The organism is Pseudomonas sp. RIT409 (assembly GCF_003052515.2).
Lineage (GTDB): Bacteria > Pseudomonadota > Gammaproteobacteria > Pseudomonadales > Pseudomonadaceae > Aquipseudomonas.
In genome coordinates this window covers 1-56,777 of the sequence record NZ_QARE02000023.1, presented here as the reverse complement: position 1 = coordinate 56,777, position 56,777 = coordinate 1, and the positions used below count along the sequence as shown (strand labels likewise).

Genomic DNA, 56,777 nt, shown 5'->3' with positions numbered 1-56,777 from the left:
GGCGAGGGGCAGAGCAATCAGCAGATCATCGACTTCATGGTCGACCGCTATGGGGAGTTCGTTCGTTACAAGCCTGAGCTCAACGCCCATACCTGGTTGCTCTGGTTCGGCCCCGCGGGCCTGTTGCTGGGCGGGATGGTGCTGATCGGCGTGATCGTCGCTCGGCGTCGCCGCCAGCGCGCTGAAGGTCCCCATGAGCTTTCCGACGAGGAGCGTCAGCGCCTCGCCCATCTGTTGGATAACAAACCCGAATGATCGATTTCTGGCTAGCGGTCAGCCTGCTGTTGCTGGTGGCCTTGAGTTTTCTGTTGATCCCCCTGCTGCGTGGTCGCCGCGCCCAGCCTGAAGAAGACCGTACGGCCCTCAACGTCGCGTTGTACCAGGAGCGTCTGGCCGAGTTGCAACAGCAACAGGCCGAAGGCGTGCTGTCGGTCGCGCAGATGGACAGTGGGCGCGCGGAGGCAGCGCGTGAGCTGCTGGCGGATACCGAAGGCGCGGCTCCTGAGCGGACAGCGCGCCTGGGCAAACCGTTGCCGGTGCTCGCGGCATTGTCAGTGCCGCTCATTGGGCTCGCGTTGTACTGGCACTTTGGGGCTGCCGACAAAGTGGAATTGACCCGCGAGTTCGCTCAGCCACCGGCTTCACTGGCGCAGATGACCGATCGGCTCGAGCGGGCGGTCAAGGCTCAACCGGACTCAGCGGAGAGCCTTTACTTCCTCGCCCGGACCTACATGGCGCAGGATCGCCCCGCTGACGCCGCGGCCATGTTCGAGCGCGCCGTCGGTCTGGCAGGGCGGCAACCGGAGTTGCTGGGGCAATGGGCCCAGGCGCTGTATTTTGCAGGCAACAAGGCCTGGACGCCGCGAATTCAGACCTTGGCCGATGAGGCCTTGACGCTTGATCCCAAAGAAGTGACCAGCCTGGGCCTCAAGGGCATCAATGCCTTTGAAAGCCAGCATTTTCGGGACGCGGTGGACTACTGGACACGGCTGCTGGCCGCGTTGCCGCCCGATGACCCCTCCCGCGCCGCGCTTGAGGGGGGCATCGCACGGGCCCGCGAGAGCGCTGTGCAGCGGGGTGAAACGCCGCCAGCGTCGGCGCCTGCCACTGCCGCTGCAGCGCGTTTGAGTGTAAGGGTCAGCCTGGCGGAGGCCTTGAAAGACAAGGTCCAGCCCGGCGACACGGTATTCGTCTTCGCTCGCGCGGTGTCCGGTCCCCCTGCGCCGTTGGCGGTCAAGCGGGTCACCGTGGCGGACCTGCCGGTGGAGGTGCAACTGACCGACGCCGACGCGATGATGCCGCAGCTGAAACTGTCCAACTTTCCGGAAGTCCAACTCGTGGCCCGGGTCTCCAGGGCGGGCCAGCCCACCTCGGGAGAGTGGGTCGGGCGCAGCCAGCCGCTGCCCAGCAACGTGACGGCCCGACAGGCCCTGACCATCGACAGCCCCGATCAATAGCGCCCGTAGCGCTTGGTCGCGAGGCCCAGACATCGTCCAGAACAGTAGAGAAGCACTATGTATCGCGTCGCACGATTTGCCTTGTTGAGTGTGGTTGTGGCGCTGAGCGCCGCGTGTGCGGTCCAGCGCCCGGGGCCGCAAAGTTCGGAGCCTATTCGCACGCTTCCCGTTCCGTCGCCCACCCCCCAACCCGGAACGCCTCGCACGCCTGCGCAGACGCCACCGTCGGTGCCGATCCCGTCCGGACCGAAAACCTCCTCCCATTTCGCCCCGCCACCCGGCGGCAACAGCCATTGGGACGCTAAATTGGGCGTACATGTGCTGGATAACGTGCCCAATACTTTCTATCGCCAGCGCACCTATTACCGTTGGAACAACGGCTGGAGCTGGTCGACCTCGCCAAGCGGACCTTGGCAGGAAACCGATGCCAGCGGCGTGCCGCCGGGGCTGAGTCGGCAGTTTGGCAATTGACGGCGATCTTCGTCCTGGGAATGCCTCTTGGAGGCAGCCTCCTGAACGATGGGCAATAAAAACGGCGACCTGAAGAGGTCGCCGTTTTTCATTCGGTCAGTGGCTCATTTGGCCGGATAGATCTCGTCGAATACGCCGCCGTCGATGAAATGGGTTTTCTGCACGGTGCGCCAGTCGCCGAACGTCTTCTCGACGTTCAGGAAATCGACTTTCGGGAAACGGTCGGTGTACTTGGCCAGCACCGCCGGATCACGTGGACGCAGGTAGTTGGCGGCAGCGATTTCCTGGCCTTCAGGCGACCACAGGTACTTCAGGTAGTCCTCGGCCAAGGCCCGCGTGCCTTTTTTGTCGACCACTTTATCCACCACGCTCACTGGCGGCTCGGCCTCTGCGGAAACGGTCGGGTAGACGACTTCGAACTGATCGCGACCGAACTCCCGGGCAATCATCTCGGCTTCGTTCTCGAAAGTCACCAATACATCGCCGATGTGGTTGGTCATGAACGTCGTGGTGGCGCCCCGGCCTCCTGTGTCGAGCACCGGCACATGGCTGAACAGCTCGCCGACGAACTTCTTGGCCGCCGCTTCATCGCCCCCGTTTTTCAGCGTATAGCCCCACGCCGAGAGGTAGGTGTAGCGGCCGTTGCCTGATGTTTTCGGGTTGGGCACCACCACCTCCACGCCGTCCTTGATCAGATCCGGCCAATCCTTCAGCGCCTTTGGGTTGCCTTTGCGCACGATGAACACAGTGGCCGAGGTGAACGGCGCGCTGTTGTTCGGCAGACGGGTGACCCAGTTCTTCGGCACGAGCTCGCCGTTATCCGCTAGGGCATTGATGTCGGTCGCCATGTTCATGGTGATCACATCGGCGGGCAGGCCATCGATGACCGAGCGCGCCTGTTTGCTGGAGCCGCCAAATGACATCTTCAGTGTCACGTCTTCTTTGTGCTCGGCCTGCCAGTGCTTCTGGAATGCGGCGTTATAGTCCTTGTAGAAATCGCGCATGACGTCGTACGAAACGTTCATCAGTTCGGGCGCGGCCTGCGCAGCGCTGCCGAACGCCATGCCCGCAGCCAGAAGTGAAGCGGCGAAGAGTTTGTTCACTGCAGATTCCTTTGTCGTGTGAGAGATTTATTCTTATGAAAAAAAACGATGGCTAATGGCCGTGACTATAACGAAATCCTCATCAGCGACCCTAGACCAAAATCGCTGATGCTTATGCCTTTTGCTTAGGAGATGCTGGCGTCACACCGTCTCCCCTTGGAAACAGCGCGTGACCGCACCGGGAACAGAACGCGGCGCTCTGCTCGTGGGTGTTCTTGGCGCAGACGGGGCAATCGTGTTGCAACTGTTCGCCGCGCATGGCGTTGGCCAGCTCGGCGGTGAAAATGCCGGTCGGCACCGCAATGATCGAGTAGCCAATGATCATCACCAGCGATGAGAGCATTTGGCCAATGGGCGTTTTCGGGACGATGTCACCGAAACCTACCGTGGTCAGGGTCACGATTGCCCAATAGATGCCTTTGGGTATGCTGGTGAAGCCATGCTCCGGGCCTTCGATGACGTACATGAGGGTGCCGAACACTGTCACCAGCGTCGAGACGGTGACCAAAAACACGATGATCTTCTGCTTGCTGCCTCGCAGCGCTTCGAGCAGGTAATGGGCCTGCTTGAGGTAGGGGCTGAGTTTCAGCACACGAAAGATCCGCAACATGCGCACCACGCGCACGATCAGCAGGTATTGGGCATCGCTGTAGTAAATCGCGAGAATGCCGGGGACGATGGCCAGCAGGTCGATCAATCCGTAAAAGCTGAAGGCATACTTCAACGGCCGTGGCGAGCAGTACAGGCGCAGCACGTACTCGACCAGAAACACAAAGGTGAACCCCCATTCGATGTTCGCCAGCAGCCTGGCGTAGTCGCGGTGCACGGCTTCTATGCTGTCGAGCATCACCACCAGCAGGCTGCTGAGGATGACCAGCAGCAGAATCTTGTCGAAGCGGCGACCGGCCGGGGTGTCGGTCTGAAAGACGATGATGCGCAATTGCTCGCGCCACGGAGGGTTGCGGTCCATAGGGGCAGTTCCGAAAACGGGGTGGGCAGAGCCTGTTACAAATGCCTCAGCCGTGCAACCGAAGATCGTTGATCGATCGTTGCAGCACGCGACTGCCGGCTTGCACCAGCCAGCACGCCAAAACGAACGGCGCGGTCAGCGTCGCCAGTCCCAATCCGGAAAAGCCCGGCTGCAGCAGGATCGCCAGGACGATGGCAATTGCAGGCAGCCAAGGCTTGTCCCGGACATGACTGAACGCCAGTGCGGCCAATGCGGGGTTGTAAGCTGACAGCCCCAGCAAGGCGACGTCGCGCTCCTGCTGCATGAGGGCAGAGGCGATGCCGCTGGCGCAACCCACGATTGCCCACAACGCGGCGGTTCGGTTGGCCGCGCACAGCCCGACCCCGATCAGGATGCCCGCCACAGGATGATCGAGCAGAAACACCTGACCCAGTCCCACGGGCAGCGCTTCAAGCAGGTCCCGATCAGCCGGCGCCAGCCCGGGGGCGGTTGGGGCACAGGTCAGCAACACCCAACTGAACAGAACGAAAGGCGCAGTGTAGGCCTTCAGGCACGATGCTCGTGGTGCTAGCTCGAACCAAGCGTGAATCAGCATGGCGCTCAGCCCTGAAGCGGCAATGATCAACAGCGGCAACAGGGGCGACCCTTCGAACCGATGGCCAATCAGCAGTCCCAATAAAACGCCGTTGTAACTGTACAAGCCGGATTGCCGTGCGGCCTTTGAATACCCGCGACGCTGCGCCGTCAGCAAACCGGTGACTGCTCCCAGCAAAGCACTGCCAAGCGAAGCGGGGGCGCTGATGAAGATAGCCAACAGGCACATGAGCCCACAGAAGGGGCTGCGCTGCAGCAGAACCTGGCTGAAACCGTTCAACAGGGCTTCTGCCCAGTCAGGACAATGGGACGCGATGGCAGGGGAAGAGCGCATATATGTATTCAATAGTTGTTTTTATTGTATACATATTCGCTAATGCTCGAGCGCCGATCAAGCTCCGTCGTCGAGGCTACTGAAAGGGAACACCATCAGACCGCTGAAAAGCGTTGGTCGAGGTAAGCGATGATGGCCTTTGACTCGTACATCCAGACCGTCTGACCGCCATCTTCGATGCGCAGGCACGGTACTTTGATCTTGCCACCGTTGTTGAGTAGAGCCTGGCGATCCAATGGGTTGTTCTTCGCATCGCGCAACGCGACCGGTACGTTCAGCCGACGCAGCGTGCGGCGGGTCTTCACGCAGAATGGGCAGGCGTGGAACTGATACAGCGTCAGCCCCTTGGCAGCGGCATCGACTGCCGCCTGGGCCTGGGGGGAGCGCTTTTTCTTGCGGGGGCGGGTCAAAAAATCGACCAGAATGACCGCCTGGCCCAGGCTTACCCGCAATGCCTTCATCAACATGTTCGAAACCTCGCGACCGCAACGACCGTTACGGCGCTTCAGAATGACCGGATCACTTGATCAGGCTGAGAAACTCGGTGCGTGTCGCGGCATTTTCGCGGAACTCACCCAGCATCACCGAAGTGATCATCGATGAATTCTGCTTCTCCACGCCGCGCATCATCATGCACATGTGCTTGGCTTCGATGACCACCGCGACGCCCAAGGCACCCGTGACCTGTTGCACGGCTTCGGCAATCTGACGGCTGAGATTTTCCTGGATCTGCAGGCGACGAGCGAACATGTCGACGATGCGCGCCACCTTGGACAGCCCCAGTACCTTGCCACTCGGGATGTACGCCACATGGGCCTTGCCAATGAAGGGCAGCAGATGGTGTTCACACAGCGAATACAGCTCGATATCCTTGACCAGCACCATTTCGCTGTTGTCGGAGCTGAACAGCGCGCCGTTGGTGACTTCTTCGAGGGTTTGCTGATAGCCGCGGCAAAGGTACTGCATGGCTTTCGCCGCACGCTTGGGCGTGTCGAGCAGGCCTTCGCGGGAGATGTCTTCGCCCAGTTGGCCGAGGATCGCGGAGTAATTCTGTTCCAGTGTCACAGGGTTGTGTTCCGTGTGGGTTCAAAAAAAGCGCGGGCTGGAGGGCCTGCAAAGGCGCACATAGTAGCCTAGCAGGGCGGTCTGGGGTAAGGCGGGCGATCGACAAACCTGCGGCACCTCGCCGCCGTCTCCCGTGTCAGGTGACCTTTACCTAACCTTTACCGAGTGCGTATGTCGAAATGTGTCCGTGCGCTGTCTGATTGAATGGGTAACAAATGCCCGGATGAAGAGAGTGAGTCTATGTTGAGCCGAATTGCGAAAATCGCACTGGTGATCGCCCTGACGTCGTCGGTTTCGGGATGTTTCTTCGGACCCGGATGGGGGCATCGTGGTGGCGGATGGCACGACCATCGCTACTTTGACGGCGGCCCGGGACCGGGCTACTACCATCGCTGAGTCTGGATGAACCGAAAAGGCCGCGACTGGAGGGATCCCTCGTCGCGGCCTTTCACATTCAGTCTCATCAGTAGCGCCACGGTTAACCGTCCCCAGTATAGCGGGCACGTGACGCGGCCTTATTCATCCCGTCCTTCCATCATGGTGCGCTTGAGCATCACGTATACCGCGCCTGCACCGCCGTGCCGAGCGATGCAGGAGGTGAAACCCAACACCTGTTGATGCTGACGCAACCAAGTGTTGACGTGGCTCTTGATCATCGGGCGTTTGCCATCCAGACGCACTGCCTTGCCATGGGTGACCCGAACACAGCGAATTTCCAGCTTCGTCGCTTCGGCGAGGAACGCCCACAGGGTCTCCCGTGCCAGTTCCACGCTCATGCCGTGCAGGTCGAGGCTGCCTTCGAAGCCGATCTGACCCAGCTTGAGCTTGCGCATCTGGCCTTCCTGGACCCCATCGCGGGCCCAGTACAGGGTGTCTTCAGGGCCGACGTCGATCACGAACTGATCGGACAGGCCGTCCACGGTAATCGTGGCATCCGAGCGCACCGTTGCGGCCTGCCGCAGTCGGGCCAGATGCTTACGGTCGGTTTTGGGTTTGCCTACATCGGCCTGTTCAGTCTTGATCGGCTTGACGCCACGGATCTCGTTTCTGAACAGGGAAAAGTCGTCGTCTTGCATGTCGGTCTCCGCGAAGGCCGCCAGTGTAACCAAGTCATGCCGCTTGCGGCGCGACGTGAAGCGATTTGACGGCCAAGCGGGACGTAGGGAAGGAGGTCAATCGTGTTTCTTCATCAGGTGCGCCGACATACTCAGCTCGCCCGCACGACGGCGGCGCAGGCGACTGCGGCGCCATAGCCAGACGCCGAAGTACAGCAACAACAGGCCAAAGACGAGCGTGACCACTGCGCCAGCGGGGCTGGCGTTCAGGTCACCCAGTGCGGGCGGGTGGCCGATCAGGCTCGCAACGGCCGCCATCGCCAGCAGTATGCCAAGCGTGGCCAGTAACGCCGAGATCGCCGCACCAATGCGCGCACGCCAGCTACGCTGGCCTTTGGGGCGCAAGCGACGGGCATCGAAACCATCGGATATCTTCATTCCGATTTCCTCCAGGGGTATCGGCGCTCTGACCGGCGTAGGCCGGTGTGGTTCCCATCAGGCGGGCGCTTCGTGGCGAACTGGGGCGTTTTATGGATAAGCGGTTATGTGAAAGGGGTCACATTCGCGCGGGACTTTATTTGTACGCTTTTTCTTCAGGAACTGTCGGAAAATCATGTCCGAGGCGCAAACAATGCGCTAGGTCCTACATGGCCAGTTCCTGAGAGGGCGATGCTTCAGATCAGGTTTTTGGTCAGCGCCAGTTTGGCGAAGTTGTCATTCATGATGGCCATCTCCGCCTGTTGCACCCGTTCGGCCTTGATCACGCCGGTAGGGGTCGGCAGGTCGCGGGTGGCACAGGCATCTTCGACCAGAGTGCAGCGGAAACCGTAGTCCTTGGTCGCCCTGACGGTGGTGCTGACGCTGGAATGGCTCATGAACCCGCAGACCACCAGGTCCAGACGTCCCAAATCTTCGAGCAGCTTGTGCAGGGTCTTGCGGTCGTCAGTGGCCAGTGTGCCGTTCAGGGCATTGGGCAACCGTTTTTCGATGACGTATTCGTCGCCCTGCGGGAGCAGTTCAGGGACGAATTTGCCGCGTTCGCCCTGCGGGTCGAACATGCCGCCCACTGTGCCGAGGTGGCGGACGTGGACGATCGGCGACTTGGCGGCACGTGCGGCGGCCACCAGCTTGACGATGTTGTCGATCGCCGCCTGGACACCGGTCAGCGCCAACGGGCCGCTCAAGTATTCCTTTTGTGCATCGATGATGATCAGCGTGGCATTACTCAAAGTGGCCGCTGCGTACTCACGGCCACTGAGTTGAAACATGGTCTTGGGACCGGTGTTTGAAACAGACATCTGGGGCTCCTTCGAGTGGGGCTTTTGCCACATTGTCCACTGGCAGAGCGATTCTGTGAATCTCAATGCGCACAGGCATCGCTTTTGCGCCGGGCGTAAAGCCGTCGAGCAGGTCGCGGTTTACCATCATATTGCCTGCAAAACGCCGAAAACGCCGAGGAAAGTTTTCCAGGCTGCCACTGGGTCTGGCGCGGGCATCGTTTGTTGAGGTGAGGGCTGTTAGAATCGCCCGTCGTTTTTTCAAGGAGTCTGCTGTGATCACTTCCCGCCTGCGCACCCTGCGCGATCATATCCGTTGGGCCGTCAGTCGCTTTCACGGGGAAGACCTGTTCTACGGTCACGGTACGGACAACGCCTGGGACGAAGCCCGTCAACTGGTGCTGGGTGCCCTGCACCTGCCTTGGGAGATTTCCGACAGTTACCTGGATTGCAATCTGGAAGACGACGAACTGGTCAATCTCCAGCGCTTGATCAAGCGCCGCGTCGAAGAACGTATTCCCACGGCCTACCTGTTAGGCGAAGCGTGGTTCTGCGGCATGTCCTTTATCGTTGACCCGCGCGTGCTGATTCCCCGGTCCCCGATTGGCGAGTTGATCGAGAGCCGCTTCGAACCCTGGTTGGCCCATGACCCTGCTCGCATCCTTGACCTCTGCACCGGCTCCGGCTGTATCGGCATCGCCTGCGCCGACGTGTTCCCGGACGCAGAGGTGGCGCTGGCCGACCTGTCGTTCGACGCGCTGGAGGTCGCGAACCGCAACATCGAGCGCCACGGCCTCGAAGAGCGCGTTTACACCGTCCAGGGCGATGGCTTCGACGGGTTGCCGGGGCAGCGTTTCGATCTGATCGTGTCCAACCCGCCCTACGTGGACGCTGAAGACTTCGCCGACATGCCCGACGAATACCAGCACGAGCCTGAATTGGCGCTGGCCTGTGGCGCCGACGGATTGAACCTGGTCCGGCGCATGCTGGCCCAGGCTGCCGATCACCTGACCGAGAAGGGGCTTCTGATCGTCGAAGTGGGGAACAGTCAGGTCCATGTCGAAGCGCTGTACCCGGAAGTGGATTTCGCCTGGCTGGAGTTCCAGCGGGGTGGGCATGGTGTGTTCATGCTCACGGCGGAACAGTGCCGGGTTCATCAGGCGTTGTTTGCAGCGCGCGTCTGACTTTTCCTGATGACCGGGTAGGGGTACTTGCGCGAGTGATCGCGCAAGTGTCACTGCACCAGCCGGTGCGCAAAAAAACGCAGACCGGCCGATCTGTGGGTGGCGGTCTTATCGGTGCGTCGCAATCCAGATCAGTAACCCGGCCTGAAACACCGCAAAGGTCACCAGGCAGGCGATGGTGAAACGCAGCCCGCTGTCATCGCGGCGGTACTTGTTGACCTTTTCCTCGGCTTTCTTGATCTCCACTTCCTGTTCGAGAATTCGCTGTTCAGCCTGCTGCAACATGTGCGCGGCCTCGAGGATCTCGACGATCTGCACCTTGTCGGCGTTCCAGGTGTTGTTGAGGTTGCCGACCTTGGCGTCCTTGATGCTGCCCTTGAGGTGTTGAGGGTCAGCATAAGCCACTTCGAAGCCTTGTTTTTTAAGGAAGTGATCCCGGCGTTGGCGCGTGTCCTCGTTCAGCGCGTCCTTGTTCGCCAGCGCCGTGCCTTCGATGCGGTATTCGGACCAGCGCTTCTGCGCCCAATGGACTCCCTGGGCCAGCATGAAGCGCCCCAATCCTCGGTTCCAGGGTTCGATCTGCAAACCGGATTCAGGGCCCACCCGCACCGTCTTCAGCGTGTGGTCAACCCAGATGTCCAATCGATTCTGTTCCTTGCGGGTCTTCTGCCCGGGCAGGTGATAGCTCATGCGCAGCAGGCTGAACTCCCGGTTATGGCGTTCGGCACGGCCGAATTCCACGAAGCGCAGCGGGCGACCACCCGTTGCGCGGTCGGTCGGCAGGGGCGCCAGGCGCAGCATCGAAAAGTGCTCGGCCTGGACCTCTTCCCACAACACCGGGGAGGCGACTTCTCCGTCTTGTCCTTCAGTCGGGGCGGCCATTTCGGCCTGCGTTGTAGCTTCTGTCATGACGGCGATCCTGATGTCCACATGGCCTGGCAAACACACTGCCAGCCTTTCGATATCGGCCGTTTACAGCAAAACTGAAGAGAAAGCCCATCGCGGCTCGCTGATGTGTTCAGGTGGCAGGCAGCGAACCGATGAATTTCAGGATCCGGTCAGTCAGTTCGCTGGCCAGCGGCAGTTGCGGATCCTTATAGGAAGCCAACTGGCGCTTCATGTCCATCGGCACGATACGCAACACATGGTTCATGCCGTCGATGATCGCCAGTTGCGAATCGGGCTTGGCCTTGTGCAGCAACTCGGCGTCACCCACCCCGACCTGCATGTCGTTGCGGCCCTGCACGATGAGTGTCGGGATGCGCAACCGACCGAACGCCTCGGCAGGTTTTTGCCGAAACAGTGAAATCAGGTAGGGCTGCACACTCGGGCGAAACACCACCTGCAAGGGCTCGGGGACGTCGTCGTCGGTCTTGCCCGCCTTGATGGCCTCGATCAATGCCTCGCTGCGCGCCAGCAGGGGTGGGGGCAGTCGGTACTGCAATTGTTCGCGCACCACCTGATCCACCGGACGGCCCGTGCCGGCGACGGAAATCAATGCCGTGGCGCCTGCGCGCTCTGCCGCCAGTGTGGCGACCAGCGCGCCCTCGCTGTGGCCCATCAGAATCAACTGGCCCAGGCGTGGATCGGCTTTCAGTTTCGCAGCCCAGGCGACTGCGTCGTCGACGTATTTGTCGATGCTCAGGTCGCGTTCATCGGGTGTGGCGGGGCGGCTGGCAGCTACGCCCCGTTTGTCGTAGCGAACGCTGGCGATGTTGTGACGGGCCAGAATCAGCGCCAGTCGCTTGAGGCTGTCGTTGCGCCCCCCATCGGAATTGTTGCCGTCCCGGTCGGTAGGGCCGGAACCGGCGATGATCAACACCACCGGCACCGGTTGGGTGGACTTGGGCAACAGCAACGTGCCGAAAAGCTCGCCGCTGCCGGTCTCCAGCGAGATCGGGCGTTGCAGCACCACCGGCGTCCCGGCGTGAGCAATGGAAGAGAGTAAAGTGAGGGTCAAAGCGATTACTCGCAGCGGCAGCAAGCCGCGAATCAGGGACATACCACGTAGCATCGCAAGGCCATCGTCAAGAAAGTGTCAATTGGACGCGACTATTTGCATAAGGTTCGAGGGTGAACTGCGCGTTCAGCCTGCGTATACTGGCGCCCTCGTGATTTTGGTCGTTTTTTCGGAGCCTCCCGCATGTCCGGCAATACCTTCGGCAAGCTGTTCTCGGTCACCACCGCTGGCGAAAGCCATGGTCCGGCGCTGGTCGCCATCGTCGATGGCTGCCCGCCAGGTGTCGAGCTGTCGGTGGAAGACCTGCAGCGGGATCTGGACCGTCGCAAACCGGGTACCAGCCGCCACACCACTCAGCGCCAGGAGGCCGACGAGGTCGAAATCCTGTCCGGTGTTTTCGAAGGCAGGACCACCGGGACGTCCATCGGGCTGCTGATCCGCAACACCGACCAGAAATCCAAGGATTATTCGCAGATCAAGGACCTGTTCCGGCCTGCCCACGCCGATTACACCTACCACCATAAGTACGGCGTGCGTGATTACCGCGGCGGTGGCCGCAGTTCGGCGCGGGAAACCGCCATGCGCGTGGCCGCTGGCGCCATCGCCAAGAAATACCTGCTGACGCAAGGCATCACCGTGCGTGGCTACATGAGTCAACTAGGGCCGATCGAAATCCCTTTCAAAACCTGGGATTCGGTCGAGCAGAACGCCTTTTTCAGTCCGGATCCGGACAAGGTCCCGGAACTGGAAGCCTACATGGACCAACTGCGCCGGGATCAGGACTCGGTCGGCGCGAAGATCACCGTGGTGGCCGAAGGCGTCATGCCTGGCCTGGGCGAGCCGATCTTCGACCGTCTGGATGCTGAACTGGCCCACGCCTTAATGAGCATCAACGCGGTCAAGGGCATCGAGATCGGCGCAGGTTTCGACAGCATCGCCCAGCGGGGCACCGAGCACCGAGACGAATTGACCCCTGAAGGGTTCCTTTCGAACAACGCCGGCGGCATCCTCGGTGGCATCTCTTCGGGCCAGCCAATCATCGCGCACCTGGCTTTGAAGCCGACATCCAGTATCACCGTGCCCGGCCGTTCGATCGACGTGAACGGCCAGGCGCTGGACATGGTTACCAAGGGCCGCCATGACCCCTGCGTCGGCATCCGTGCCACACCGATTGCCGAAGCGATGATGGCCATTGTGTTGCTTGATCACCTGATGCGCCACCGGGGGCAAAACCAGGACGTGCGCGTCACGACACCGGTTCTGGGCCAACTGTAATGCCGGTCTGCGGCGCGGCCGCCACGGGCGCTTGACGGTGGCCGCGCTTCCTTATTGGCGACTGTCGAGTTTCTATCTTTTCTACTTCGCCTTGCTCGGTTCGACGGTGCCGTTCCTGGCGCTGTATTTTCACCACTTGGGCTTTTCCAGCGCGCGGATTGGCGAGCTCGTGGCCATTCCCATGTTGATGCGCTGTATCGCGCCGAATGTCTGGGGCTGGCTGGGGGATTACACGGGCCAGCGTCTGGCGATCATGCGCCTCGGGGCGGTCTGCACCCTCGGCTGTTTGTCACTGATTCTGGTCGACACCTCCTACGCCTGGCTGGCAATGGTCATGGCATCGTACGCGTTCTTTTGGCATGCAGTGCTGCCGCAATTCGAAGTCATCACGCTCGCCCATCTGCAGGGGCAGACGGCCCGTTACAGCCAGATCCGTCTGTGGGGGTCGATCGGCTTCATGCTGACGGTGGTGGGGCTGGGGCGCCTGTTAGATTGGCTCAGTCTGGATGTCTATCCGCAAACCTTGCTGCTGATCATGACCGTGGTCGTGATCAGCAGCAGTTGGGTGCCCAACACACCGCCTGCGACGAGCAGTCAGCCTGTGGCGGAGGCGGGATTGCTGGCGCGATTGCTCAGCCCAGGCGTGCTGACGTTTTACGCCTGTGTGGCGTTGATGCAGCTCAGTCACGGCCCGTACTACACCTTTCTGACCTTGCACCTGGAACATTTGGGCTACAGCCGCGGCGTTATTGGCCTTGTGTGGGCCGTGGGAGTGCTCGCTGAGGTGCTGATGTTTCTGGCGATGAGCCGCGTCCTGAAACACTTCAGTATCCGTCAGGTGTTGATTGCCAGTTTTTCCCTGGCCGCTTTGCGCTGGTTGCTGCTGGGAAGCTTTGCGGACCAACTGCCGATGCTGATCGTCGCGCAATCCTTGCACGCGGCCACCTTCGGCAGCTTTCACGCGTCGGCGATCCAGTTTGTGCAGCGCAGCTTCGGTGCGCGCCAGCAAGGGCAGGGGCAAGCCCTATACGCGGCATTGTCCGGCACGGGTGGCGCGCTGGGGGCCTTGTTTTCCGGCTATGCCTGGAATGCGCTTGGCGCTCGCGGCACATTCGCCATGGCCAGCCTGATCGCCCTGATTGCGGCGCTGCTGGCGTTTACCCGCATGCGAAAAGAGCCCTGAATGTGCCGCCTGTGCTGTGACAGAATCCGTTCGTCTGACTCATCCTGCGTCTGGCCGAGCCTGGCTCGGCGAACGTCGACTGCATCAAGGAACCCCTGCAAATGAGCATCCTTTTCGTCAATCACGTTGCATCCCCTGGGTTGCCCGACAAAGTCCTGACCCATCCGGAGGATATTGCCTCGACGCTCCGCGAGCAGGGCATCCTCTTCGATCGTCTGGCGTTGAACGCCACGATCAACACGGGTGCGAGCCCGGAGGACGTGCTGGATGCCTGCCGCGCCCAGATCGATCAACTGATGACCCAGCAGGGTCATGCCGGAGTTGAGGTCATCCTTGTCGACGAGGCCACGCAACGCGGGAGCTGGCGCGCCGAACATCAGCACAGTGCGGACGATTTGCGCGTGGTGGTAGCCGGGCGCGGGCTGTTGTCGTTGCGCGTCGGCGACTTCGTCTATTCCGTGCTCTGCGAGAAAAACGACCTGATCGCGGTTCCCGCCGGCACCCGTCGGTGGCTGGACCTGGGGGACCATCCACGGTTCGTCGCCATTCGGCTATTCAAGGATGAGAGCGGACGGCAAATGGTTGTGACCGGCGATTCTATTGCCGAGGCATTTCCTGGGCTCGACGATTGAGGGACAGGTTGGCGCCCCTTTCCACCGCTCGTTGAGCTGCTTTTACCTCAGACGGCTCCTGCTTCGGCAGGGGCCGTTTTGTTTCATAAAAGGCAAAAATGTAAGCACGTTTTGGTAATTTTGTGGGAAGTGGCCTGTTTCCTAGTCAGGCATGCCTGTTTGTTTTTCCCCTTGTGTTTAACCCGCTCAGACTGTGTAACCCTTCGCCTGTCGGACCCTGGCGGTTTCTGAACAGAGGCTTGAACGTGACCATTTGCGCAGTGGGTCAACGGAAACCGTAATTTTTACAACTCTAAAAGGGCAATCAGGGACGGCACAGGACGTTTTAAACGGAGGGGAAGATGAAAAACGTACAGACAGGGACGCTGAGCCCGTTGATCGAACACATGGTGAGCAGCATCACCGATCAGGATGGCAGTTCCGCGATCGAAAATGCGTTGGAGTGGTTGAGGCAGGAATGCCGCTGTGAGCGCGCCATGCTTTACCAGTACCGTGAGGGCACATTACTCAGTTGCATCACGTCCAACGTGGACAGCTACTGGAGAGAGCTGTACGCGCAAGGGCGGTTGATGATCGAAGACCCGGTGGTCCGCTGTTATCGCCAGACGCTGGGTTTTCTGAACTGGGAGGACGCTTTTCAACATTACCCACCTTCGTCAGCTTACATCGCGGCCGTGCAGGATTGCGCGCTGTTGCCCGCAGTTTCTTATGGATACAGCAGTGAAAACCGGGCCAACCGGGGTGTCGTGACCGTCTGTTCGCTCAACGGCATGCAGCGTCCATTGAGTCACAATGATCGCTACCTGCTGACCAGCCTGGTCCCCATGCTGCATGTCGCCGGAAAGGGCCGGGAATTTCAGACCCGCGCACTTACTCCCAAGGAGCTCGAGATTCTCAAATGGGCTCGGGAGGGAAAGACGGCTTGGGAAATCGCTTTGATCAAGGAAGTGTCGGAAGCAACGGTGAAGCACCATTTCAAAAGTATCTACGCCAAGCTGGGGGTGACCAATCGCGCTCAGGCTGTCGGTGAGGCGCTCTGTCGAGGAATTATCCGATAACGGATGGCCTTCCCGTGAGGGTGCCAGGCAGGCGACGAGGGAAAGAAAAACCGCGATGGCCATCAGGCGATCGCGGTTCTCAGAATCAGATGCGCGGGATCATGCGGGCGAGCGGCGAGGCGTGTCAGGCGTACATCCCGCGGAGCCAGTACGCTGATTCAGCGAGTGTGGTAGGTCGGCAAATCGAACCGGTGCTGACTTTGCAACATTGAAATGGCGGGCAATTCGCTTGCCTGAGCCGCCAGATCGCGGCGAATGGCGCTGATGACCCATTCCAGCTGCACCGGCGTATGAAGCTGAGCGTAAGAAACCGAGCGACGCACGGATTTGCCTTCGCCGTTGCGCAGTGTCAGCAGTACGCCACCGTCAGGGCGCGGCTGGGTGGTGACTTCGTAGTCGGAAAATACGGAAGCGAATTTTTCTTGGATGAAAGTCATGTCTAGCGGCTCCATTGCTCAGTGATTACAAGCTTGGAAGTACTAGTGCAGTGACTGTGCCAGTCTGAGGTGAGAAATAAATATCTTTAAAATCAGGCAGTTATAAAATTTCTGCTTTTTTGATTTCGTGCATTTTGCATGAATGCCTCTTCGGGGTACTGCATTTTGCCGGAGCGGAGATCAGCCGAAGGGAAGGAGGAGGGGGCCGACATTGAAGCTGTTGAAGGATGAGACAGCGATCCTTGGGATTTATTTCACGGTGTGTCCGCAATTTTCCAGAACGTGGATCTTTGGCTTTTCTATCGGGTTGATGGGGAAACTTTGCTGGCTGAATGGGGACGAATTATGCGAATTTGCCAACACTTCACACTCGCGCTGACTTTGGCTCTGTGTGAAAAGTCTTGAGACGAAGGTCAGGCAAGGCGAAAACCGCCGAGGAAGCGGAGTTTAAGGGTTGTAAACGAGCATTCCGAGGCGTTTTTTAACGCAGCATCACCGAGTATCAAGGCTTTTCAGGCAGAGCCTGGAGTCGCGCAGCCCACCATGGATGCCAATCAGGCGTGCTTTAGGAGTAACGAAAATGTCTGACACCTCGAAAACGCCGGATACCGCTACACGCATGTCCGACGAAGAAGCCCTCGAATTTGCCGAGCAGGTGTTCGACCGCGCGCGGGCGGGCGATGCCCACATGCTGGACCGTCTGTTGGAAAGCGGCCTGACCCCGAATTTGCGTAACCATAAAGGCGACACGCTGCTGATGCTGGCTGCGTATCACGGGCATCAAGATGCGGTGAAAGTGCTGCTCAAACACAAAGCCGATCCGGAAATACGCAATGACAACGGTCAGAGCCCGATTGCCGGCGCGGCCTTCAAAGGTGACCTCGACGTGGTGAAGCTCTTGGTCGAAGGCGGGGCAGAGGTGGAAGGTGCGTCAGTTGACGGTCGGACAGCGCTGATGATGGCGGCAATGTTCAATCGAACGGCTATCGTCGATTATCTGATTTCCCAAGGAGCCAATCCCCACATCCAGGACGCCAAGGGTGTAACGCCCTTGATGGCCGCGCAAACCATGGGTGCGACGGATACCGCCGAGCAACTTACCCGCCTGGGCGTTTGACGAGCCGCCTTGCCTGGCTGGAGTGCGCAATAGAGGCGCGAAGGATTTCCGGTTATCCTTCGCGCCTGTTTTTTGCCCTCGGATACCATCGTCATGAAAGCTTCGCTTCTCGAATTCATCAGCAAGATCAGCTCGGGCTGCATGCGCGAAGAGGACATCGAAAAGATCGCCGATGAAGCCGAGCAGGCTTATGCCGACCCTGACGCATTTCTCGCCGCTAACCCGGACATCAACTACGACGACACCTTCCCAATTCCGTTGGGGGAGTGGGTGATCGTGGGCAGTCTCCCGGAAACCGTTCTGTTCCAGGCGGACAATTATGTGGACCTTCTGGCTGAGATCACCGCCTCGTTCGGCCCTCAGGTTGTGTTCAACATCAAACCGAAACAACTGGCGAAAGCCGAGTCACTGACCGCCTTGAACCGCATCCAGATCCAACTCAGCAGCATGAACAAGGAAATGGGAGGCTATGTGCTGATGAACCTCAGCGAGCCACTGGACGATGAGCTTCAGACCGTACTGGTCTATGGCAATGATAAGGCCCGAGTGATGGAACTCGGCGTAGAGCTGGGCATCCTGATCGAGCCCGCGCTCGATGCACTCAAAGCTCGAGAGGCTTAAGGCCTACCTGTCTATCGGCAGATGCGCCGATCCTTCTTCAAATATCGCACGCCGCCTATGGAACCCTCATTTAGCGCGCCACTCCTAACTGGGCAAGCTTTCAATAAGGAGCGTCACCATGGGTTCCACCTTCAATGGTCTGGTTGGATTGATCATTCTTGCCCTCGACATCTGGGCCATTCTCAACGTGTTGAAGAGCGGCGCAGAAACCGGCATGAAGATTCTCTGGGTTCTGCTGATCGCACTGTTGCCAGTGCTGGGGCTGATTATCTGGGCCATCGCGGGCCCGCGGGGCAACGTCCGAGTCTAGATCCGGATTGGCCTTACGTTTCAAAGCAACGCCTGATGACCCGTTCATCGGGCGTTTTTCGTTTCTAGGTGGCGTTATGGTCGTCAGTGCTTCCCCGTGCGCAAACTCCTAAAAAAGGCTTTGTAAGAAAATATTAGAAATCCTCCTGGACCACGGAATTTTCACGGCCTTTTCCGGAGAATGCCGGCCGCTTGACGTGTCCCCGGCTGAACGACGCCTGAAGTGACGCAGCGCATCATGGTGAAGAATGCATCGCATAGGTGGTAAAGGCCGGGCGATCACGTACTATTTGCCACCCGCGACCCTGTGCTGCCTTTCGTTGTCACAGGCGCACCGTGCTCATCAACGCCCATAAACCTGCTTCCAACGGATCCCAAGACACATGGCCAAACCGGACGCTTCGGCCCGCGCGCCGCAACCCACCGTCAAATCGCACCTGGCGTACACGCTTTTGAGCGGCCTGGCGCTGATGGTGCTGTACACCCTGCTGCGCGTCGCGCTGCTGGTCTACAACCGTGAAGGCATCGGCGCCACGCCAGCCTCGACATTCATCGAGGCGTTCGGCAACGGCTTGCGTTTCGACCTGCGGCTGGTGGTCTACATCTTGATTCCGTTGCTGCTGGCCCTGTTCAGTGCGCGGCTGATGGCCGCCCGGGGCCTGTTTCGTGTCTGGCTGACGCTGGTGGCGAGTCTGACCACGTTCTTCGGCCTGATGGAGATGGACTTCTACCGCGAGTTTCACCAGCGCTTGAATGGTCTGGTGTTCCAGTACGTGAAAGAAGACCCGAAAACCGTCCTGAGCATGATCTGGTACGGCTACCCGGTCGTGCGCTACCTGCTGGCGTGGGCGTTGCTGACCTGGCTGTTGAGTCTGGTGTTCAAGGGCATCGATCACGCCACTCGGCCGCGCGGTGGTTTCAATGTGGGCAGCGCCAGCAACCGTGCCGTGGCCCCGTGGTACGCCCGGATCGGCGTGTTCGTCGTCTGCCTGCTGATCGCCGTGATTGCCGCCCGAGGCACCCTGCGTCAAGGGCCGCCGCTGCGTTGGGGTGATGCCTATACCACCGAATCGAACTTCGCCAACACCCTGGGCCTGAACGGCACCTTGACCCTGATCGCCGCTGCCAAGAGTCGGCTCTCCGAAGATCGCGACAACATCTGGAAGGCCACACTGCCGCAGCCCGAGGCGCAGCAGACCGTGCGTGACATGCTCCTGACCGCCAACGACAAACTGGTCGATGCCGACAAGGCTGCGGTCCGTCGTGAGTTCACACCACCGGCCGGCAATACGCTGCCGATCAAGAACGTGGTCGTCATTCTGATGGAAAGCTTCGCCGGTCACTCGGTGGGGGCACTGGGCGACGAATCCAACATCACGCCTTATTTCGACAAGCTGGCTGAAGAAGGCCTGCTGTTCGATCACTTCTTCTCCAACGGCACGCACACGCACCAGGGCATGTTCGCCACGATGGCGTGCTTCCCGAACCTGCCGGGCTTCGAGTACCTGATGCAGACGCCGGAAGGCAGCCACAAACTGTCGGGTTTGCCTCAATTGCTCAGCGCGCGTAAATACGACGACGTGTACGTCTACAATGGCGATTTCGCCTGGGACAACCAGTCCGGCTTCTTCAGCAACCAGGGCATGACCAACTTCATCGGGCGCAACGATTTCGTCAATCCGGTGTTTTCTGACCCGACGTGGGGTGTATCCGACCAGGACATGTTCGACCGCGGCGCTCTGGAGCTAAAGGATCGTGATGCCAAGGGCAAGCCGTTCTACGCACTGTTGCAAACCCTGTCCAACCACACGCCTTACGCACTGCCGGCCAACCTGCCGGTGGAGCGCGTGACCGGCCACGGCACGCTGGATGAGCACCTGACGGCTATGCGCTATTCCGACTGGGCGCTTGGCCAATTCTTCGAGAAGGCCAAGAAAGAGCCGTATTACAAAGACACTTTATTCGTCGTCGTCGGGGACCATGGGTTCGGCAATAACGAGCAGATCACCGAAATGGACCTGGGTCGCTTCAACGTGCCCATGCTGATGATCGCACCGGGCCTGCAGGACAAGTTCGGCAAGCGCAGCAGTATCGTCGGTACGCAGATCGACATCGTGCCGACCATCATGGGCCGCCTGGGCGGCGATACCGTGCACCAATGCTGGGGCCGTGACCTGCTGAACCTGCCTGCGGGTGACCAAGGCTTCGGCGTCATCAAGCCGTCGGGGAGCGAGCAGACCGTGGCTATCGTCACCGGCAACCGCATTCTGATCGAGCCCAAGGAAATGGAGCCGAAGATCTACAGTTACGAACTGGGCACGCACCCTCACGCCGAACTGGTGCCCGATGCGCCGGACGTCGCGGAGTTGCGCAAGAAGCTCGACAGTTTCCTGCAGACCGCAACCAAGAGCCTGCTGGACAATACGGCAGGGGTGAAGGACGCCAAGCCACAGTAAGCCATCCACTGCAAACGCCCCGGTTACGGGGCGTTTTTCATTGAGGCGCGTGTAGGTGCAGACACTGGGCACGCTCACGTGAGCGCGCTGACGGCTCTGTCGTCACGTGAGCACAAGCTTACCCCCAAGGCGCTGAAATGGGCGGTGTTTCCCTCTGAATCAGTGTGCACCTACCGCTCATTTGGGTGGAACGCCGTTCTCGGCCAAAGGTCAAGATCAGTAAGCCGGTTGTCGGCCCTGACTGAGGAGACATTGATGAAAGTCTGGACCATTTCGTTTCTCGATAAAGAAGGTGTGCCGCAGACCCTCGATCTCGAATCCGAGCACCGTCCCAGTGAAGAAGAAGCGGCCCAGCACTTGCGCCCGCATCTGTTTCCGGTCACTCATGAGCTCGATCTGAACGATTTGGAAGGGCGGACCGAAGATCCGACTGTCAAGACACTCAAGGAACAGAACGCGGTACAGATCATTTCCATCATCGAAGCAACCTGAAAAAACCTTTCAAATGACCGTGCGTTGCCAATTGGCAACGTGTTGGCATTGGGCGTAATCTGCAGACGGGGCCGGCGAAGTATCTACCCGTGCCAGCACGTGTGACGACTGCCTGTTGGGTAAAAACTGCACCGGCCTTGTCAGCGACATGCTTGAGTCCCGGGTGGCGGATGACCTGCTGCTCGATGCCTCCCACGGAGGCGTTTGGGGATCGTTGAAACTCTATCTATCGTTGCATAGGAGGACGTTTCATGAGCACGACCTATCAAGAAGACATCAGCAGCCATGTGCTGCGCCGCATGAAGGAAAGCGGTTTCGATTTCGCGCGCATCTATCCCATCGAGTTTTACGCCGTTTTTCCCGATGAGGAACGGGCGCGTCAGGCTGCCGAAAAGTTTCGTGGCGAATCCCTCAACACACAGATCAATGCCCGTGAGGACGGCGCATGGCACCTGCAAGTCAGCAAAGTGATGTATGCCACCTACGATGGCATTGGTGATTTCGAACAAGACCTGCAAAGCGCGATTTTTGGTCTGGATGGACAAGTCGAGGGCTGGGGCGTCAAGCAGGAAGTCAGACGGTATCACTGACTCGAGGGGGACTACGTGGTCGCATGGCTCTCTCGCGTTGGCGATCTTTGATCGCCCCGCCCGGTGAGCTGTGCTGATCCCCCGCCGACAGGTCCATGGCCAAGCAGAGTCGAAAGTGGGTTCGCGGCACGGCCGTCGAAAACAGGGCAAAAAAAAAAGCCGCTCGGGTAGGAGCGGCGGAAAGGGAATTTCGTTGAAGCGATCGTTTACGCAGATGTCGCTCATGCAGCCAGGAGTGAGATTTTGCTGCGGGATGGAGGGAGTATGGGCAAACCCATCCCAGCCCGGAAATCAACTCTGGCTATGCGTCTCATAGATTTTCCGGTGCCGGTGCGCTTCGCTGTGAAGCGCGGGGGAATGAGTGTGGGCAGTTCTTGCACAGGAATGGTGCGGATGCGCCCGGTGCATTAAGTAACTCATTGAATATTAGGCGTTTATGCCGCTGGCACGGGCCTTGCGATGGTCCTTGTGTCCAAGGTGACAAGGAGTACGGCATGATCCGCACCTTTTATGATGAGATGTACGATGTGGACGGCGTTGTCCGGCCACATTATCGGGAATTCGCCCGCTGGTTGGGCGAAGCGCCTCCTGAGCTTCTGGCTCAGCGTCGGCGTGAGGCCGATCTTTTGTTTCATCGCGCCGGGATTACCTTCACGTTGTACGGTGACGAGCAGGGGACCGAGCGCCTGATCCCCTTCGATACGATTCCTCGCAGCATCCCTGCCAGTGAATGGCGGGTGGTCGAGCGCGGGTGCATTCAGCGGGTCAAGGCGTTGAACATGTTCCTCGCTGACCTCTATCACGATCAACGCATCATCAAGGCGGGCATCATCCCGGCCGAGCAGGTGCTGGCCAACGAGCAATATCAGTTGGCAATGCAGGGCTTGAACCTGCACCGAGACCTCTACGCGCACATTTCCGGTGTCGACCTCGTACGTGATGGCGACGGGACCTATTACGTCCTGGAAGACAACTTGCGCACCCCAAGTGGCGTGAGTTACATGCTCGAAGACCGCAAGATGATGATGCGCCTGTTCCCTGAGCTGTTCGCCGCGCAGCGCATCGCCCCCGTCGATCATTACCCGAACCTGTTGCTCGACACCTTGAAGAGCGCCAGCCCGCTGGAAGACCCCAGTGTGGTGGTGCTGACGCCGGGGCGCTTCAACAGTGCCTTTTTCGAGCACGCGTTTCTCGCTCGGGAAATGGGCGTCGAATTGGTGGAAGGCGCCGATCTTTTCGTGCGCGACGACCACGTCTACATGCGCACCACTGACGGCCCCAAACCCGTGGACGTGATCTACCGTCGGCTCGACGATGCCTTCCTCGATCCACTGGCCTTCAACCCTGAGTCCATGCTGGGCGTCCCGGGTTTGCTGGCGGCTTACCGCTCGGGCAACGTGGTGCTGGCCAACGCAATCGGGACCGGTGTGGCGGATGACAAATCGGTCTATCCCTTCGTCACCGACATGATCCGCTTCTATCTCGACGAGGAGCCGATCCTGAAAAACGTACCGACCTGGCAATGCCGCAAACCTGAAGAACTGTCTCATGTGCTGGCCAATCTGGGCGATCTGGTGGTCAAGGAAACCCAAGGCTCGGGCGGTTACGGCATGCTCGTCGGGCCCGCTGCGACCGCGGCGGAGATCGAAGCCTTCCGGGCGCGGCTTATCGCCAAGCCACACGCGTACATCGCTCAGCCCACCTTGTCCTTGTCGACCTGTCCGACCTTCGTCGAGAACGGTATCGCCCCGCGCCACATCGACTTGCGGCCGTTCGTGCTATCCGGTCGCGAGACCCGCGTGGTGCCGGGCGGCCTGACGCGCGTAGCGCTGCGCGAAGGCTCGCTGGTGGTGAACTCGTCGCAGGGTGGCGGAACCAAGGACACCTGGGTGGTCGAGGATTAAGGAAGCCTGCCAATGCTAAGTAGAACTGCCTCGGATTTATATTGGATGTCACGGTACCTGGAGCGGGCTGAAAACCTCGCCCGGATGCTGGACGTCAGTTACTCGCTGTCTCTGATGCCTCAGGACGGTCGCGGCGATGGCCTCAACGAACTGGCGATGCCCCTGTTGATCACCGGGACGCTGGATGACTACCGTGAGCGCCATGGCGATTTGCACGCCGAGCGCCTGTTGCATTTCTTCGCACTCGATGCCAGCAACCCTGGCAGCATCCTCAGTTGTCTGGCGGCGGCGCGGGCCAGTGCGCACGCCGTGCGCGGGCGAATCACAGCGGACATGTGGGAGAACATCAACGCCACTTACCTGGAGATACGCGGAATCGCCGAGCAGGGCCTGAGTCGCTACGGCCTCAGCCGTTTTTGTGAGTGGGTCAAGGAGCGTTCTCACCTGTTCCGTGGTGCGACCTACGGCACCATCATGCGCAACGACGCCTTCCGTTTCATTCGTCTGGGGACGTTCATCGAGCGCGCCGACAACACCCTGCGCATGCTCGATGCGCGTTATGAGATGCTGGAACTGCGCGGTCCGTCCGCCAACGCCGCGGCTGACAGCTCGGCAGCGGGTTACTACCAGTGGAGTGCCTTGTTGCGCGCGCTGTCGTCGTTCGAGGCGTACACCGAGGTGTATCGGGATGCCCCTGGCGCGCGCCAGGTGGCTGAGCTGCTGCTCTTGCGCGCGGACATTCCTCGCTCACTGCGGGCGTGTCTCGAGGAACTCGACATGATCCTTTCCAGCCTGCCCGGCGCCAACGGGCGCCCCGCCCAGCGTCTGGCCGCCGAGCTGCATGCCCGCCTGCGTTATACAGGCATCGACGAAATCCTGAATGAGGGTCTGCATGAATGGTTGAACGAATTCATTCCGCTGCTGGCCCAACTGGGTAACGTTATTCACACTTCTTATCTGGAGGCAGCATGAGACTGTCCATTAGTCACGAGACCACCTATCACTACGACGATCAGGTCCGCGCCAGCATCCAGTATTTGCGTATGACCCCTCACGACAGCGAGCGCCAACAGGTGCTTAGCTGGCAATTGGCGTTGCCGCGCCCGGTCCGGGCGCAGGTCGATCCGTTTGGCAACATCCTCCACGTGCTGACCATGGACGAGCCGCATGAAGCCATTGTCATCGGCGCCCGGGGGCAAGTGGATATCGATGAAAAACGCGAAGCCGAACATGAGAGCCAGTCATCGCTGCCGTTCTTGCGCTTCACCCGCCTGACTGAGGCGGACGAAGCCATGCGGGCCTTCGCTGCCAGGGAGACGAAAAAGCGCACTGACCGCAGCGCGCTGATCGACCTGATGCAGGCGCTGAATCAGCACATTGTCTATACGCCAGGCGCGACTGCGGTGGAAACCAGTGCCGCCCAGGCATTCGCCAATGGCGCCGGTGTGTGTCAGGACCACACTCATGCCTTCCTGGCCTGCGCTCGCAGTTTGGGCGTGCCTGCTCGTTATGTGTCGGGCTACCTGTACAGCGACAGCAGTGAGCACCTGTCCAGCCATGCCTGGGCGGAAGCGTGGCTCGAGGATGCGTGGTACAGCTTCGATGTGACCAACCAGCTGGCCATTCCGGAGCGCCATCTGAAGGTGGCGGTCGGTCTCGACTACCTCGACGCCTGTCCCGTCCGTGGGATGCGCCGAGGCGGTGGCTGTGAGCAGATGCATGCGAAGGTGGTGGTGACCCCGTCGTCCCCGGTCGCGCAGCCGGTCGTGCAGATGCAGGTGCAGCGGCAGTCCTGAATAAGGCGTCGCCGGTGCGGGTGATCGACCGTACGTAGGCGAGGTTCGCTTCACTCCGCAGGATCGTCGGCGACGTCGTACAGTGCATTGTGCAGCTCTTCGTAGGAGCCACCATTGATGATACTGGTGTAGCCGGCCTTGATCAGATTGTCCTGCGCCTTGCCCGCCCGCGCGCCGGTAGAACTGAAAATGACCAGCACCAGATTGCGGTCGGTCATGACCTGTTTCAGCTGGTTCACCAAGCGCCGGTCGTCGACCCGGATGGCATTGAGCACCGTACCTGCCTCGTAGTCGCTCTGACTGCGCACGTCGATCGCGAGTTTGCCCTCACGGATGGCTGCCACCGCTTCGGCCTGCTCCACAGGCCCTGCGGATGCGTCGATGCTCAGCCCCAGTGCGACAACTGACAGCCACTGACGCATATGCGTCCTCCCGTGTTACTTCACTCGTGCACTGCGCTGCGTCTGTGCCCGTGGCTCGCCGTCAACCGCAGATACTCACTGTGAGACCGTCCCCTGTCAGAACAGCGTGGCACAGATGTGCCGTGCCGCAAGCTTTTGACGAGGCTCAACCGAACAATCGAGTCAGGTTGGGCAAAATCAGCAACAGTGTAGTGGCAAAGACGATCAGCCCTGCTTGACGTATTTTCGAATGCTTGAACATGGCGCATGCCTTTTTTGTTATTCCTGAGCGACAAAAGCTGACCTGCATCCCTGAAAAGGGACACGGCAGCTGGCCTAGGTGAAATCGGAAGAGCAGGTGTCCCGATCACAAATCGGAGACGCAGCGCATTAAGCTTCGTTTTTATCGCGCCACTGCTACAGACCTAACCTTAGAAGCCTCGTGCGATGCGGCTTAGATCGGTTTGATATGAGACATGCGATCTTGTTAGGAAGAATAGCGATAAAGCCACTGGCCAGCCGTCCACAGTCTCGTCCTAGACGCTTCCGGGCCCCTCGCGGGTCATCCGATAGCTGACTACCGTTCGTCCGAGTCGGAAATTTCTGACAACAGGCTAACCTTGATCGAGATCAACCCAAACTGTGCACTTTCGATCTTGAGCGCGTGCCGTCATTATCCAGTGCCACAGTGACAACAAAAAAGCAGGCCAGCGAGGGACAGAATGACCGAAGCTTTCATCTTCGACGCGTTGCGCACGCCCAGGGGCAGAGGCCGGGCGGACGGTTCGCTGTACAGCGTCAAACCGGTGGACCTCGTGGCAGGGCTGTTGCGTGAGGCGCAGTCAAGGAGCGACCTGGATACCGCCCAAGTGGATGACATTGTGCTGGGGTGTGTGACGCCGGTGGGCGATCAGGGCGCCGACATCGCCAAAACTGCGGCACTGGTCGCCGACTGGGCGGTCAGCGTCGCGGGCGTTCAGGTCAACCGGTTTTGCGCCTCAGGGCTTGAGGCGGTGAACCTGGGGGCCATGAAGGTGCGTTCCGGCTTCGAAGACCTGGTGGTCGTCGGCGGCGTCGAATCCATGTCGCGCGTGCCCATGGGCAGTGACGGCGGCGCATGGGCGCTCGACCCACAGACGAACCTGCACACCCATTTCACCCCGCAAGGCGTCGGTGCTGACCTCATCGCGACCCTCGAAGGGTTCAGCCGTGAAGATGTCGATCGCTTTGCCTTGCAGTCCCAGCAAAAAGCAGCGAAGGCTCGGCAGAACGGGGCGTTCGCGCGTTCGCTGGTACCGGTTCGGGATCAGAACGGCCTGGTGCTGCTCGATCACGACGAGTTCATTCGGAGTGATTCCACCCTGGAGGGGCTGAGCGGACTCAAGCCCAGCTTCGCGGCTATTGGCCAGAAAGGCTATGACGCCACTGCGTTACGGGTCTACAGCCACGTCGAGCGTATCGATCACGTGCACACCCCCGGTAACAGTTCGGGCATCGTCGACGGCGCCGCCTTGATGTTGCTGGGGTCGGAAGACAAGGGGCGGGAGTTGGGGCTGCGGCCTCGGGCCAGGATCGTCGCCACTGCCGTCACCAGTACCGATCCGACGATCATGCTCACCGGTCCAGGGCCCGCCACACGCAAGGCCCTGGCGCGTGCGGGTCTCGGGATCGAGGCAATCGACCTGTTCGAAGTCAACGAAGCCTTCGCCTCGGTGGTGCTCAAATTCATCAAGGATTTGAATGTCGATCCGCAGAAGGTCAACGTCAACGGAGGGGCGATCGCCTTGGGCCACCCCTTGGGGGCCACCGGCTGCATGATCCTGGGGACGTTGCTCGACGAATTGGAGACTCGACAACTGCGCTATGGCCTCGCGACGCTGTGTGTGGGTGGGGGGATGGGGATTGCCACCATCATCGAACGGACATGACCGCTGAGCGTCACCCGTCCTGGCAGCCTGGCTGCCCTCTCTTATAAAAACAGCTTCAGGAAGAACGACCGCATGAGTGACGCCATCCAGTATGCAATCGACTCCGACCAGATTGTCACACTCACGCTGGACCTGCCCGGCCAGCGGACCAATACCATGAATGAAACCTACCGCTTGGCGATGGACGAAACGCTTGCCCGGTTGCAGGCGGATAAGGAGCGCGTCGTCGGGGTCATCATTCGTTCGGCCAAGCAGACGTTCTTTTCGGGTGGCGATCTGCATGAGCTGATCAATGTCGAGCCTTCCCGCGCCGAGTGGTTTTACCGGATGACCCTGGGCATAAAAGCCCAGTTGAGGGCACTGGAAACCTACAGCAGGCCGGTGGTCGCCCTGATCAATGGCGCCGCGCTGGGGGGAGGGCTTGAATTGAGCCTGGCGTGTCACCATCGCATCGCCCTTGATGAAAAACAGGTTCGCCTCGGCTTACCGGAGGTGACGCTCGGGCTGCTGCCCGGCGGCGGAGGCACGGTTAGACTGGTGCGCATGCTGGGCTTGGAGAAGGCGCTGCCGCTGCTGATGGACGGCCGCACCCTGAGCGCCCGACAGGCCCTCAATGCCGGCTTGCTCGATCAATTGGCCAGCGATGAGGACGACCTTTCGAATAAAGCCCGCACATGGATTCTGGCCAATCCTTCGCCAGTCAAACCGTGGGACCAGCCCGGCTTTGAGATTCCAGGAGGCGGTCCGTCGCACCCCAAGGTCGCTCAAATGCTGGCCATCGCTCCGGCAATGCTGCGCAGCAAAACTCAGGGTTGTTATCCGGCACCGGAAAAAATCCTGGCGGCTGCGGTGGAAGGCGCGCAGGTGGATTTCGCCACCGCCGAGAAAATCGAGGCGCGGTACTTCACTGAACTGACCACCGGCCAAATTGCCAAGAACATGATGGGCACCTGGTTCCAACTGAACGCACTCAAGGCCGGCAGCTCCAGGCCTGCGGCGCCGCCGGTGTACCACATGCGCAAGGTCGGCATCCTCGGGGCGGGAATGATGGGCGGCGGGATCGCCTACGTCACCGCCCTGGCTGGCGTTCAGGTGGTGCTCAAAGACATCAACTTCGCTGTCGCGCAGAAGGGCAAGGACTACTCGGTCAGGTTGCTGGAGGAACAGGTCGCCAAGGGACGTATGAAGCCCGAGCAGCGAGACGCGATCCTCGGGCGGATCAAGCCCACAGGTCGCGACAGTGATCTGGAAGGCTGCGACCTGATCATCGAGGCCGTGTTCGAAAACCGTGAACTCAAGGGTCAGGTCACCGCCGCCGCCGAACAGGTGGTCGTGCCCTATGCGGTGATCGCGTCCAACACTTCGACCCTGCCGATCACCGGGCTGGCCACGGCGGTCAGCCGGCAAGAGCGTTTCATCGGCATGCATTTCTTCAGTCCCGTGGACAAGATGCGGTTGGTGGAGATCATCAAGGGCGCGCGGACCAACGACATGACGCTCGCCCGGGCCTTCGATTTCGTGCAGCAGATCAACAAGACCCCCATCGTCGTCAACGACGCGCGAGGCTTCTTCACCTCGCGTGTGTTCGCAACCTTTACCCATGAAGGTATCGCGATGCTGGGCGAGGGCGTATCGGCGGTGATGATCGAGACCGAAGCGCGCAAGGCGGGCATGCCAGTAGGGCCTCTGGCCGTGTCGGATGAAGTGTCGCTGAGCCTGATGAGCCACATTCGCAGGCAGGCTCGCGAAGATCTGGCCGCTCAGGGTGAGACGGCGCCGGAGCGTCCGGGAGCGGCGATCATCGATGTGCTGCTTCACGAATACGACCGGGCGGGCAAGGCAGCGGGGGGGGGCTTTTATGACTACCCGGAGGGGGCACCGAAACGCCTGTGGCCAGGGCTCAAGGCACGTTTCGAAAAGCCTGAGGTTCAGGTCACGGGACGCGATATTCAGGACCGCCTGTTATTCATTCAGGCCATCGAAACCGTGCGTTGCGTGGAAGAAGGGGTGTTGCGTTCGACCACCGACGCCAACATCGGCTCGATGTACGGCATTGGCTTTCCCGCCTGGACCGGCGGAGCCTTGCAGTACATCAATCAATACGGCTTGAAGGCATTCGTTGCCCGCGCCCGGGTGTTGGCGCAGCGATATGGGGAGCGTTTCGATCCGCCTGCGCTGCTGTTGGAGAAGGCACTGGGGGAAGAGGTGTTTTAAAACCTTCTCGGTGCGTCAGGACGATCGCCATGGGCATGCACACACGGGCCTTGCCTTGATTCGGGCTTCGAGGCAGGCTTGGTCGTGTGCATTTTCGCCTTGTCGCTTCAGGTATTTTTATGTCGTTACGCATCTGCATTCTGGAAACCGACGTGCTTCGCCCGGAATTGGTCGACCAATACAAAGGGTATGGCCGGATGTTCGAATCGCTGTTCGCCCGCCAGCCGATCCCCGCGGAATTCGTCGTCTACAACGTCATGCAGGGCGATTACCCGCCAGATGAAGAGCGCTTCGATGCGTACCTGATCACCGGTTCCAAGGCTGACTCCTTCGGCTCCGACCCTTGGATTCAAACCCTCAAGACCTACCTGCTGGAGCGCTACAAGCGCGGCGACAAATTGCTGGGCGTGTGCTTCGGGCATCAGCTGCTGGCGTTGCTTCTGGGCGGCAAGACCGAACGAGCGACCCAAGGCTGGGGCGTCGGCATTCACCACTACCAGTTGGCTGCGTCTCAACCGTGGATGACGCCTTCGATGGAAAACCTGACGCTGCTGATCAGCCATCAGGATCAGGTCACCGCCTTGCCGGAAGGCGCTACGGTCATCGCATCCAGCGATTTCTGCCCGTACGCCGCCTATCACATCAATGATCAGGTGCTTTGCTTCCAGGGTCACCCCGAGTTCATCCACGACTACTCGCGCACCTTGCTCGACATTCGCCAGGAGGCACTGGGCGAGCAGGTGTACAGCAAGGGCATTGCCAGCCTTGAAGAAGAACACCACGGCACGACGGTGGCGGAGTGGATGATGCGGTTTGTGGCGAATAAGCCCGCGGCGGCTTGAATCATTGGGTATCGCATCATTGCTGTAGGAGCGCGCTTGCCCGCGAAGGTGTCGGCACAGTCCACCCCTCGTTGAATGACGCGACGCCGTCGCGGGCAGGCGCGCTCCTACGGTTATGGCGCAGTACATAACGCCCCTTGAATGACGCGATACCTTCGCGGCAAGCGCGCCTACAGGCATGGCGCAGTCAGAGCCAGCCGGAGCGTTTGAAGCTGGCGAACAGAATGCCGCAGCCGCCCAGAATGACGCCCAGCACGATGAAGTAGCCGTAGTGCCAGCTCAGTTCCGGCATGTTCTGGAAGTTCATCCCGTAGATCCCCGCAATGGCAGTGGGAAAAGCGAGAATGGCCGCCCAGGCAGCGAATTTGCGCTGGGTCAGGCTTTGCCGTGACGACTCCAGCAGCAGCCCGATTTCGATGGTCTGGCTGGCAATGTCGCGCAGATTGGCCAAATCCTCCATCTGCCGTTTCACGTGGATTTCCACGTCGCGGAAGTAGGGACGCATGTTTTTGTCGATGAAGGGAAAGCTCAACTTCTGCAATTCTTCACCGATCTCCACCATTGGCGCCACGTAACGCCGCAGACGCAGCAGGTCACGCCGCAGGCTGTGGATTCGGTGAATGTCGGCCTCGTTGAGGTCGGTGCTCAGCACGCTGTGTTCCAGCTCTTCGAGTTCGCAATGGATGGCTTCGGTGACGGGTTGGTAGTTTTCGGTGACGAAATCCAGCAGCGCATACAGCACGAAATCCTCGCCATGCTCCAGCAGCAAGGGTCGAGCCTCGCAGCGTTGGCGCACCAGGCCGTAAGATTTGGAATCGCCGTTGCGCGAGGTGATGACGTAGCCCTTGCCCGCGAAGATATGGGTTTCGATGAAGATCAGCTTGCCGTTTTCGCGGATTGGCGCGTAAGTGACGATGAACAGCGCATCGCCGAACGTCTCCAGCTTTGGTCGGCTGTGAACTTCCAGGGCATCCTCGATGGCGAGTTCGTGCAGGTTGAACTGCTTTTGCAGCGACGCCAACTCTTCGGCGTTGAGCTGCTCAAGGCCGATCCACACGAAATGCCCCGGCTTAGCGGCCCACGCGGCGCCTTCGTCGAGGGTGATATTGGTGACTTTCTTTCCGGCACTGTAAACGGCGGCAGCGACAACTCGGCCCATGGTGATTCGCTTCTTCTGATCGTGGGGATTCATGCGCAGCTTAGCGCGTGATCCCCTTCAGAGTCGGCGGATTCGGGCGAGTTCTAAGGCTTTTATGCGACCCGTTCAGTTGCGGTTTGGTCAGCCGCTTTCAGCGCGTGCAGTTCAGCGTCCATCTGCTGGATGCAGGTATGCATCTGGCTGTGACAGCGCGCGATCAGCTCGGGAATATCTGCCTGGCTCAAGCCTTCGGTCGAGAGCGCGGGCAAAGCACGGATCATGACCTGGCCACTGTCCCAGCGGTTCAGGGACATGTCGCGCACATAGGTGCTCACGCATACCGGGACGATGGGCACGCCTGCGTCGATGGCCATCTGGAACGCGCCGCGTTTGAACGGCAACAGCCCCTTGCCCTGATTGCGCGTGCCCTCCGGGAAGACCCAGATGGAGGTGTCCTTGTGCTGCAGGGTCTCGGTGGTCTGCCGAATGGAGTGCCGAGCGCGCAGCGGGTTGCCACGGTCGATGAGCACATTGCCCGCGAGCCAGAACAGTTGCCCGAAGAACGGCACCCATTTCAGGCTTTTCTTGCCGATACACACCGTCCGGGGTGGCACGATGTTGCCGAGGATGAACAGGTCATAGTTGGACTGATGATTGGCAACGATCACACACGGGCGCGTGCGATCGAAACGCGGCCCCATGTCGGCCTTCAGACGCAACCGCAGGATCCACATCGCCGGCAGTGCATAGAGGCGGGCGCACAGACGACTGTTGTCAGGGTTGAACGGGCGACAGATGCCCACTACCAGGCCCAGCATGCCCGCAGCAACGAAATGCACGGTCATCAACGACATACGCAGCACTAACAGCATGAGGAGCACCCCGTAACAAAAGGTTGCGCAGTGTACGGATGTGCACTCGAATCGGCAATTGCCGGGCAGACCGGCGGTGAGAGCGAGTTTTAAAAGATGTTTCCGCGCGATAGGCGGCGCTTCAGTGCCCCATCAGCCAGTGTTGGTGGGGGCCTGGCAAAGTCCATAGGCCGAACAGCATCACCAGCACACCGGCCGCCACTCTTACACGTCGCTGGCGCAAGACTGCCGTCACGCGCTCTGCGGCCAGCCCGGTGGCCAGCAGCACCGGCCAAGTGCCTAGTCCGAACGCCATCATCAGTAACGCGCTGTGAAGGGCGTTGCCTTGGTTCGCCGACCACAACAAGGTGCTGTAAACCAATCCGCAGGGCAGCCAGCCCCACACCCCACCGAGCATCATGGCCCGGGGAACGCTCGACACCGGCAGCAAGCGGGAGGCCACGGGTTGAAGGTGGCGCCATAGCCAGCGCCCTGGCCGCTCGATATGGGTCAGCCCATTCCACCAGCCCGCCAGGTAAAGCCCCATGCCAATCATCAGGAACGCAGCGACGACCCGAAGCATCATCGCCCCGGGGCTGTTGGCCACTGCCCAGCCCGCCAGCCCGATCAGTAACCCGGCACAGGCGTAGCTGAAGACACGGCCCAGGTTATACCCCAACAGCAAGCGAAAGCGTCGGCTGCGCTGTTCGTTGGGTATGGCCAGCGTCAAGGCGCCCATCAGCCCGCCGCACATGCCCAGGCAATGCCCTCCGCCGAGCAGGCCGAGAATGAAGGCGCAGAGGATTTGAGGCAGCAGATCGGGCATGGGGTCAGTCTGGGGAAAGGAGGGCAACGTGTCGGCGCGCTTGCTGACGCCGGCAGGTGTTTTCGTTCGCGTTCAGGCCTTCCCTTGTCCGTTTCAGGTCAGTGAATACGCCTCGGCTGCTGAGCCTGATCATGCTTTTTTCTCGTGCGGTGTCGGCACTTCTCTGCCCGATGCTTCATCAACGCCCGCCTTGTGGTTAGGGTCCTGATCGTCAAACAGAATGCTGTGAGCCGGGCCCTCCATGTCATCGTACTGGCCGCTGTCCACGGCCCAGAAGAGCACGTAGATCGCGACAAGCACGATCACCACGGCCACCGGAATCATGATGTAGAGCGCAGGCATCCGGCCTCCGAAGGTGAGCGGGCGGGTGTGTTTCCGGTTGACGGCATGCGGATCAGGCGCAGTGCATTGAGCACCACGACCAGCGAGCTCACCGACATGCCCGCCGCCGCCCAGAGCGGGGTGATCCAGCCCAGGGCGGCGAAGGGCAGCATGACGCCATTGTACAGCCCGGCCCAGACAAGATTCTCGACAATGATGCGCCGGGTTCGCCGAGCGAGGGTGAACGCCTGTACCAGGGTTTGCAGACGGTTGGACAACAAGACGGCGTCCGCGCTGGTCTTGGCCAGATCGGTGGCCGAACCCATGGCCACGCTGATGTCCGCAGCGGCCAGGATCGGCACGTCATTCACGCCGTCGCCGATCATCAGTACCTTGCGACCTTGCGCTCTCATTGTCTGAAGGACATGCAGCTTTTCCTCCGGACGCAGGCTGCCCTGGGCTTCATCGATCTTCAGCTGTGTCGCGAGGCGGCCAACCATCGGGGAGCTGTCTCCTGACAACAGAAGTGTTTTCCAGCCGCGCGCTTTGCAGGCGTCGATGAGTGTCGCCGCGTCATCCCGCAGCCGGTCGTCCAGTACCAGCCACGCAAGGATTTCCCGTTCATCGCCCAACAGCAGCCACTGACCCGCTCGATCAGGCAGATCGGGCGATCGATGGCCGCTCAACGCGCTGACAAAGGCAGGCGTGCCGATGCGGACCCGACGCGTGTCGATCACGCCTTCAAGCCCTGACCCTGGCGTAGCGACGACGTGCTCGGCTGACCGTGATGCCGTGCCGAACGCGCGAGCGATAGGGTGTTCGGAGTGATGCTCCAAGGCCGCGGCGAGGCTCAGGCAGTCGTCGCTGTTCATGCTCCCCAGCGGATGAACAGCCCTGAGCGTCAGACGGCCTTCCGTCAGCGTGCCGGTTTTGTCGAAAATCACCGTGTCGATCTGGCTCAACCCTTCGAGCACATGCCCTCGGGTCAACAGCAAGCCGAGGCCGTGTAACGTCCCGGTGGCGCTGGTCAGTGCGGTGGGGGTTGCCAGCGACAGCGCACAGGGGCAGGTGGCAACCAGCATCGCGAGGACGATCCAGAAGGCACGTTGCGGTTCCAGGTGCCACCACAGCAGACCGATCGCTACCGCGCTCACCAGCGAGACCAGCAGAAAGCACTGGGCCGCGCGATCTGCCATGAGCGCCATCGGAGGCTTGTCCGATTGCGCCCGATCGAGCAGGCGCACGATGGCGGATAAACGGGTTTCGTTGCCAAGGGCGAGGACGTCGACGGTCAACGGGCTTTCGACGTTCAAGGTGCCGGCCGTCACGCGGTCGCCTGGGAGGCGAGGTTGCGGCAGGTATTCACCGGTCAGCAGCGACTCGTCGACGCTCGAACGGCCCGAGACGATCCGCCCATCGGCGGGGATTACGGCGCCTGGCTGCACCCACACCCGGTCGTTGAGGCGAAGCTCGCTGAGCAGGACACGTTCGCTGCGACCGTCTTCGTTGACCCGCAGGCACGAGGCAGGCAGCAGGTTGACCAGCCGCGCTGTCGCCACCGCCGTGCGCTCGCGGGCGCGCCGTTCCAGATAGCGCCCGGCCAGCAGAAACAGAGCGAACATGCCGACGGCGTCGAAATACAGTTCGCCGTTCCCGGTGATCGCGGTCCAGATTCCCGCCACGTAAGCCATCCCGATCGCCAGCGATACGGACACGTCCATCGTCAGATGCCGGGTGCGAAGATCCCTCAATGCGCCTTTGAAGAACGGCGCACAACTGTAGAACACGATGGGCGTAGTCAGAAACATCGCGACCCAGCGCAGGATGGTGTGCATCTGCGGGCTGAGGTCGATATTGAACTCCGGCCAGGTGGCCATGGTGGCCATCATGGCCTGAAACCACAGCAGCCCGGCGACACCCAGTTGGCGAAGGCTGCGTCGGTTATCCTGCGCCAGCCGCTCGGAGGCGTCATCCGGTTGGTAGGGGTAAGCGGCATAACCGATGCTGCGGAGCTCGTCGAGCAGTTGGCTGAGCGGCAGTTGTCCATCATCCCAGCTCACCTGCAAACGATGGGTGGACAGGTTCAGCCGAGCCTCGGTCACCGCGGGCAGCGTGCGCAGATGACGTTCGATCAGCCAGCCGCACGCCGCACAGGTGATCCCTTCTATCAACAGCGTGGTCTCGGCGAGGTCCGTCTCACGATGGACGAAGGAGGCCTGGACATCCGGCCTGTCGTACAACGCCTGTTCGTCCGCCAGGTAGGTTGGCAACGTCTGCGGATTGGTCGAGGCTTCGCTGCGATGGCTGTAATAACTTTCCAGCCCGCCGGCGATGATGGCTTGTGCCACTGCCTGGCAGCCCGGGCAGCAGAACGTGCGGGTTTCGCCGAGCACCACTGCGCTGAACCGGCTCCCGGAGGCACTGGGCAGGGCGCAATGAAAGCAGGGGACGGGGGCGAGGCGGACGGCATTCACGGCTTCATCTCTTATGGGCTTCTGCGCCCTGGAGGGGCTCGTCGCCCAATATCAGGTCCTGGTCGCTGCGCAGCGTTTCCTCCTCGAACAAGCGCCAGGTCCGGCTGTCCTCCACCCCGAGCAGTTCGACGAAGCGGCGGCCTTCGACACCGTCGGCCAGCGGCCCGATGTAGCGCCCCGGTTGCGCGGGTTCGCGGGCGAGGATGACCTTGCGATCCTTCTCCGGTTGAGTGGGCGAGATCAGGTTCAGCACCAGGGTTTCCGGCTGGCTGTCGCCGGTCAGGCGCAGACTGGCCTCCCCCTTGGTGCCGTCCAGGGTCACCGTGGCGCGCAGTCCCAGATGCTGCGCCAGCAGCTCGCGATCCAGCGACCGATTGATGCCTTTACCCGCCTCGTAATAATGGTCGCTGACCAAGTTGTCCGGATGGTTGACGGCGATCGTCACCATCGACAGGGTCAACGTGACCGAGCAGATCAGGATGCCAATGAGTATCCATGGCCAAAGGTGCTTGTACCAAGGGCTCGACGCGGTGGCTGCAGTCATGGGGCGCATCTCTCAACGAACCTGGGGGCCGATGAACCGGCTCTTGGCGTGGACCTCGGTGTCGCTGCTTTCGGCGTCCCTGAGGGTGAAGTGGACCTCATTGGTGCTCGATGGCAACTGTTCGGGGTCGACCGACAACTCCACCGGCATCGTGACAATTTCGCCTGCTGCCACCCTGATTTCCCGGCGAGCGTGCAGCTTCAGATCCGGGAGGCCAGTGGCGTCGATGACATAGGTGTGGTCTTTCTGGTCCTTGTTCATCACTTTCACGCTGTAGACGTTTTCAATCCGGCCCTCCGCGTTTTCGCGGTACAGCATCCGGTCCTTGCTGACGTCGAAACCCACCAGCGAACGCATGAAAAACGCACTGGTGAGCGCTGCGATCATCACCAGCAACACCACGGCATAGCCCATCAGCCGAGGACGCCAGGTATGGGGGACCTGCCCGGAAAGCGCGTGCTCGGTGGTGTAACTGATCAAGCCGCGGGGGTAATGCATCTTGTCCATGACCGCATCACAGGCATCGATACAGGCGGCGCAGCCGATGCATTCGATTTGCAGGCCATCGCGTATGTCGATGCCTGTGGGACAGACCTGAACGCACAGGGTGCAATCGATACAGTCCCCCAGACCTTGAGCCTTGTAGTCGGCGTCCTTTTTTCGCGTACCACGCGGCTCGCCGCGACGTGGGTCGTAGGAAACGATCAGGGTGTCCTTGTCGAACATCACACTCTGAAAGCGGGCATAGGGGCACATGTAAATGCAGACTTGCTCCCGCAGCCAGCCGGCATTGCCGTAGGTGGCCAGGGTAAAGAAACCCACCCAGAAGTAAGCCCAGCCGTCTGCCTGGCCAGTGAAAAAGTCCACCACCAGCTCGCGAATGGGCGAAAAATAGCCGACAAAGGTCAGGCCCGTCAGCAGGCCGATCACTAGCCACAGCCCGTGCTTGGCCGATTTGCGCAGCAGCTTGTTGGCGCTCATCGGTGCCTTGTCCAGTTTGATGCGCTGGTTGCGGTCACCTTCCGTGACCTTTTCACACCACATGAATACCCAGGTCCACACGCTTTGCGGGCAGGTGTAGCCGCACCAAACACGGCCGGCGAAGACGGTGATGAAGAACAGGCCGAAAGCCGCGACGATCAGGATGCCCGACAGCAGGATGAAGTCCTGCGGCCAGAAGGTCGCACCGAAGATGTAGAACTTGCGCTCGGGTAAATTCCACCAGACCGCCTGATGGCCGCCCCAGTCGAGCCAGACGGTGCCGAAATACAGGACAAAGAGCACGATCCCGCCGCCGATGCGCAGGTTGCGAAAGACACCGGTGAAGGCCCGCGTGTAGATCTTCTCCCGCGAAGCGTAGAGGTCAACGGTATCCCCCTCGTTCGAAGGGGGCACATTGTGGACCGGAATCTGGTTGCTCATCGGCGTGTGCTCATCGAAGCGTCCCTCGGCGCGGGGGAGTGGTCCCGGCCAATCGGCGTCGGTCGGGTAAGACCGCCAGGCCATGCACCAGCGCCCTCGCGGCGATCAGCGCATTGTATCCGCTGCGAGGCGCCGGAACGTGCGCACCTCGGGTGGCGAGGGCTCGGCACCTTGCTTCACTCCTGCTCACTGGCAGCCTTGTCACCGTGGGACAAGCTGTACACGTACGCTGCAAGCAAATGCACCCTGTCATTGCCTTGGGTGACTTCCTGCGCAGGCATCTGGCCCTGACGGCCATAGCGGATGGTCTGCTGCAGTTGCGCGAAGCTCGAACCGTAAATGAACGCGCCCGGGTGGGTCAGGTCGGGCGCACCCAGTGCCGCGGTGCCTTTGCCCTCTGGGCCGTGGCAGGCGACGCAGTTGGTGGCGAAGATTTTCTGCCCGGCAATCGGATCGGCCTTGGTATCGGTTGGCAGCTTGCGACCGTCCAGTTGGGTCAGGACGTAGGCGGCGACGTCGCGCACACCCTGGTCGCCGACCACCTCACCCCACGCAGGCATGACCGCGTGACGACCGCCCATGATGGTGGCTTTGATCGTCTGCGCATCGCCGCCCCAGCGCCAGTCGGCGTCGGTCAGGTTGGGGAAGCCATAAGCCCCCTTGGCGTCGGAGCCGTGGCAGACCGAGCAATTGGAAGCGAACAGTCGGCCACCCATCTTCAGGGCTTGTGGATCCTTGGCCACCTCCTCAATGGGCATCGCCGCGTATTTCGCGAAAATCGGGCCGAAGCGGGCGTCGGCCCGGAGCATTTCCTTCTCCCATTCGTGCACGCCGGTCCAGCCGGTCTTGCCATCGGAAAACGCGATCTGCTTGTCGTTGTCGGCGTAGCCATAGCCTGGCAGTAGGCCGGTCCAATTGCCGAGACCGGGGTAGAGGGCCAAGTAGCCCAAGGCAAAGACAATGGTGCCCACGAACAGCATGAACCACCACCTGGGCAGCGGGTTGTCGTATTCCTCGATGCCGTCGAAGGCGTGACCGACGGTTTCCTCGGTGGTGTCGTGGCGCTGGCCCTTGCGGGTCGCCAGCAACAGCCAGGTCAGGCAGAAGAGCGTGCCCAATGACAGTACGGTGACGTACAGGCTCCAAAACGTACTCATTTCTCATGGCTCCGGGCAGCGGACGTTTGCTCGAGGTGCTTGATCGCCTCGGGATCGTCCGCAAAGGGCAATAGGGTCGCGTCGTCGAATTCGGCTTTACGTCTGGGGCTGAATACCCACAGCGTCAGACCGATGAAGGCCACCATCACCACGACGGTGCCCAGGCCGCGAATCGTTCCGATATCCATGGCGATCACCGTTTGCTTTTGATGAGCGTGCCCAGGCCTTGCAGGTAGGCCACGAGCGCGTCCATTTCAGTTTTGCCCTTGACCGCTTCCGCTGCGCCAGCGATGTCGGCGTCGGTGTAGGGCACGCCCAGGCTGCGCAAGACTTCCAGTTTGCGACCGGTCAATTTGCCGTCGAGCTTGTTCTCCACCAGAAACGGGTACGCCGGCATGATCGATTCCGGCACCACGTTGCGCGGGTTGTACAGGTGCGCGCGGTGCCAGTCATCGGAGTAGCGACCGCCGACCCGCGCCAGGTCCGGCCCGGTGCGCTTGGAACCCCACAGGAACGGGTGATCCCAGACGCTCTCGCCGGCCACCGAATAATGCCCGTAGCGCTCGGTTTCGGCGCGGAAAGGCCGGATCATCTGCGAATGACAGCCCACGCATCCGTTGGCGATGAACACGTCGCGGCCTTCAACCTCCAGCGCTGGCCGCGGCTTCATCCCTTCGATGGGCAAAGTCGTCACATCTTGAAAGAACAGGGGAACGATCTGCGTCAGGCCGCCCACTGCCACGGCGATGACCATGAAGATGGACAGCAGACCGATATTTTTCTCGAGCATTTCGTGCTTGATCATCAGTGCGCTCCCACCACGGCGATTCGGGCTGCCTGATCGGCTTCTTCGGCGTCGGCGGCACGCACGGTGCGAAAGACGTTATAGGCCATCAAGAGCATGCCGCTGGCAAAAAAGGCACCGCCCAATGCGCGCACCATATAGCCGGGGTGGCTGGCTTGGAGGGCTTCGACGAAGGAATAGGTGAGGGTGCCGTCATCATTGATCGCGCGCCACATCAGGCCTTGGGTGATGCCATTGACCCACATCGAGGCGATGTACAGCACGGTGCCGATGGTTGCCAGCCAGAAGTGGGCGTTGATCAGACCCATGCTGTGCATCTGCGGGCGCCCGTACAGCCGCGGAATCATGTGGTAGACCGCGCCGATGGAAATCATCGCGACCCAGCCCAGCGCGCCGGCATGAACGTGGCCGATGGTCCAGTCGGTGTAATGGGAAAGCGAGTTCACCGTCTTGATGGCCATCATGGGCCCTTCGAAAGTGGACATGCCGTAGAAGGCCAATGAGACCACCAGGAAGCGCAGGATCGGGTCAGTGCGCAATTTATGCCAGGCGCCCGAGAGGGTCATCATGCCGTTGATCATGCCGCCCCAGCTCGGTGCCAACAGGATGATCGACATCACCATGCCCAACGATTGTGCCCAATCGGGCAACGCGGTGTAGTGCAAGTGGTGCGGACCGGCCCAGATGTAAAGCGTGATCAGCGCCCAGAAGTGCACGATCGAAAGCCGGTAGGAATAGATGGGGCGTTCGGCCTGTTTGGGGACGAAGTAGTACATCATCCCGAGAAAGCCGGTGGTCAGGAAAAAGCCCACGGCATTGTGGCCATACCACCACTGGATCATCGCGTCCGTCGCCCCCGAGTAAGCCGAATAGGACTTGAACAGGCTGACCGGCAGTGACATGTGGTTGACGATGTGCAGCATCGCGGTCACGACGATGAATGCGCCGTAGAACCAGTTGCCGACGTAGATGTGTTTAGTCTTGCGCTTGACGATGGTGCCGAAGAATACCGCCGCGTAGGTGATCCAGACGATGGCCAGCAGAATCGCGATGGGCCATTCCAGTTCGGCGTATTCCTTGGTGGTGGTGTAGCCCATTGGAAGGGTGACGATGGCGCCGATGATCACCGCTTGCCAGCCCCAGAAGTGGAAGGCCGCCATGCCGTCGGAAATCAGCCGCGTCTGGCAGGTGCGCTGCACGACGTAATAGGACGTGCCGAACAGGGCGCAGCCCCCGAAGGCGAAAATCACGAGGTTGGTGTGCAGCGGGCGAAGGCGTCCGAAGGTGGTCCAAGGGAGGCCGAAGTTGAGGTCGGGCCAGACCAGTTGCGAGGCGATGAAGACACCGAGCCCCATGCCAATGATTCCCCACACCACCGTCATGATGGCGAACTGGCGAACGACCTTATAGTTATAAGCAGTCGGACTGATTGCTGTGCTCATGCTAGGTCCCACGGTTTGGAGTTTTATTAGTGTGGTAACGGCCGCAATATCGAATAAGCGTAGACCTTTCGGGGGCGCCGAGGGCATGCATCAGGGTCAACGGTCGACTTGCGGATTCCGGCAGTCGGCTGCGCGCACGCGCGTCATGGCCATCTGCCCAAAGTGGGCCGAAAGGTTCGGGAACAGGTCGGTGAGGCAGCGCGCGGAGGGTGGGAGAAATTGGATACAACCCTGCGGGTGACGACAGGGCTGCGCTGTCGATCTGCAAGAGGGCTGACGGGTCGTGCACAATCCTGTCACTGAGCCTGTGGCCAGCTGTCGCCGGACCACTGTGAGGCGTAGCTTAGACGCGTTTCATCTGAGATGGAAGCCGTATTTCAGAGAGGTGCGACACTTCGTCACGTCACAGGTGCGGCTGCCGCGCCCCGTTGCGGGACGCGGCGATCACAGAGGTTGACTGGCTACTGAAACGATTCTCTGCGGCGTTCCTTGCGCTTTTGCAGTGCATTTCAGATCAATTCTGTATACAAAAGCCGTAGACATTTTCACTTTTTCTGCCCAGTTATCTGGCCCGAGCTGGCAGGAAGGCTGGCGATCGTCACGGTGAATCGACCGGCACCGGTCAGCCTTGGGGTCGACGATGAATCCGCCCGGTTGTGTGCGGGTTGGGGCGCTCATGGCGTCGGCGCAGGTTGGCCGAAGTGTCAGGGAACAGGGTAAACAGCCAAAGCTGAACCGAGGCTGTCGCGGTGGGTATTTGCTACTGCAACGGCGGAGTTTGCCTAGCCTCTGTACGAAAAGCCTTGATACTCGGTGATGTTGCGTTGAAACCAGCCTCGGAATGCTCATTCACACACCGTAAACTCCGCTTCGTCGGCTGTTATCGCCTTGCCTGAGCTTCGTCTCGAGACTTTTCATACAGAGCCTGAGGGGCTGAGAAGAGGCCGAACACCGCTTGCGCTGCATTGGCAGGACGACCTCGGCATAATGGCTCTACTCAACCTTTATCACGATGAAGATCGCGACCGCGGAGACACCGATGGCCAACGACGTTCAGCGCATTGACGCCGCTTCAATCCAGGATCTGGCACGTGCCCGCGGCTGGCTTTGGAATGCACCCGCACAGCGCATAGAGGGGCACGCGACCACGCTGATACTCGCCCACGGGGCGGGGGCGCCGATGGACAGCGAGTTCATGAACGACATCGCCGAACGCATTGCCTTGTCAGGCATCGGGGTGCTGCGGTTCGAATTCCCTTACATGGCCCAACGGCGTGCGGGTGGCGGAAAGCGACCGCCCAACCCGCAGTCCGTGCTGCTCGAGTGCTGGGACGAGGTCTATTCGGCGGTGCGTTCAACCCTCGGCGGCCGGCTCGCCATTGGCGGAAAATCCATGGGAGGGCGCATGGCCAGTCTGATCGCGGACTCATTGCAGGCCGATGGGCTCGTCTGTCTGGGGTATCCTTTCTACGCCGTCGGCAAACCCGAAAAACCTCGCGTCGCGCACCTCGCCGACCTGCAGACGCCCACCCTGATCGTCCAGGGTGAGCGTGATGCATTGGGTAATCGCGAAACGGTCGAGGGGTATACGCTTTCTTCGCGGATCACCCTCGAATGGTTGCCCACCGCCAACCATGACCTCAAGCCATTGAAGTCGGCGGGCATCGGTCAGGCCGCGTGCCTACAGCACGCAGCCGATTGCATTGCCCGGTTTCTGATGCCCGGAGCGCGCTGATTCCGGTGAGCACAGCACATCGAACTCGCCACGGGTGACGGCGAAGCCTACTGCCGGAATCGCAAACTCGAAGGCACCGCGCAGACGACCTGTAGCACCCGGGCACTCGATCAGGTTCAGCGACCCTTGCTGGAAGTCTCGCGAGTGGTAGACCTGCGAGGACTGCTTTGGGGTGAGGTGGTAGATCACCGTCAAACGGTCATTGTGTAGCAAATCATAGGTACCAGGTTCCAGTGATCGGTCCAGGAACAGCCCGAACAGGGTTCGACGGCAGCCGACCTTGCCAACAGCGTGGATTTTCCAGATGTTGCGCGTGCGGACCCCTTCCAGTTCAGTCTGCAGGCAGGCCAGGCCGCTGAGGCTCTGTGCCTGAAACGGCTTGCCGTTCACCAAAGCCTGGAAGCGGTTGGCGGGCCCCAGATCCGTCGCGTCGAATGGGCGGGTACTTCTGTTATTTTCCATGGTCTTTCATCTTATTCAGGGCAAGGGCCTTGGGCTGCAGTCGAAGGCCGTGACGAGTCACAATGCCTTCGACAAGGGCCATCAGGTCACGAGGGGCAACCTGAAAGGCGTCGATCAGCGGATCGCTACGCCCAGGCTGGCGTTATGGTGCAACAGCATGAAGTCTTTGCCGGTGTTCAGGTTTTTGACGTAATACCACTTGGCCCCAAAGACGTTCTTCGCCACAGTCGAGGACCAGTAATTGCCCATGCCCATCGGCCAGCGGTTGCCATACGCGTTAAAGATCTCGATCAGCTCATGGACCGATGGAATGCGGCAATTGGCTTGGGCGGCGGCTGCCGACATTTGTGCCAGACTGCCGGAGCCGACGCCTACGCAATTGATGACCCCGCTGACCGTTACGTCATAGCTTTTACTTTCACCCGCAGCATCGGTCACGGTGATTGTCGCCGAGCCATTGTCGCGAACCGACGTCAGACCGTTTCCATCCACCACGGCGACGCCCGGGTTGCTGCTCGCGTAGTTATAAGGAGGCTGGCCAGCGGTGGGGATCCGCGTCACCGTCGTGCCGGCAGGGAACGTGGGCAACACGTCTGGCCGCCCTGGAATCAGATACACCTTGCCTGCCAGCGCGACGGGCGTGGTGTCGAGCTTCATGCCCTCGCGCACGGTCAGCTCCAGACGATGAGATTGCGTTTCCTGCCCGTTACGCTCGACCAGATAAGACACCGTCGCGGTTCCGCCTTCGGCTGCCTCGATATAAGCCTTCGGAATGCCGAACCTCAGGTGTGTGCTGTCACCGACGGTCTGAGCTTCGCCAATGAACGGGGAGGTGCCGTCCCAGCGCACCTTTACCCTGTCTGTCGGCAGCATGCCCCGATAACTCGCGCGCGCAATCGCGTCCGGGCCAGTGATCAGTGAAGGCCGCAACACACCATCGGGCCCCACGGTATCCACGGTGGGCGCAGGCAGATCCAGCGTCGCACTCAGCACCTTCACCGTCACCGGCTCGGCGTCCTGAACCACCCCGCTGCGGCGGGTCACGCTGTACGCCACCTCCACCGTCTGGCCGTCGTTGACCGACACCAAGGCGCTGGCGAACACCAGCGAGACGGGTTGCCCCGCCTGTGCGGCGCTGATCAGTCGTTCTTTGCTGTCGGACCCTTTAGGCCCATTCCAACGCACCACGACCTTTTCACCTTCGCGCAGGCGGGCGGTCGCATCAATCACTACCGTCGCGCCAGCCGTGGTATTCGCGGGGTCGAGGATGCCGTTTTGGGCTTCTTTTACGGTGGGGGTGGGGAGGGGCGTCACCACTGACAACTGCAGCTCCACCGAAATAGGTTCAGAGTGCATCGACACGTTACCGGCCAGGTCAGTGACGGTGTAGTAAACCTCCGAGCGTTTTCCGTCCGCCTGCGCCAGGAAGGCGCGGGAGAAGTCAACCATCACGCGATTCAGGCCCATATCATTGGGAGTCACAGTAACGAGCGGACCTTCGAGGGTTCCCCAGTAAGTGCGAATGACGTCCCCTTCGGCCATCCCGCTGTAGCTGGCAATCCGACCGGGCAGTAAGTTATTCATGGCTTCGAGTTCGTCCGACGTCAGTCCTTCCTGAATTACGGTTGGGAAGGTGATCGGGGCGAGTTCTGGACTTCCTGGTGCCGTCAAGTCAACCACTAGGGGTATGGTATTGGAATAGACTTCCGAATCGGCGAATGGACTATATACGCGATAGGCTACCGAATGAGTGCCTTGCTGGAGCAGCTCCACGGGTATTTCGACGCTCAAGGTATCTCCAGGACTATCAGATTCCTGGATCACCTTCTCAGGCGGTATGCGCCGACCATCAAATACGAGCTGATAAGTGTAGTGCGCTTCTGCAGCGGGCCAGACTGGAAAATTCACGACTACCGGTGCGCCTAGATATTGAATAGGTAGCAGGCCGTTCGCCAAGGTCACCGCGATAACGGGTTTCTCGAGGGGTAGAGGTGCGCGAACGGAGTCTTTATAGTCATTGTTCATATGAAAATCCTTAAAGATGTGGACAGGGCGCTGGTCGCGCCTGTCCTTACTTGGTTTTGTTATTACAGCGTGCAGAACGGCTCGCTGGATTCCCGCATTTCTACCGGAACACGTGTGATTCTTGAGGTGACGGAGCTCTGGTTGCTACCGGGGGCAGGCTCCACCCGAAAATAAGCCTCGCAAAAACCACGGCATATAATCCGTAAAATCCGATAAGGAACTTTAAAGCCATAACCATTGACGACATCTTGGTCATCCAGCTCTCGAGAAGCCGTGAACGTCGCTGCGTCAATGAGATTGTTTTCTCGGTCGAAGCCTCTGAAGGTGAAAAACAGCTTTTGGTTTTCTGCGATATTGATGTAGGCGGCAATGTTTCCCACCGTGCCGTCCGGGGCCACAGACTGAGAAATATAACCTGCGGGATTAAGTTGAAAAACAGGTCCGTCGATTCCTTCTGTTCCCCCCGGCAGATCCTCTTTCGATCGGACAGTGATCTTTTGGACGACTGAAGTTGAAGGGTTCGGATTTCCTGACCTTGTTACCGAATAGCGAACTGGAATTTCCGCACCGGTTCCTTGGGCTTTCATGATTGAATTGGCCACGGGGATGATGAGATCTTTCGCAATGGCGACATCGGCTTCCGTGATCTGGTGCCACTGAAGGCGTTGCTGATCGCCCCACAACAGGTGGATGTCATCATTAACGCGAAATGCGGGGCTCCATTTCAAGATGGCACGCGCATTGAGTTCGTAGTCGTCTTCATCGATGAAGTTATCATCAACGTTAGGACTTTCTAGGCTTGTACCTTGCACAATCAACGGTTCGGCAGACTCAGGTATGGGCAGAGTAAGGAAGACCTCTACCTGCGCTGACAAAGAAGAGCCATTGAGCTGGTTCTGTCTGGTCACACGATAAAAGATCGAAATTTTACCGACAGGTTTTACGGCCAACGTTTCATAAGGGACTCGCAAAGAGAGTACGATGTCCTGATTCTCATTGCCAGGCGGTATCAGGACAGGCAACATCTGCAGGTCATCGCCCCAGAACAAGGTGATCTGATCGAAGGCTGAAGCTCCAGGATAATGAGGAATGTCTACTTGGACGCCTGGCTTGGCCTCAGCATGATCGATCAGAGTCCCCAGCGCTGGATCTAGGATGGGAGCTGGATAGTTCACTGGAATTTCTTCCAGAAGCAACAAAATGTCTACAGAGATTGAGTCGTCAGAAACGTTTCCAGCGCGATCGGTTACTCGATATTTGACCGGATGAACACCAGGCTCAATGGATTCCAAAAAGTCTCTGGAAAACTCAATAATGACTTTGTTGATCCCCATGTCACTTTCGTCGACCTCAGCGGTTGGCCCTTCGATATCGCCCCAGTAGGTCTTGATCGAATCGTGTTTTGCCATACCGGTGTAGCCGACGATTTCGGCCTTGAGTGTACCGCCAAGCGCCGTAAGCTCGGCGGCGGTCAAGCCGTTCTGCACTTCGGCCGGGAAGTGGATGATCGCTAGATCAGGCTTACCGGGCGCGGTGCGATCAATGACGACCGGGAATCTCTCGGAAAAGTTTTCAGAGTCTGCGAATGGACTGTAAGTACGATACCCTACGCTGTGAAGTCCTTCCGTTAAAAGTTCCAGTGGCACTTCGAGCGTTAGTGGATCTCCGGGTTTGTCAGTGTCGCTAATCTCAATTTCCGGGCCCACTCGGGAGTTATTCCACAAGAGTTGATAGGTATAGCCCGGTTCGGCTGCTTCCCACACTTGAAAGTCCACGATAAGTGGTGACGATAGCGCAGAGATCGGGATGAGCCCAAAGTTATCATTGTCGTGAAATGCTGATTTAATGTCGGGGGCGGGCAGCGGAATGGGCTCCACGGAGGTTCTTTGTTTAATTACCTTTGGCGCCATGTCGATAATAGTCATGAAAGATCCTTTGATAAGTAAAGTCGGGCACTGTGTGCATTGAATGGCATCTTGCCGATTCGTAATTAAATAAATAGATATTTTTTTTGAGTGTCAACCTGCTAGGTCGTCCGAGAATGCACACGTCGTCGTAGGAATGTAGGACCAACCATCGTCCTCACGACGAGAACTCTTGCAGGGATTTTTTCAAAAATGCCCATTGGAAACGAGTTTGGCTCTCTTTAAGAGTCAGACGTGGATGTCATACTCTTCGGAAACGTCCTACTTAAAAAAAATTCTTTTTTTTAAAAATTTTTTTTTGATTGCCGCAGAATTTTAGGGAGTGAATATTCTTTACGTTGGAGAGAGCATGTTGTCCTCAGTCGCTGCGTCGCGTTTCATTTACAAAAAAACACTTTTGGCCCTGGCCGTCGGAGTGTTTTCTCCGCTGCTCTGGGCTGATCAATGCACCAGCATCAATACGATCTCAAACTGCTTCAATGCGAACACGCGAGACGCCCGCGCTTCGCTTGATGCAGGGGATGTTGTCATCATCGCAGGCAAGCCGCATATCATCGACGGGTTGAAGAATAGCGTCACTTACAGAGTTATCTCTGGCGGGAGTTTGAAGGTGGTAAACGGTGCCGAAATTGGAAGCATTGATTCGACGTACTCCCGGGTGGTGGTGGACAACAGTAAAGTTAAAGGTCGGGTGCTTATATCTCGAGGCGAGGCCACTATTACCAGTTCATCCATTGACAGTCGAAATTGGTTGGGGCTGCAGCTAATGACCGCTGTTGGCGATTTGAGTACTCCTTCGGTCGCCAATGTCAGAAATAGCACCATCTCAGGAGCAGCTTATGGCGCGTCTGTGGGTCCGACGGGCCAGCTTAATCTGTCGAATTCTGCGCTAATGGGGGTCGGCGGTCTGAATGGGGTTGTGGGTAATGCAGGTTTGCGGATGACAGGCGGGACGGCCAGGATCAGCGAGCACAGCCAAATTACAGGTGAACAGGCAGGAATTTATATAATTCTTGGAGAAGCAGGCTCACGTAACATTCTAACCATTGATAACTCTTATGTTTCTGGTGGGGCGGGTTCTTCAATTAAGGTGGATCAGGTAGAAGATGGGAAATGGGGACCTACGAAAGCGGATATCATAGTGAGAAATGATACGGTATTGCAGACTGGAAACGGTCTTTTGCTGGATGTTAATAACCAAAGTCAAGTGAATGTTAACGTTAATAATAGTCATCTTACCGGAGATCTTGTGGCAGATAAGACCAGCACGCTCAATACCGAACTCCATAATCATGCTCGCTTGGACGGCAACATTGTGAACGGTAACGAGTTGACCATTGACTCCAGCGGTCGCTGGCAGCTAGCAGCGGATAACACGCTGAATTCGTTGAGCATTGACGGAGGCAGTGTCGGTTTTTCGACCGACAGCTACCATACCCTGACCTTGGGTCGGCTATCTGGACGGGGCGTGTTCGATATGCGGATCGATTTGAGCGCGGGCGTTGGTGATTTTCTGAATGTTGCGGGCGCTGCTTCCGGAGATCACCTGTTGAACATTCGCAACACCGGCGTGGAGGCCGTACCCGAAGAGTTCGAAGCATTACGAGTCGTTCATACAGAGAGTGGTGATGCACGCTTTGGTCTGGTCGGCGAACGCGTCGACCTCGGTGCATACTCCTATGCGCTCGAACAACAAGGCACTGACTGGTTCATCGTCGGTTCAGGCAAGACCATCAGCCCTTCAACGCAGAGTGCGTTGGCACTGTTCAACGTCGGCCCGACCATTTGGAACGGCGAGTTGAGCACGTTGCGCAGTCGCATGGGTGAGGTGCGGGGGCGTGAGGTGGGCGGTGGCTGGTTGCGCAGCTATGGCAGCCGTTTCAATGCGTCGCTGGGCTCCGGAGTGAGCTATCAACAGAAACAGCGAGGCTTGTCGTTCGGAGCCGATGCGCCGCTTCCGGTGAGCGATGGGCATTTGCTCGTTGGTCTGATGGGGGGCTACAGCACGTCCGATCTGAACATGGGCCAAGGCACGTCGGGTGAAGTGGACAGCTATTATCTGGGCGCTTACGGCACTTGGCTTTCCGATGATGGCTACTACCTCGATGGCGTGATGAAGGTGAACCAGTTCCACAACCAGTCCAAGGTGGCAATGAGCGACGGCAGCAAAGCGAAGGGTGACTACAGCAACAAAGCAGTCGGTGGTTCGCTGGAGTTCGGGAAGCACATCAAGCTGCCGGACGCGTATTTTGTGGAGCCGTTCGCGCAAATCTCGAGTGTCTGGATCGAGGGCAACCGTTATACGTTGGATAACGGACTGAAGGCGAAGACCGATCAGACACAATCCGTGCTGGGCAAAGTGGGCGCGACGCTCGGGCGTCAATATTCGCTGGATGATGGGGGTGTCGTTCAACCTTATGTCCGTGTCGCAGCAGCCCATGAGTTCTCCAGAGGCAATGGTGTCCGCGTCAACGACCAAGGTTTCGACAGCGATACATTCGGCTCCCGAGCGGAGCTCGGAGCGGGACTTTCGGTGTCGTTGTCGGAGCGCTTGCAGGTGCACGCTGATTTCGACTACATGAAGGGTCAACATGTCGAGCAGCCATGGGGCGCGAACCTGGGTCTCCGGCTGGCCTTCTAAGCGCTGTTCCTAGCGGTTACCCATGAGCCCCGACGACATACCCTCGTCGGGGCTTTGTGTTGGGTGCCATCCCGATAGGAGGCGTATGGACGCACCCATGGACAGGTTACGGCCTCAACCTGCGTCGACGAATGGCGCGCATGGGATGAGCCGATCTTGGCCTCGTCTTGCTGCCGTATACCTTGATGGTGAGGGTCTCGGAAATCCCGACCAATCGAGCCCGTCGGACCACCTCATAGCGCACGTCGATCTCCCCGGTTTCATACTTGGCCAGGCGGTCGAGGCAGACGAACTGGCGCATACGCGGACCGTGACGATCGTCCGCTACAGGCACGACAGTGAAAAGGGTGTTGCTCCCCCAGCGCATCTTCAGATGGTCCCCGCTCCAGATCCTGGAAGAGCGAGGGATATTCACGTAAACGCCAGCCATCAGTTGCTCCTGGGTCAGCACGCTCGAAGGATGCCCTTCGATGGAGGGGGCTGCCAGCGTCGGGTTTGCGGTCTTGATCGCTTCGTCCAAACGCCAGGCCATGTCCAGAATACTGTTCAAACCACGGGAGTACTCGGCTGGAATTTGATCCTGTGTCGAGAGAGACCTGGGCCCTGCATGGAATTCTTCATAGTGCGGAACAGACCAAACCTGTTCGTTGGGGGCAGTAGGTTCCCTATCCACGGCATCCCGTTCCGTCGATTCAGTAGAGTGTTGTGATTTGTTTTGCTGTGGCTGAGCGGATGAAGGGATATCCTTTTCGTCTTCCATGGAAGCTCCTGGGGCATTGAGGGAAGTCAACGTCTATGAGATGCGCACTGCAATGGGCTTAGTAGGGAAAGGCAGCTAAGTTATACATGTTTAATTTTAATTCTTTCCGTGTCAATCATGCCGTGTGCAAAGGTTGCAATGAGGGGAATACGATTTCATCGGTATGGCTTTGAAACTTCCTCCGGTTGGGTTCGTAGTTACAGCCGTGTTTTCGGGGTCGAGTCACGCATCGACAATGAAGATCAGCAAAAAAAATTTTATTTCAACGGGGAGCGATACCAAATTTATGTAGGAAAAAAGGAATTAAGCGGTGAAATTTAATTGGAATTCTTTCTGCTTTTTTATGCGCACGGTTAATCGCTCACGCGGATGCGTGGAAGGTTAACCGTACGCTATTCAATTGAGTGTTGTATACGCCCTTTACAGGGTTAACGACATCACCAAGGCCATCGACGAAATCGACTCATTGCCGGCTCGGTCGGTCACCGTGTAGGACATGGAGACGTTGTCGGTCCCGAGGTCCTTTAGCGCTTCACGATCAAATACGATTTCGATGGGGCGCAGCGTCAGTTCGTCCGGCTGAACCACATGCTGCGGGCCCGGCACGCCGTTGCACAGCGTCTGAATCGTGTCCCCGGGCTCCATGCCCGCATAACCGGGCAGTAAACCGATGAGGTGATGGCCGAAGGTCGCGCCGGGGAAAATCATGGGTGCGAGCAGGGCGCCGCCGGGAGATGTTCGGTCAATGCGAATCTGCCTCGGCGGAGAGTCCGCCGAGATTCCACCTAAAACGTTCGTCGCTCGATACGACACCTCGTAAAGTCCATCTTCTGCCAGCGCTTGCCGATTGAGCGTGATACGTAGCTCAGTGCCAATAGGGGGAATGGGGCTAGGCAGTTGCTGTGTCGCTCCAGTCAATTGTCCGTTTAGCAATAATTGAAATGTGTCCCCTGGATTGGAATAGCTCCAAACCGGGACATGCACCTCAATGTCCTGAGATAAGCTTGCAACGGGAATCAGTCCGTCGTGGTCAGCAACTGGAATGGTGGGGGAGGCGAGTGAAGTATGATTCATGTCATGCATCTCTTCTACTGTTGAGTTCTAAATTGTTTTTATGTCAATGAGATCAACGAAAACACTCTAGTGGTGGTATCTATATATCGCTGTCTGGAGCACAACTAATAGTGATCTCGAATTCTTGTCAATCCGACATGCCTTAAATAACGCCAAATGCAGTAACTTCAGAAATGTCCTACTTTTCAGGCGCAAAAAAAAGCCCTGATCGTTTCCGGTCAGGGCGTGTTTCTTACGTTCGATGGTTAACGGTTGAAGCGTTCCACCAGGGAGTACTGGCTGTTGGCCGTGCTGGTGAGTTCGGCGCTGAGATTCGCCGACCGACGCGCTTCGTCGGAGGTCTGATCGGCCAGGTGGGCGATGGTGCTGATGTTGCGGCTGACCTCTTCGGCCACCGAGCTCTGTTCTTCCGTGGCGGCGGCGATCTGGGTGGTCATGTCGGTGATGTTGGCCACCGCATCGCTGATACCGATGAGTGCCTTGTCGGCCTCCATCACTTGTTCGACGCCTTCTTCGGCCTGACGACGCCCGGTTTCCATGGTTTGCACGGCGGTGTTCGCGGTGCTCTGCAACTTGGCGATCAGCGAGTGAATCTGGCCGGTGGACTCGGCAGTGCGCTGTGCCAATTGGCGGACCTCATCGGCGACCACGGCGAAGCCACGACCCATTTCGCCCGCGCGGGCAGCCTCGATCGCGGCGTTAAGGGCCAGCAGGTTGGTCTGGTCGGCGATACCCTTGATCACGTCCACCACGCCGCCGATTTCATCGCTGTCCTTGGCCAGTTGGGTCACGGTCAGGCCGGTCTCGCCCACAGAGTTCGACAGGCGTTGTATGGCTTCGCGGGTTTCGCTGGCAATGTCACGGCCACGGCGGGTCAGTTCATTGGCCTGTTGCGTGGCGTCGGCAGTGCGCTGCACATGGCTGGCGACTTCCTGAGTGGTCGATGCCATCTGATTGATAGCGGTGGCCACCTGTTCGGTTTCTACCCGCTGGCGCTCCAGACCGCTGGAACTGGCCTGAGCCAGGCTGTCGGATTGCCTGGCCTGGGCGTTGAGGTGCTCTGCGGTATCCTGCAAGCGGGTGAGGCAGGTTTTCAGCCGCGCTTCCTGGCTGAGAATGGACATTTCCAAGCGTGCCTGAGCACCCCGGCTGTCGGTGTACATCTGGGCGATCAGCGGGTCGGAGGTGGTCTGTTCGGCCAGCCGCAGCAGGCGCTTGATCCCCCGTTGCTGCCAGGTCAGGCCGAGCAGGCCCAATGGCACGGACAGGGCCGCGGCAAGCGCGAACCCCCAATGGGAGTTGAGCCAGACGCCTATCAGAAAGCTCAGTTGGCTGACCATGATGAAGGGCAGCCAGTCTTGCATGATAGGCAGCCATTTATCACGGCCAGGCACGGCGGATTTGCCGCTGTTCAGACGCTTGTACAGCGCTTCGGCACGACGCACCTGCTCGGCGGTGGGTTTGATCCGCACAGACTCGAAACCCACCACTTGCTGTTTGTCGAAGATGGGCGTGACGTAAGCGTTGACCCAGTAGTGATCGCCGTTCTTGCAACGGTTCTTCACGATGCCCATCCACGGCAGCCCCTGTTTGAGCGTGCCCCACATGTGTTCGAACACCGCGGGCGGTACGTCGGGGTGGCGTACGGTGTTGTGCGGTGCCTTGAGCAGTTCTTCGTGGGAAAAACCACTGATCTCGATGAAGGCGTCGTTGCAATAAGTGATCACGCCTCGTGCGTCGGTGGTCGATATCAACCGTTGCTGTGCTGGGAAGGTCCGTTCGCGTTGGGTGATAGGCTGGTTATTGCGCATAAGCTGTTCAATCCGGGAAGGCTTTGAAGATGTATCGGCGCGCTGCCGGTAAAATTAAGCCATTTGTGAACAGCGTCACGGGCGGGCATTCGCTGGCCGCCGTTCAGTGATCGAACAGGGGATAGGTGAACAGGCTGAAATGCGCCAGATTGAGCCCGAAGTGGGTGATGACTGCAGCCGGCAGGCCGCCGTAGCGCCACGCCAGGCCGTAGCCGACGCCGGCCATGCCAGCCAGGATCGTCCACTGCCAGCCTGCGCCCAGATGGGCGCACCCGAACAGGGCGGAGGCGACGAGCAGCGCCAGTGTCTGGTGGCCGGGCACGCGATGCAGCAGGCGAGAGAGGCCGCCCTGGATATAGCCGCGAAACAGCAGCTCCTCGGTAAGCGTCACCAAAAGCAAATTGTTGAGTACCCAGAGGGCGCTCTGCTCGGGCCATTTGGGCGCCCAGCTCACGAGCCCCATGCTGATGGCAGTCGTCAGGCACGTGACCGCGATCAACGGCAGGATCGCCATGCCCACGCCCAATCCGCGGCGCCAGGTGAGGGCGGTGAACGCCCAGGGGCAGGCCAGCACCACCCACACGCCGATCAGCGGCTTGTCGAGATGCAAGTACATCGAATAAGGCGCCGCTTCCGGGGTCAAGCGCACGCCGGTGATCACCCTCGCGCTGAAAAAACCGGGTAACCAGTGAACCGCGAGCCCAACGGCCAGCGCGATGAACAGCCCATGGCCAAACGCGCGCACTGCAATGTGTCGGAAATGTCTGACGCAAATGCCTGCCATGATCAACAGACCAAAGGTGATGATCACCGGCAGGCTCAGTTGCCCATAAACCAGTGCGATGCAGTAACCGAGCGCGAGCAGCGTCAACGTGCCCCAGCGTAGCGCCGACATGATGTCGTTCCTGGATGTCGGAAGAGGTCGGCGATTTTAACGTTGATTAAACAGGTCTGCATGGGGAAGGGGATGAAGCTGTTCTGAATATCTCAGCGAGAATTCGCCAAAGGATGTAGGGAGCTTCTCAACGCGGAGCGTTACAGCGGCATCGGGTGGTCAGCAATTGCGGTAGGGAGCTCAAGTCCCATACCGCGCTGAACGGGGCAAGCCTACGATCGACCGCGCTGCGGACGGTCGCAGACGAGCCCCGGCGTCATCCGCCTTCAATCGGACGCGCTACCTGGGGCTAGACGCGGCGTCGGTGAAGGAGGGGCACTTAGCGGTGATTTTCATGACGCAATCAACTGCCGCAACACGTAATGCAGAATGCCTCCGGCCTTGAAGTATTCCACTTCGTTGAGCGTATCGATGCGGCACAGCACGTCCACGCGTTCCTGTTCGCCGTTTTCCCGGGTGATGTGCAACGTCAAGGTCATGCCCGGCTGCAGGGTAGCCCCGGTCAGACCGGCGATGTCGAGCACTTCTTTACCGGTCAACTCCAACGTCTTACGACTCTGGCCATTCTTGAACTGCAGGGGCAATACCCCCATGCCGACCAGATTGGAGCGGTGGATTCGTTCGAAGCTTTCAGCGATCACCGCCTTGACGCCTAGCAGATTGGTGCCTTTCGCCGCCCAGTCACGGCTGGAGCCAGTGCCGTACTCTTGCCCTGCCACGATCACCAGAGGCGTGCCTTCCTGTTGATAGCGCATGGCTGCGTCGTAAATCGGCAGCTTCTCATCGGTGGGGACGTGCAACGTAAAGCCGCCTTCTTCGTTGCCCAGCATTTCGTTGCGTATGCGGATATTGGCGAAGGTGCCGCGCATCATCACTTCATGATTGCCCCGGCGCGAGCCGTAGGAGTTGAAATCTTTGGGTTCGACGCCTTTGCTGCGCAGGTAACGGCCTGCCGGGCTGTCTGCCTTGATATTGCCCGCCGGGGAGATGTGGTCGGTGGTGACCGAGTCGCCGAGGATGGCCAACACGCGCGCTGCGTGAATGTCGGCCACTACGGGAAGCGGCCCGGCGACATCGTCGAAGAAGGGCGGGTGCTGAATATAGGTCGAGTCATCCTGCCAGACATACGTCGCGGCCTCAGGCACCTGAATGGCTTGCCATTGCTCATCACCGGCGAACACCTCGGCGTATTCCTTGTGGAACATGCCGGTGCTGACTTTCATCACGGCCTCGGCAATCTCCTGCTGTGTTGGCCAGATGTCCCGCAGGTAGACGGGCTGGCCGTCGCTGCCTTCGCCGAGCGGCTCGCTGCTCAGGTCGATTCGCACACTGCCTGCCAAGGCATAGGCCACCACCAGTGGCGGGGACGCCAGCCAGTTGGTCTTCACCAGCGGGTGGACGCGGCCTTCGAAGTTGCGATTGCCCGAGAGCACAGACGCCACTGTGAGGTCCGACTGCTGAATGGCTTTCTCGATAGGGTCGGGCAGCGGCCCCGAGTTGCCGATACAGGTGGTGCAGCCGTAGCCCACCAGGTCGAACCCGAGTGCGTCCAGGTACTCGGTCAAACCGGCGGCATGGTAGTAATCGGTGACCACTTTCGAGCCAGGCGCCAGCGAACTCTTGACCCAGGGCTTGCGTTGAAGGCCTTTCTCCACGGCCTTTTTCGCCAGCAGGCCCGCTGCCATCATCACGCTAGGGTTCGACGTGTTGGTGCACGAGGTGATCGCGGCAATGACCACCGCAC

General features: G+C 59.6%; 53 protein-coding genes (1 of these 53 running past the window's edge). 22 read left to right on the top strand and 31 right to left on the bottom strand.

Translation table 11 applies throughout. The features are described 5' to 3' along the window. The 3 genes in view from DBP26_RS22875 to DBP26_RS22865 are tightly spaced (at most 57 nt apart) and all read left to right on the top strand, a layout consistent with a single transcriptional unit that may run on beyond the window. A protein-coding gene (locus DBP26_RS22875) for a cytochrome c-type biogenesis protein (RefSeq protein WP_108239889.1) crosses the window boundary here: on the top strand, positions 1-255 show its 3' portion. Its footprint begins 240 nt before the window's first position; 255 of the gene's 495 nt are visible here — the last part of the coding sequence; the start codon falls outside the window, past its left edge; the stop codon is at positions 253-255. Further along, positions 252-1,457, top strand: a complete 1,206-nt coding sequence (ccmI, locus tag DBP26_RS22870) for a c-type cytochrome biogenesis protein CcmI (RefSeq protein WP_108239874.1) — start codon at positions 252-254, stop codon at positions 1,455-1,457. The genes DBP26_RS22875 and ccmI overlap by 4 nt, the downstream gene beginning before the upstream one ends. A gap of 57 nt (positions 1,458-1,514) precedes the next feature. Further along, a complete protein-coding gene (locus DBP26_RS22865; RefSeq protein ID WP_108239873.1) occupies positions 1,515-1,928 on the top strand; it encodes a hypothetical protein in 414 nt (137 codons plus the stop codon). A 104-nt stretch (positions 1,929-2,032) separates the two neighbouring features. Here DBP26_RS22865 and DBP26_RS22860 read toward each other — a convergent pair whose 3' ends face one another. The 8 genes from DBP26_RS22860 to DBP26_RS22825 all read right to left on the bottom strand — a co-directional run bounded on the left by DBP26_RS22860 (position 2,033) and on the right by DBP26_RS22825 (position 8,347). Further along, the gene (locus DBP26_RS22860) at positions 2,033-3,031 is read right to left on the bottom strand and encodes a sulfate ABC transporter substrate-binding protein (RefSeq protein WP_108239872.1); all 999 of its coding nucleotides are present in this window, start codon (positions 3,029-3,031) and stop codon (positions 2,033-2,035) included. Positions 3,032-3,143: 112 nt separating this feature from the next. Further along, positions 3,144-4,001, bottom strand: coding sequence for an ion transporter (locus DBP26_RS22855; protein WP_108239871.1), 858 nt, complete (start codon positions 3,999-4,001; stop codon positions 3,144-3,146). 46 nt (positions 4,002-4,047) lie between these two features. Beyond that, the gene (locus tag DBP26_RS22850) at positions 4,048-4,929 is read right to left on the bottom strand and encodes an urea transporter (RefSeq protein WP_108239870.1); all 882 of its coding nucleotides are present in this window, start codon (positions 4,927-4,929) and stop codon (positions 4,048-4,050) included. Positions 4,930-5,024: 95 nt separating this feature from the next. Then, positions 5,025-5,396 (bottom strand): glutathione S-transferase N-terminal domain-containing protein, encoded by a 372-nt coding sequence (locus tag DBP26_RS22845; RefSeq protein ID WP_177411117.1) that lies wholly within the window; start codon positions 5,394-5,396, stop codon positions 5,025-5,027. Between the two features lie 52 nt (positions 5,397-5,448). After that, entirely contained in the window at positions 5,449-5,994 is a 546-nt protein-coding gene (folE, locus tag DBP26_RS22840; protein ID WP_108239869.1) for a GTP cyclohydrolase I FolE, read from the bottom strand. Positions 5,995-6,509: 515 nt separating this feature from the next. Further along, entirely contained in the window at positions 6,510-7,070 is a 561-nt protein-coding gene (locus DBP26_RS22835; protein ID WP_108239868.1) for a Smr/MutS family protein, read from the bottom strand. 96 nt (positions 7,071-7,166) lie between these two features. Then, positions 7,167-7,487, bottom strand: a complete 321-nt coding sequence (locus DBP26_RS22830) for a hypothetical protein (RefSeq protein WP_108239867.1) — start codon at positions 7,485-7,487, stop codon at positions 7,167-7,169. A 236-nt stretch (positions 7,488-7,723) separates the two neighbouring features. Then, positions 7,724-8,347, bottom strand: a complete 624-nt coding sequence (locus tag DBP26_RS22825) for a cysteine hydrolase family protein (protein WP_108239866.1) — start codon at positions 8,345-8,347, stop codon at positions 7,724-7,726. A gap of 254 nt (positions 8,348-8,601) precedes the next feature. Between DBP26_RS22825 and prmB the strand changes: the two genes are divergently transcribed. Continuing rightward, the gene (gene prmB / locus DBP26_RS22820; RefSeq protein WP_108239865.1) at positions 8,602-9,510 is read left to right on the top strand and encodes a 50S ribosomal protein L3 N(5)-glutamine methyltransferase; all 909 of its coding nucleotides are present in this window, start codon (positions 8,602-8,604) and stop codon (positions 9,508-9,510) included. A gap of 108 nt (positions 9,511-9,618) precedes the next feature. Here the strand turns inward: prmB and DBP26_RS22815 are convergent, their stop codons facing one another. Both DBP26_RS22815 and DBP26_RS22810 read right to left on the bottom strand, forming a co-directional pair. Beyond that, positions 9,619-10,392, bottom strand: a complete 774-nt coding sequence (locus DBP26_RS22815) for a hypothetical protein (RefSeq protein WP_256602106.1) — start codon at positions 10,390-10,392, stop codon at positions 9,619-9,621. A gap of 136 nt (positions 10,393-10,528) precedes the next feature. After that, entirely contained in the window at positions 10,529-11,524 is a 996-nt protein-coding gene (locus DBP26_RS22810) for an alpha/beta fold hydrolase (RefSeq protein ID WP_108239863.1), read from the bottom strand. Positions 11,525-11,653: 129 nt separating this feature from the next. Between DBP26_RS22810 and aroC the strand changes: the two genes are divergently transcribed. From aroC to DBP26_RS22790, 4 genes are all read left to right on the top strand, one after another. Beyond that, entirely contained in the window at positions 11,654-12,745 is a 1,092-nt protein-coding gene (gene aroC, locus DBP26_RS22805) for a chorismate synthase (RefSeq protein ID WP_108239862.1), read from the top strand. Positions 12,746-12,782: 37 nt separating this feature from the next. Next, positions 12,783-13,928: an MFS transporter gene (locus DBP26_RS22800; RefSeq protein WP_108239861.1), complete on the top strand. Its 1,146-nt coding sequence runs from the start codon at positions 12,783-12,785 to the stop codon at positions 13,926-13,928. Between the two features lie 101 nt (positions 13,929-14,029). Continuing rightward, positions 14,030-14,560 carry an acireductone dioxygenase gene (locus tag DBP26_RS22795; RefSeq protein ID WP_108239860.1) on the top strand — a complete coding sequence of 177 codons (531 nt, stop codon included), beginning with the start codon at positions 14,030-14,032 and terminating at the stop codon, positions 14,558-14,560. Positions 14,561-14,901: 341 nt separating this feature from the next. After that, positions 14,902-15,618, top strand: a complete 717-nt coding sequence (locus DBP26_RS22790; RefSeq protein ID WP_108239859.1) for a LuxR family transcriptional regulator — start codon at positions 14,902-14,904, stop codon at positions 15,616-15,618. A gap of 158 nt (positions 15,619-15,776) precedes the next feature. Here the strand turns inward: DBP26_RS22790 and DBP26_RS22785 are convergent, their stop codons facing one another. After that, positions 15,777-16,055 (bottom strand): DUF3509 domain-containing protein, encoded by a 279-nt coding sequence (locus tag DBP26_RS22785; protein WP_108239858.1) that lies wholly within the window; start codon positions 16,053-16,055, stop codon positions 15,777-15,779. 580 nt (positions 16,056-16,635) lie between these two features. On the opposite strand from DBP26_RS22785, the gene DBP26_RS22780 reads away from it, so the two are divergent. From DBP26_RS22780 to DBP26_RS22740, 9 genes are all read left to right on the top strand, one after another. Further along, positions 16,636-17,172 carry an ankyrin repeat domain-containing protein gene (locus DBP26_RS22780; RefSeq protein ID WP_108239857.1) on the top strand — a complete coding sequence of 179 codons (537 nt, stop codon included), beginning with the start codon at positions 16,636-16,638 and terminating at the stop codon, positions 17,170-17,172. A 93-nt stretch (positions 17,173-17,265) separates the two neighbouring features. Next, complete coding sequence (locus tag DBP26_RS22775) at positions 17,266-17,793, top strand: hypothetical protein (RefSeq protein WP_108239856.1); 528 nt, start codon at positions 17,266-17,268, stop codon at positions 17,791-17,793. Between the two features lie 118 nt (positions 17,794-17,911). Further along, a complete protein-coding gene (locus DBP26_RS22770; RefSeq protein ID WP_108239855.1) occupies positions 17,912-18,103 on the top strand; it encodes a PLD nuclease N-terminal domain-containing protein in 192 nt (63 codons plus the stop codon). 382 nt (positions 18,104-18,485) lie between these two features. Continuing rightward, positions 18,486-20,558, top strand: a complete 2,073-nt coding sequence (locus DBP26_RS22765) for an LTA synthase family protein (RefSeq protein ID WP_108239854.1) — start codon at positions 18,486-18,488, stop codon at positions 20,556-20,558. 255 nt (positions 20,559-20,813) lie between these two features. Continuing rightward, the gene (locus tag DBP26_RS22760; RefSeq protein ID WP_108239853.1) at positions 20,814-21,050 is read left to right on the top strand and encodes a hypothetical protein; all 237 of its coding nucleotides are present in this window, start codon (positions 20,814-20,816) and stop codon (positions 21,048-21,050) included. 251 nt (positions 21,051-21,301) lie between these two features. Continuing rightward, a complete protein-coding gene (locus DBP26_RS22755; RefSeq protein ID WP_108239852.1) occupies positions 21,302-21,640 on the top strand; it encodes a ribonuclease E inhibitor RraB in 339 nt (112 codons plus the stop codon). A 494-nt stretch (positions 21,641-22,134) separates the two neighbouring features. Further along, positions 22,135-23,544, top strand: a complete 1,410-nt coding sequence (locus DBP26_RS22750; protein ID WP_108239851.1) for a circularly permuted type 2 ATP-grasp protein — start codon at positions 22,135-22,137, stop codon at positions 23,542-23,544. A gap of 12 nt (positions 23,545-23,556) precedes the next feature. Then, the gene (locus DBP26_RS22745; RefSeq protein ID WP_108239850.1) at positions 23,557-24,516 is read left to right on the top strand and encodes an alpha-E domain-containing protein; all 960 of its coding nucleotides are present in this window, start codon (positions 23,557-23,559) and stop codon (positions 24,514-24,516) included. Beyond that, entirely contained in the window at positions 24,513-25,340 is an 828-nt protein-coding gene (locus tag DBP26_RS22740; protein ID WP_108239849.1) for a transglutaminase family protein, read from the top strand. Before DBP26_RS22745 ends, DBP26_RS22740 begins: the two co-directional genes overlap by 4 nt. Before the next feature lie 50 nt (positions 25,341-25,390). Here the strand turns inward: DBP26_RS22740 and DBP26_RS22735 are convergent, their stop codons facing one another. Then, positions 25,391-25,762 (bottom strand): rhodanese-like domain-containing protein, encoded by a 372-nt coding sequence (locus DBP26_RS22735; protein WP_108239848.1) that lies wholly within the window; start codon positions 25,760-25,762, stop codon positions 25,391-25,393. A gap of 701 nt (positions 25,763-26,463) precedes the next feature. Here DBP26_RS22735 and DBP26_RS22730 point away from each other — a divergent pair. From DBP26_RS22730 to DBP26_RS22720, 3 genes are all read left to right on the top strand, one after another. Next, positions 26,464-27,669: an acetyl-CoA C-acetyltransferase gene (locus DBP26_RS22730; protein WP_108239847.1), complete on the top strand. Its 1,206-nt coding sequence runs from the start codon at positions 26,464-26,466 to the stop codon at positions 27,667-27,669. 72 nt (positions 27,670-27,741) lie between these two features. Then, positions 27,742-29,883: a 3-hydroxyacyl-CoA dehydrogenase NAD-binding domain-containing protein gene (locus DBP26_RS22725; RefSeq protein ID WP_108239846.1), complete on the top strand. Its 2,142-nt coding sequence runs from the start codon at positions 27,742-27,744 to the stop codon at positions 29,881-29,883. A 119-nt stretch (positions 29,884-30,002) separates the two neighbouring features. Beyond that, positions 30,003-30,725, top strand: coding sequence for an amidotransferase (locus DBP26_RS22720; RefSeq protein WP_108239845.1), 723 nt, complete (start codon positions 30,003-30,005; stop codon positions 30,723-30,725). A gap of 187 nt (positions 30,726-30,912) precedes the next feature. Here the strand turns inward: DBP26_RS22720 and DBP26_RS22715 are convergent, their stop codons facing one another. The 11 genes from DBP26_RS22715 to ccoN form a co-directional block, all read right to left on the bottom strand. Further along, positions 30,913-31,884, bottom strand: a complete 972-nt coding sequence (locus tag DBP26_RS22715) for a magnesium and cobalt transport protein CorA (RefSeq protein WP_108239887.1) — start codon at positions 31,882-31,884, stop codon at positions 30,913-30,915. 92 nt (positions 31,885-31,976) lie between these two features. After that, positions 31,977-32,735 (bottom strand): 1-acylglycerol-3-phosphate O-acyltransferase, encoded by a 759-nt coding sequence (locus DBP26_RS22710; protein WP_108239844.1) that lies wholly within the window; start codon positions 32,733-32,735, stop codon positions 31,977-31,979. 121 nt (positions 32,736-32,856) lie between these two features. Further along, complete coding sequence (locus DBP26_RS22705; protein ID WP_108239843.1) at positions 32,857-33,540, bottom strand: sulfite exporter TauE/SafE family protein; 684 nt, start codon at positions 33,538-33,540, stop codon at positions 32,857-32,859. Between the two features lie 129 nt (positions 33,541-33,669). Next, entirely contained in the window at positions 33,670-33,882 is a 213-nt protein-coding gene (ccoS, locus tag DBP26_RS22700; RefSeq protein WP_108239842.1) for a cbb3-type cytochrome oxidase assembly protein CcoS, read from the bottom strand. After that, positions 33,861-36,335: a heavy metal translocating P-type ATPase gene (locus DBP26_RS22695; protein WP_108239841.1), complete on the bottom strand. Its 2,475-nt coding sequence runs from the start codon at positions 36,333-36,335 to the stop codon at positions 33,861-33,863. Before DBP26_RS22695 ends, ccoS begins: the two co-directional genes overlap by 22 nt. A gap of 4 nt (positions 36,336-36,339) precedes the next feature. Continuing rightward, a complete protein-coding gene (locus DBP26_RS22690; RefSeq protein ID WP_108239886.1) occupies positions 36,340-36,879 on the bottom strand; it encodes a FixH family protein in 540 nt (179 codons plus the stop codon). A 12-nt stretch (positions 36,880-36,891) separates the two neighbouring features. Continuing rightward, positions 36,892-38,301 (bottom strand): cytochrome c oxidase accessory protein CcoG, encoded by a 1,410-nt coding sequence (gene ccoG, locus DBP26_RS22685; protein ID WP_108239840.1) that lies wholly within the window; start codon positions 38,299-38,301, stop codon positions 36,892-36,894. Between the two features lie 176 nt (positions 38,302-38,477). Beyond that, on the bottom strand, positions 38,478-39,458 hold the full coding sequence (gene ccoP / locus DBP26_RS22680; RefSeq protein WP_108239839.1) for a cytochrome-c oxidase, cbb3-type subunit III: 981 nt from the start codon (positions 39,456-39,458) through the stop codon (positions 38,478-38,480). Further along, positions 39,455-39,646 (bottom strand): cbb3-type cytochrome c oxidase subunit 3, encoded by a 192-nt coding sequence (locus DBP26_RS22675; RefSeq protein WP_108239838.1) that lies wholly within the window; start codon positions 39,644-39,646, stop codon positions 39,455-39,457. The genes ccoP and DBP26_RS22675 overlap by 4 nt, the downstream gene beginning before the upstream one ends. Before the next feature lie 5 nt (positions 39,647-39,651). Then, positions 39,652-40,263 carry a cytochrome-c oxidase, cbb3-type subunit II gene (gene ccoO / locus DBP26_RS22670; RefSeq protein WP_108239837.1) on the bottom strand — a complete coding sequence of 204 codons (612 nt, stop codon included), beginning with the start codon at positions 40,261-40,263 and terminating at the stop codon, positions 39,652-39,654. After that, the gene (gene ccoN, locus DBP26_RS22665) at positions 40,263-41,705 is read right to left on the bottom strand and encodes a cytochrome-c oxidase, cbb3-type subunit I (protein WP_108239836.1); all 1,443 of its coding nucleotides are present in this window, start codon (positions 41,703-41,705) and stop codon (positions 40,263-40,265) included. Before ccoN ends, ccoO begins: the two co-directional genes overlap by 1 nt. 1,039 nt (positions 41,706-42,744) lie before the next feature. Between ccoN and DBP26_RS22660 the strand changes: the two genes are divergently transcribed. Then, positions 42,745-43,440, top strand: a complete 696-nt coding sequence (locus tag DBP26_RS22660) for an alpha/beta family hydrolase (RefSeq protein WP_108239835.1) — start codon at positions 42,745-42,747, stop codon at positions 43,438-43,440. Here the strand turns inward: DBP26_RS22660 and DBP26_RS22655 are convergent. From DBP26_RS22655 to DBP26_RS22645, 3 genes are all read right to left on the bottom strand, one after another. Beyond that, positions 43,387-43,902 carry a hypothetical protein gene (locus tag DBP26_RS22655; RefSeq protein ID WP_177411116.1) on the bottom strand — a complete coding sequence of 172 codons (516 nt, stop codon included), beginning with the start codon at positions 43,900-43,902 and terminating at the stop codon, positions 43,387-43,389. The genes DBP26_RS22660 and DBP26_RS22655 overlap by 54 nt on opposite strands. Before the next feature lie 114 nt (positions 43,903-44,016). Continuing rightward, a complete protein-coding gene (locus DBP26_RS22650; protein ID WP_108239834.1) occupies positions 44,017-45,927 on the bottom strand; it encodes an Ig-like domain-containing protein in 1,911 nt (636 codons plus the stop codon). A 62-nt stretch (positions 45,928-45,989) separates the two neighbouring features. Beyond that, positions 45,990-47,852, bottom strand: a complete 1,863-nt coding sequence (locus DBP26_RS22645; RefSeq protein ID WP_218565136.1) for a hypothetical protein — start codon at positions 47,850-47,852, stop codon at positions 45,990-45,992. A 349-nt stretch (positions 47,853-48,201) separates the two neighbouring features. Between DBP26_RS22645 and DBP26_RS22640 the strand changes: the two genes are divergently transcribed. Continuing rightward, complete coding sequence (locus DBP26_RS22640) at positions 48,202-50,493, top strand: autotransporter outer membrane beta-barrel domain-containing protein (RefSeq protein WP_256602157.1); 2,292 nt, start codon at positions 48,202-48,204, stop codon at positions 50,491-50,493. A 106-nt stretch (positions 50,494-50,599) separates the two neighbouring features. Here DBP26_RS22640 and DBP26_RS22635 read toward each other — a convergent pair whose 3' ends face one another. The 5 genes from DBP26_RS22635 to acnA form a co-directional block, all read right to left on the bottom strand. Continuing rightward, entirely contained in the window at positions 50,600-51,253 is a 654-nt protein-coding gene (locus tag DBP26_RS22635; protein ID WP_108239833.1) for a hypothetical protein, read from the bottom strand. Between the two features lie 420 nt (positions 51,254-51,673). Next, positions 51,674-52,327 carry a hypothetical protein gene (locus DBP26_RS26900; RefSeq protein WP_146749685.1) on the bottom strand — a complete coding sequence of 218 codons (654 nt, stop codon included), beginning with the start codon at positions 52,325-52,327 and terminating at the stop codon, positions 51,674-51,676. Positions 52,328-52,572: 245 nt separating this feature from the next. After that, positions 52,573-54,138, bottom strand: a complete 1,566-nt coding sequence (locus DBP26_RS22625) for a PAS domain-containing methyl-accepting chemotaxis protein (RefSeq protein WP_108239831.1) — start codon at positions 54,136-54,138, stop codon at positions 52,573-52,575. Between the two features lie 103 nt (positions 54,139-54,241). Next, a complete protein-coding gene (locus DBP26_RS22620; protein WP_108239830.1) occupies positions 54,242-55,033 on the bottom strand; it encodes a CPBP family intramembrane glutamic endopeptidase in 792 nt (263 codons plus the stop codon). Positions 55,034-55,365: 332 nt separating this feature from the next. Then, positions 55,366-56,777 (bottom strand): aconitate hydratase AcnA (gene acnA / locus DBP26_RS22615; RefSeq protein ID WP_146752958.1); only part of this gene is annotated, 1,412 nt, incomplete at its 5' end.

Coding starts and splice junctions, on each gene's coding strand:
- DBP26_RS22715 (WP_108239887.1), bottom strand. CDS start 31,884: ATGGGCCGAGTTGTCGCTGCCGCCGTTTACAGTGCCGGAAAGAAAGTC.
- ccmI (WP_108239874.1), top strand. CDS start 252: ATGATCGATTTCTGGCTAGCGGTCAGCCTGCTGTTGCTGGTGGCCTTG.
- DBP26_RS26900 (WP_146749685.1), bottom strand. CDS start 52,327: ATGAATCATACTTCACTCGCCTCCCCCACCATTCCAGTTGCTGACCAC.
- ccoS (WP_108239842.1), bottom strand. CDS start 33,882: ATGCCTGCGCTCTACATCATGATTCCGGTGGCCGTGGTGATCGTGCTT.
- DBP26_RS22850 (WP_108239870.1), bottom strand. CDS start 4,929: ATGCGCTCTTCCCCTGCCATCGCGTCCCATTGTCCTGACTGGGCAGAA.
- DBP26_RS22640 (WP_256602157.1), top strand. CDS start 48,202: ATGTTGTCCTCAGTCGCTGCGTCGCGTTTCATTTACAAAAAAACACTT.
- DBP26_RS22650 (WP_108239834.1), bottom strand. CDS start 45,927: ATGAACAATGACTATAAAGACTCCGTTCGCGCACCTCTACCCCTCGAG.
- DBP26_RS22810 (WP_108239863.1), bottom strand. CDS start 11,524: ATGCTACGTGGTATGTCCCTGATTCGCGGCTTGCTGCCGCTGCGAGTA.
- DBP26_RS22675 (WP_108239838.1), bottom strand. CDS start 39,646: ATGGATATCGGAACGATTCGCGGCCTGGGCACCGTCGTGGTGATGGTG.
- DBP26_RS22765 (WP_108239854.1), top strand. CDS start 18,486: ATGGCCAAACCGGACGCTTCGGCCCGCGCGCCGCAACCCACCGTCAAA.
- DBP26_RS22645 (WP_218565136.1), bottom strand. CDS start 47,852: ATGACTATTATCGACATGGCGCCAAAGGTAATTAAACAAAGAACCTCC.
- DBP26_RS22720 (WP_108239845.1), top strand. CDS start 30,003: ATGTCGTTACGCATCTGCATTCTGGAAACCGACGTGCTTCGCCCGGAA.
- DBP26_RS22660 (WP_108239835.1), top strand. CDS start 42,745: ATGGCCAACGACGTTCAGCGCATTGACGCCGCTTCAATCCAGGATCTG.
- DBP26_RS22635 (WP_108239833.1), bottom strand. CDS start 51,253: ATGGAAGACGAAAAGGATATCCCTTCATCCGCTCAGCCACAGCAAAAC.
- ccoO (WP_108239837.1), bottom strand. CDS start 40,263: ATGATCAAGCACGAAATGCTCGAGAAAAATATCGGTCTGCTGTCCATC.
- DBP26_RS22825 (WP_108239866.1), bottom strand. CDS start 8,347: ATGTCTGTTTCAAACACCGGTCCCAAGACCATGTTTCAACTCAGTGGC.
- DBP26_RS22625 (WP_108239831.1), bottom strand. CDS start 54,138: ATGCGCAATAACCAGCCTATCACCCAACGCGAACGGACCTTCCCAGCA.
- DBP26_RS22690 (WP_108239886.1), bottom strand. CDS start 36,879: ATGACTGCAGCCACCGCGTCGAGCCCTTGGTACAAGCACCTTTGGCCA.
- DBP26_RS22725 (WP_108239846.1), top strand. CDS start 27,742: ATGAGTGACGCCATCCAGTATGCAATCGACTCCGACCAGATTGTCACA.
- DBP26_RS22865 (WP_108239873.1), top strand. CDS start 1,515: ATGTATCGCGTCGCACGATTTGCCTTGTTGAGTGTGGTTGTGGCGCTG.
- DBP26_RS22710 (WP_108239844.1), bottom strand. CDS start 32,735: ATGCTGTTAGTGCTGCGTATGTCGTTGATGACCGTGCATTTCGTTGCT.
- DBP26_RS22830 (WP_108239867.1), bottom strand. CDS start 7,487: ATGAAGATATCCGATGGTTTCGATGCCCGTCGCTTGCGCCCCAAAGGC.
- DBP26_RS22835 (WP_108239868.1), bottom strand. CDS start 7,070: ATGCAAGACGACGACTTTTCCCTGTTCAGAAACGAGATCCGTGGCGTC.
- DBP26_RS22735 (WP_108239848.1), bottom strand. CDS start 25,762: ATGCGTCAGTGGCTGTCAGTTGTCGCACTGGGGCTGAGCATCGACGCA.
- DBP26_RS22795 (WP_108239860.1), top strand. CDS start 14,030: ATGAGCATCCTTTTCGTCAATCACGTTGCATCCCCTGGGTTGCCCGAC.
- DBP26_RS22815 (WP_256602106.1), bottom strand. CDS start 10,392: ATGGCCGCCCCGACTGAAGGACAAGACGGAGAAGTCGCCTCCCCGGTG.
- DBP26_RS22855 (WP_108239871.1), bottom strand. CDS start 4,001: ATGGACCGCAACCCTCCGTGGCGCGAGCAATTGCGCATCATCGTCTTT.
- DBP26_RS22760 (WP_108239853.1), top strand. CDS start 20,814: ATGAAAGTCTGGACCATTTCGTTTCTCGATAAAGAAGGTGTGCCGCAG.
- DBP26_RS22775 (WP_108239856.1), top strand. CDS start 17,266: ATGAAAGCTTCGCTTCTCGAATTCATCAGCAAGATCAGCTCGGGCTGC.
- DBP26_RS22740 (WP_108239849.1), top strand. CDS start 24,513: ATGAGACTGTCCATTAGTCACGAGACCACCTATCACTACGACGATCAG.
- ccoP (WP_108239839.1), bottom strand. CDS start 39,458: ATGAGTACGTTTTGGAGCCTGTACGTCACCGTACTGTCATTGGGCACG.
- DBP26_RS22755 (WP_108239852.1), top strand. CDS start 21,302: ATGAGCACGACCTATCAAGAAGACATCAGCAGCCATGTGCTGCGCCGC.
- DBP26_RS22770 (WP_108239855.1), top strand. CDS start 17,912: ATGGGTTCCACCTTCAATGGTCTGGTTGGATTGATCATTCTTGCCCTC.
- ccoN (WP_108239836.1), bottom strand. CDS start 41,705: ATGAGCACAGCAATCAGTCCGACTGCTTATAACTATAAGGTCGTTCGC.
- DBP26_RS22780 (WP_108239857.1), top strand. CDS start 16,636: ATGTCTGACACCTCGAAAACGCCGGATACCGCTACACGCATGTCCGAC.
- DBP26_RS22785 (WP_108239858.1), bottom strand. CDS start 16,055: ATGACTTTCATCCAAGAAAAATTCGCTTCCGTATTTTCCGACTACGAA.
- DBP26_RS22790 (WP_108239859.1), top strand. CDS start 14,902: ATGAAAAACGTACAGACAGGGACGCTGAGCCCGTTGATCGAACACATG.
- DBP26_RS22730 (WP_108239847.1), top strand. CDS start 26,464: ATGACCGAAGCTTTCATCTTCGACGCGTTGCGCACGCCCAGGGGCAGA.
- DBP26_RS22655 (WP_177411116.1), bottom strand. CDS start 43,902: ATGGAAAATAACAGAAGTACCCGCCCATTCGACGCGACGGATCTGGGG.
- ccoG (WP_108239840.1), bottom strand. CDS start 38,301: ATGAGCAACCAGATTCCGGTCCACAATGTGCCCCCTTCGAACGAGGGG.
- aroC (WP_108239862.1), top strand. CDS start 11,654: ATGTCCGGCAATACCTTCGGCAAGCTGTTCTCGGTCACCACCGCTGGC.
- DBP26_RS22750 (WP_108239851.1), top strand. CDS start 22,135: ATGATCCGCACCTTTTATGATGAGATGTACGATGTGGACGGCGTTGTC.
- DBP26_RS22745 (WP_108239850.1), top strand. CDS start 23,557: ATGCTAAGTAGAACTGCCTCGGATTTATATTGGATGTCACGGTACCTG.
- DBP26_RS22705 (WP_108239843.1), bottom strand. CDS start 33,540: ATGCCCGATCTGCTGCCTCAAATCCTCTGCGCCTTCATTCTCGGCCTG.
- DBP26_RS22845 (WP_177411117.1), bottom strand. CDS start 5,396: ATGTTGATGAAGGCATTGCGGGTAAGCCTGGGCCAGGCGGTCATTCTG.
- DBP26_RS22620 (WP_108239830.1), bottom strand. CDS start 55,033: ATGTCGGCGCTACGCTGGGGCACGTTGACGCTGCTCGCGCTCGGTTAC.